Source organism: Pseudomonas sp. GW821-FHT01A09 (genome assembly GCF_058986725.1).
In genome coordinates this window covers 1-56,860 of record NZ_JBYSWB010000031.1, presented here as the reverse complement: position 1 = coordinate 56,860, position 56,860 = coordinate 1, and the positions used below count along the sequence as shown (strand labels likewise).

The window sequence follows — 56,860 nt, the reverse complement described above, 5'->3', positions numbered from 1 at the left end:
CGTTCGCAGATGGCCTGGAAGCGCTCGAAATCTTTAGCGTCGACGGCCAGGACGTAACGCTCCTGGGATTCGTTGCTCCAGATTTCCAGCGGCGCCATGCCCGGCTCGTCGTTGGGCACATTGCGCAGTTCGAAACGACCACCACGGCCGCCGTCGTTGACCAGTTCCGGGAAGGCGTTGGACAGGCCGCCCGCGCCGACGTCGTGGATGAAGCTGATCGGGTTCTTGTCGCCCAGTTGCCAGCAGCGGTCGATGACCTCCTGGCAACGGCGTTCCATTTCCGGGTTTTCGCGCTGTACCGAAGCGAAGTCCAGATCAGCCGAGCTGGCACCGGTGGCCATCGACGAGGCAGCGCCGCCGCCCAGGCCGATGAGCATGGCCGGGCCGCCGAGCACGATCAGCTTGGAGCCGACGGTGATCTCGCCCTTTTGCACGTGTTCGGCGCGGATGTTGCCCATGCCGCCGGCGAGCATGATCGGCTTGTGGTAGCCGCGGACTTCTTCACCATGGGGGGTGTTGATGGTCTGCTCGAAGGTGCGGAAGTAGCCAGTCAGGGCCGGGCGACCGAATTCGTTGTTGAACGCGGCGCCGCCCAGCGGGCCGTCGATCATGATGTCCAGCGCGGTGACGATGCGCTCGGGCTTGCCGTAGGCCTTTTCCCATGGCTGTTCGAAGCCCGGAATGTTCAGGTTGGATACGGTAAAACCGGTGAGGCCGGCCTTGGGCTTGGCGCCACGACCGGTGGCGCCTTCGTCGCGAATCTCGCCACCGGAACCGGTGGACGCGCCCGGAAACGGGGCGATCGCGGTCGGGTGGTTGTGGGTCTCGACCTTCATCAGGATGTGCACGGGCTCCTGCACCGCGCCGTACTGGCGGGTTTCAGGGTTCGGGAAGAAACGCCCGGCAACGCTGCCGACGATCACCGAGGCGTTGTCCTTGTAGGCCGAGAGGACGCCTTCGCTGTGCATCTGGTAGGTGTTCTTGATCATGCCGAACAGGCTTTTTTCCTGACTCTGACCGTCGATGTCCCAACTGGCGTTGAAGATCTTGTGGCGGCAGTGCTCGGAGTTGGCCTGGGCGAACATCATCAGTTCGATGTCGTGAGGATTGCGCCCCAATCCTTCGAAGCTGGTGACCAGGTAGTCGATTTCATCTTCGGCCAGGGCCAGGCCCAGGGAGACGTTGGCGGCTTCCAGCGCGGCACGGCCACCGCCCAGCACGTCGATGGCGGTCAGCGGCTTGGGCTCGGCGTGGCTGAACAGGCCGGCGGCCTCCTCCAGCTTGCCCAGCACGATCTGGGTCATGCGATCGTGCAGCACGTCTGCCACCAGCGCGGCCTGAGCAGCATCGAACTCGCCGGCTACATAGAAGGCAATGCCGCGTTCAAGACGCGTGACGTTGCTCAATCCGCAGTTGTGGGCGATATCGCTGGCCTTGCTCGACCAGGGCGAAATGGTGCCGAAGCGCGGCATGACCAGGAACAGGCGCCCTGCAGGCTCCTGCACCGGCACGCTCGGGCCGTATTTGAGCAGACGAGCCAGGACATGCTGTTGCTCGTCGGTCAATTCGCCAGTGACTTCAGCGAAGTGGGCAAATTCAGCATACAGGCCAGTAACAGCGGGGACTTTCTGGCTCAGTTGCTCGAGTAATTTACCGTGGCGAAAGGCAGAAAGGGCAGGAGCGCCGCGCAGGATCAACATCTTCGGGACAGCCTCGAGAAGGGGTGTGCTTTGAGGCCGTGCATTCTAGCCTAAAGCGCTGCTCAGGGCACCCGAAACGGTGTCGCAGCGCCAATCCGCATGTCGGACTGTCCTGCGCTGCCGCCTTCGAAGGGGCGGACATAGCAGACAACCCCCATTCTGTCGAGATATGGCGACAGACGCGCTTTGCGTATACTGCACCGATGTTTGCCCAGAGAGTTTCACGCTCGCGTTGCGCCAAATGGCTCGGCGCCCTCGGTATCTTCCTGGCGCTCAATGGCTGCGTGGATAAAACCACCACTCTGGAGCGCGTCAAGGAGGATGGAGTCCTGCGCGTCGTCACCCGCAACAGCCCGGCGACGTACTTCCAGGACCGCAACGGCGAAACCGGTTTCGAATATGAGTTGGTCAAGCATTTCGCCGACGATCTGGGCGTCAAGCTGCAAATCGAGACCGCCGACAATCTCGACGATCTGTTTGGGCGCCTGGGCAAACCGGGCGGTCCGGCACTGGCCGCGGCGGGCCTGGTGAGCACGCCGACGCGCGACAAACAGGTTCGCTTCACTCACCCGTATCTTGAAGTCACCCCGCAGATCATCTATCGCAATGGCCAGTCGCGGCCGACCGAAGCGGCCGATCTGGTGGGCAAGAAGATCATGGTGCTCAAGGGCAGCAGCCACGCCGAACAGCTCGCCGAGCTGAAAAAGCAGTATCCCGACATTCAATATGAAGAGTCAGACGCCGTTGAAGTGGTCGACTTGCTGCGCATGGTCGACGAAGGTCAGATCGATCTGACGCTGGTCGATTCCAACGAAGTGGCCATGAACCAGGTGTACTTCCCCAACGTGCGTGTCGCCTTCGACCTCGGCGATGCCCGTCAGCAGCGCTGGGCCGTGGCGGCTGGCGAAGACAACAGCCTGCTCGACGAGCTCAACCGCTACATCGACAACGTCGACAAGAATGGCACGCTGCAGCGCCTCAAGGATCGCTACTACGGTCACGTCGATGTGCTGGGCTATGTCGGCGCCACCACCTTCGCCCAGCACCTGCAGCAGCGCCTGCCGAAGTTCGAGAAGCAGTTCCGCACCTCGGCCAAGACCGAAGAGGTGGACTGGCGCCTGCTCGCGGCCATCGGCTATCAGGAATCCATGTGGCAGGCCGACGTCACTTCCAAGACCGGCGTGCGCGGCCTGATGATGCTGACCCAGAGCACCGCCCAGGCCATGGGCGTGTCCAATCGGCTGGACCCCAAGCAGAGCATCATCGGCGGCGCCAAGTACTTCGCCTATGTGCGCGATCAGCTCGACGACAGCATCCTCGAGCCCGACCGCACCTGGTTCGCCCTCGCCTCTTACAACATCGGCTCGGCGCACCTCGACGACGCCCGCAAGCTGGCGCAGAACGAAGGCCTGGACCCGAACAAGTGGCTGGACGTGAAGAAAATGCTGCCGCGCCTGGCGCAGAAGCAGTGGTACAGCAAGACCCGCTACGGCTACGCCCGTGGCGGCGAACCGGTGCACTTCGTGGCCAACATCCGCCGCTACTACGACATCCTCACCTGGGTGACCCAGCCGCAGCTCGAAGGCAGCCAGGTAGCGGATGGCAATCTGCATGTGCCGGGTATCGACAAGACCAAACCACCCGAGCAGACGCCGCCGCTTTAATGACTACTTATCGGCAGGCTTCGGGGTTCGGGATGTCAGGACACTGTGGCAACTCCCATAACTGCCAGAATGACCAGTCAGAAAGCCTCAAGCCCCCATGCGACGGGCCTTGAAAAACTCACGCAGAATGGCACCGCATTCCTCGGCAAGCACACCGCCCTCGACGGCCACACGGTGATTGAGGAAGCCCTGGGCGAAAAATTGCCCTTGGCTCTGCACGATCCCTGCCTTGGGCTCCAAGGCGCCGAACACCACCCGCGCGATACGCGAATGCACGATCAGCCCTGCGCACATGCTGCAGGGTTCCAACGTGACGTACAGCGTGCTGCCCGGCAGCCGGTAATTCTGCACCGATTGCGCGGCATTGCGGATCGCGACCATTTCAGCGTGAGCACTGGGATCGCTGCCGCTGATCGGGCAATTGAAGCCGCGACCGACGATCTCGCCGTTCTGCACCAGCACCGCGCCCACTGGCACTTCCCCCATGGTCGCGCCCTGGGCCGCCAGCGCCAGCGCTTCAAGCATGAAGTCGCGGTCGCGACTGCGATCGACGATCATCGGCTGACGCATCAGACCACCTCGATCGCGGCCATCAGGCCGGTTTCCATGTGGTCGATCACATGGCAATGGAACATCCAGGTACCGGGGTTATCCGCCACCAGCGCCACCTGCGCCCGCTCGTTGCGACCCAGCAGATAGGTGTCGGTGAAGTACGGAACGACCTCATGGCGATTGGAGGCGATCACCTTGAAGGTCATGCCATGCAGGTGAATCGGATGCTGGTACTGGGTCATGTTCTTCAATTCGAGGATGTAGCTGTTGCCCTTGACCAGCCGCGCGATGGGGCGATCGGCGCAGGTCTTGTCGGTGATGTCCCAGGCCTGGCCGTTGATCTGCCAGAGGCTGGGCGGGCGAGCATTATCGGTGTCTACCGAGACTGCGCCAACCCATTCGAAGTTGAAGTTGAGTTTTTCGGCATTGCTCAGGTCCGGCTCGGCCACCGGATTGGCGGGCAAGGCTGGCGGCCAGTCGCGCGTGGTCGCCGAATGCTCCGCCGGCGCGACCACGCGAAATGTCCCCAACCGCATCGGACCGTCGCGCAAAGCGATCACCTCGCCGGCCGCCGGCGCACGGATGGCCAGGTCGATACGCATTCCCGGACCAAGCCAGTATTCCTTATCCAATTCGCGAGGTTTGATCGGATTGCCGTCCAGGGCATAGATACGCGCCTCGAACTCGCCCCGGAGGTTGATACGGTAGGTCGCGGTGTTGTCCAGGTTGAGCAGGCGCACCCGCACCACCTCGCCGGCCGGCAGATCGACCACGCCCAAGTGCTTGCCGTTGACGCTGGACAAGCGCCCCAGGGTGCCATTGCGTGCGGCTTCACGCGCAATGCTGAAAGGCAGGAACCCGCCCCGCTCGTCCACGTGCCAGTTCTTCAGGCTGACCGTGCGCTCGTGGAAGAAGCCGGTGGGCTCGCGCTCTTCGACGATCAGCGGCCCAACCAGTCCGCGCCCCAGTTCCTCGCTGCTGGCGACATGGGGGTGATACCAGTAGCTGCCAGCATCCGGCACCCGGAAGCGATAATCGAAGAATTCCCCCGGCTTGACCGGCAGCTGCGAGACATAAGGTACGCCGTCCATCTCAAGCGGCAGGCGGATGCCGTGCCAGTGAATGGTGGTCTCGACCGGCAGCCGATTGATGAATCGCACCCGCAGCCAATCACCTTGGCGGGCACGCAATTCAGTACCAGGCGCCGACGCGCCGAAGGCCCAGGCCGGTGTCTGATGGCCAGGTATCAGCTGCACGTCCAGCGGCGCGGCGATCAACTCGTAGTCGTGGCCAGCGTTCGAGTCAGCCCGCCCCAGCCAATAGCGCGCCGCCCCGGCCGCGCCCACTACGACCAGGCCGGTGAGAAGTTGTCGACGGGTGAAAGACATGTCTGCAGGTACCTCTGGAAATCAGCAATCCAGGAAAGCCGCACACGATACACCGCTGGTTGAGAGAGATTTTCATCTGAAACAAATGGTAACTGTTCGGATTGGCTGTGCTGCCAGGGCGCGGATCTTTCACTGTGGATATCATCCTGGCTGATGATTACACCCTCGCCGTCTGATCGATTCCACTGGCTGCCTGCCAAAGCCCGCGCAACGTGGCCCGCAGTTCTGCAGGCCGTACGGGCTTGGTAAGGATAGCGATATCACGGTCGCGTAACTCGGCCTGGACGGCGTCCCTGTCGTGGCCAGTGAGGATCAATGCCGGCACCGCCTGGCCGCGCTTCAGGCGTAGTTGATCTATGCACTCGATGCCGGTGGCCTGGTCGCCCAGGTCGTAGTCGGCCACGATGACATCGCAATCGCTGTTCAGATGTTCACCACTCGAGGCCACCTGCACCGAACATCCCCAGCGCTCCAGTAGCGCCTGGGTAGCCAGCAGCACGTTGCGATCATCCTCGATCAGGCACACCCGCAGGCCCGTCAGCAGCCCGGCCCGCCGCGGGTCTTGGCGGTGGCCGCGTTGCGCCGGCGGGCTGGTCAACGGCATGCCGGAGAGGCAGACGGACGTGCCTCGGCCCAAACGCGAACGAATGACGACCTCCACGCCCATCAATTGCCCCAGGCGCTTGACGATCGAGAGCCCCAGGCCTACGCCCTCGATATCATTGTCGCGCCGCTGACGCACGCGATAGAACTCTTCGAATACCTTCGCCAGATCCGCCTGCGCAATCCCTCTGCCACAGTCGTGGATCATGATCGCCAGCGTGTCGCCGCGCCTGCGCACACCCATCAGCACCGGTTGCCCAGCGCCATATTTGAAGCAGTTGGACAGTACGTTCTGCACCATCGTGGAAAGCAGCGTGGCATCCACTCGAACCCAATGAGCACAGGGCCGCAAGCGTACTTCCACGCCCGCCCAGCGAGCCGCCTCGGCGTTCTGACGCACCAGATCGCTCAGTAGCTCCCCCAGATGCAGCGCCTGCAGCCTGGGCTGCACCCGATTATTGTCAAGGGTGTAGAGATCGAGAATTGATCGAAACAGCTGAGACACGTTAAGGAGCGAGCGATCGATGCTGTCCACCAGCCGCCGCTCGTTATCCTCCAGCTGCGCCTCACGCAAGCAGGCTGTAAACAGCCCTATGGAGTGGATTGGCTGGCGCAAGTCATGGCTGGCCTGGGCCAGGAAGCGCGATTTCTCTCGATTGGCAGCAGCAGCCTGCTCCAGCGCTTTGCGGGAACGCTCCAACAGCAAGTGGGCATAGCCTGGAATCACCACGCTGGTAATCATCAGCATCAACACCATGAAGGGTTGCGCTTGCCAGTAGGGCGTCAGGCGATAGATGACGCAAAGCGTCAACAATGCCAACCCCGTGGCAATGGCCAGATAGCGCGACCCGTAGCGCATGCCGTTGCCCAGGTTGACCCAGACGATCACGGCGTACAGCGCCAGCGCCGCCTCTCCCCCGACCACCAAGCCGAACGACGCCCCCGCGTAATCGTGAACCATGCCCAGCACGCGGCGCAGCGGATAATGCCCCGGCCAACGGACGATGACATAGCGAAAAGCCACCGACGCTATTAGAAATAATATGTAATAAAGAATAATCGGAAGATAGGTTTCTGCCTTGTGTTCAGGCAGAAACCCGAGCATGCCGACATATACAATCGCTACCAATGTCACGATGATTCGCAAGTTGGCCTGGTCGAGCTCTGCGCTCTTCTCGAATGCCATGAAGGCCTCCCGTTATTTTTAACGCATCTCTGCGGCCCTACTTACTGCCGCTCGGCGTCCCCACCTGACACCTCAGCTGAAAACAGCCTCAGGGAAGAAACAAATGCCATGTAAAATAATTATCGCTGACGATCATCCGCTGTTTCGCGAGGCCATGATGCGCACCGTGCAACGGCTGTTGCCTGAGGTAGAGGTGCAACAGGCCGGCGACTTTGAAAGTGTGCAAGCCATGCTTCAGGACGGGGAAGACATCGATACCTTGATTCTGGACCTGCGTTTTCCCGGCTTGACCTGCCTCGGTCACCTGACGCAACTGCGTCAACAGCTGCCCCGTACCTCGCTGATCGTGATGTCGATGGTGGACGATCCGGCGCTGATCGAAAGAATCATGGCGCTGGGCATCGACGGTTTTATCGGCAAGAACATTGCGACCGACGAGATCGGCGAGGCGTTACTGGCAATCCGCCAGGGCGAGGTGCTGGTCAAATTCGCCCCCTCCGGCCTGCTGCCATTGGAAACCAATGCGCTCACGCCCCGCCAGCAAGATGTGTTGCGACTGATTGCAGAGGGCAAGACCAACAAGGAAATTGCCAAGGCGCTGGAAATTTCGCCCTTCACCGTGCGCATTCACGTGTCATCGCTGCTGCGCAGTCTCAACGTAAAATCACGAGCGGCAGCAGCGGTGAAGTATTCGGCAATCGGAGGCTGAAGGGGCACCCCGCCGATCGCGGTCACTACTGGGGCACGCTGAAGCCCTGGACCACATCATGATCGAAAAAGATATTCAGGCTAAGCCCCTGCCTGGCAGGTGATCCGCCCGCCACGGTGCCCGCGTCATTCACTGCGACTTGCGCCTTGAACACTTGATACTGGGCACCCGAAATTTTCTGACTCATCTCCGGCGATACATAGCCTTGGGCGATGTGCACATATTTCTCGAGGCCTTCCTCGCTTTTTTCATAAGTCCAGGTGCTCTGCGCACTCAGATCAGAGCCGCCCCTTGTCGGCTTTCCAAAGAGCTCCAACACTTGGGCCTTGGTGGTTTTGCCCACAACGAGCGTTTTATTCAGATAATCCATATCATATTTTTTCGCGCCAACGCCGAAGGGATTCATATTCCCCATCAAATCGTTCGAGTTCGCACAACCGGTCAAAACAGCAACCAACAGGCACAGACCAACACCGCGACTAAACGTGTTTCCATATATTGCGGACATGAGCTTACCTTGCGTGTATTTTCAGCAGAGTTTTATATTTATACCGCCCAGAGTTTAGAGAGCGAGGGTTGGCTTCGCTATAGTGCAAGTGTTCTATAGCCCAATGCCATTGCTGTTGAAAACGCCAAAACCGAGAACCAAAAAGCCCGCAACTAAGCGGGCTTCAGGGTTGTTTGTGCTATTGGGTGCCGGACGATGCGGGACGCGGGATCACTCCCACTCAATCGTAGCCGGCGGCTTGCTCGACACATCATAAGTCACCCGCGAAATCCCTTCGATCTCGTTGATGATGCGGCCGCTCACCGTTTCCAGCAGCTCGTACGGCAGGTGCGCCCAGCGCGCGGTCATGAAGTCGATGGTTTCCACGGCACGCAGGGCCACGACCCAAGCGTAACGACGGCCATCACCGACCACCCCAACCGACTTGACCGGCTGGAACACCACGAAGGCCTGGCTGACTTTGTGGTACCAGTCGGCCTTGCGCAGTTCTTCGATGAAAATATGGTCGGCACGACGCAGCAGGTCGGCGTATTCCTTCTTCACTTCACCAAGGATGCGCACGCCAAGGCCCGGGCCTGGGAACGGGTGGCGGTAGACCATGTCGTACGGCAGGCCCAGCTCCAGGCCGAGGCGACGGACTTCGTCCTTGAACAGCTCGCGCAGCGGCTCGACCAGCTTGAGGTTCATCTCTTCAGGCAGGCCGCCGACGTTGTGGTGCGACTTGATCACATGGGCCTTGCCGCTCTTGGCGCCCGCCGATTCGATCACGTCCGGGTAGATGGTGCCCTGGGCCAGGTACTTGATGTTGTCCAGCTTGCTCGACTCGGCATCGAAGACGTCGATGAAGGTGCGGCCGATGATCTTGCGCTTCTTCTCCGGATCGGCTTCACCGGCCAAGTTGCCCAGGAACTGCTCCTCGGCGTTGGCGCGGATCACTTTGACGCCCATGTTCTCGGCGAACATGGCCATCACTTGCTCGCCTTCGTGCAGGCGCAGCAGGCCGTTGTCGACGAAGACGCAGGTCAACTGGTCGCCGATGGCACGGTGCAGCAAGGCCGCGACCACCGAAGAGTCGACGCCACCGGACAGGCCCAGCAGGACGTTGTCGGTACCGACCTGGGCGCGCACCTGGGCGATGGCGTCTTCAGCGATTTTCGACGGCGTCCACAGCGCTTCGCAGCCGCAGATATCGAGGATGAAGCGCGACAGGATGCGACCGCCCTGCTTGGTGTGGGTCACTTCCGGGTGGAACTGCACGCCGTAGTAACGACGATCGTCGTTGAACATGCCGGCGATCGGGCAGCTGGGGGTGCTGGCCAGAATGTGGAAGTCTTCTGGCAGCTTGGTGACCTTGTCACCGTGGCTCATCCACACGTCGAGGCCGAACAGGCCGTCAGCGTCGATATGGTCTTCGATACCGTCCAGCAGGCGGCTCTTGCCGACCACGTCGACGCGAGCATAGCCGAATTCACGCAGATCGGAACCTTCGACCTTGCCGCCCAGTTGCTCGGCCATGGTCTGCATGCCGTAGCAGATGCCGAACACCGGCACACCCAGGTCGAACACCGCCTGCGGGCAACGCGGGCTGTCGGCCTCGTGGACGGACTCGGGGCCGCCGGCGAGGATGACGCCCTTGGGCGCGAAATCGCGGATCGCCTCATCGTCCATGTCGAAAGGATGCAGTTCGCAGTAGACGCCGATTTCGCGCACGCGGCGGGCGATCAGCTGGGTGTACTGGGAACCGAAGTCGAGGATCAGGATGCGGTGGGCGTGAATGTCGAGGGCCATGACTCATTCTCGTCTGTAATCAGAAACGACACGGGGCTGTCAGAAACAGCCCCGGTTAAAATTCATCATCGCGCGCCGGAGTTAGCCGGCACGCGATCACTATCAACCTACGCGATAGTTTGGAGCTTCCTTGGTGATCTGCACGTCGTGGACGTGAGATTCAGCCATGCCGGCGCCGGTGATGCGCACGAACTCGGGCTTGGTGCGCATTTGCGCAATGTCGGCACTACCGGTGTAGCCCATGGACGAACGCAGGCCACCCATCAGCTGATGGATGATCGCAGCCAGCGAGCCTTTGTAGGCGACGCGGCCTTCGATGCCTTCCGGCACCAGTTTTTCGGCGCCTTCCGAGGAGTCCTGGAAGTAACGGTCCGAAGAACCCTGCGCCTGGGACATGGCGCCCAGCGAGCCCATGCCGCGGTAAGCCTTGTACGAACGGCCCTGGAACAGCTCGATCTCGCCCGGTGCTTCTTCAGTACCGGCGAACATCGAGCCCATCATCACGCAGTAGGCACCGGCGACGATGGCCTTGGACAGGTCACCGGAGAAGCGGATGCCGCCGTCGGCGATCAGTGGCACACCGCTGCCTTCGAGCGCGGCGGCGACGTTGGCGATGGCGCTGATTTGCGGCACGCCCACACCGGCAACGATACGGGTGGTGCAGATCGAGCCAGGGCCGATACCGACCTTGACGGCGTCAGCGCCGGCTTCAACCAAAGCCTTGGCCGCAGCGCCGGTAGCGATGTTGCCGCCGATGACCTGGACGTCCGGGAAGTTCTGCTTGACCCAGCGAACGCGGTCGATCACGCCCTTGGAGTGACCGTGAGCGGTATCGACGACGATCACGTCGACGCCCGCATGGACCAGCGCAGTGACGCGCTCGCCGGTGTCTTTGCCGGTACCGACAGCGGCGCCGACCCGCAGACGTGCCTGGTCATCCTTGCTGGCCAGCGGGTAGGCCTTGGCCTTTTCGATGTCCTTGACGGTCATCATGCCCTTGAGCTGGAAGCTGGCGTCGACGATCAGGACCTTTTCGAGGCGGTGCTTGTGCAGCAGCTCGCGCACCTCGGCCTTGTCGGCGCCTTCACGGACGGTGACCAGACGCTCTTTGGGGGTCATGACTTCGCGGACGGGGACGTCCAGGCGGTTCTCGAAACGCACGTCACGGGAGGTGACGATGCCGACCAGGTCGCCATCGTGCAGCACCGGTACGCCGGAAATGTTGTGCAGGCGGGTCAGTTCGAACAGGTCACGAACCGTGGCGTCGGCCTCGATGGTGATCGGGTCCTTGACCACGCCGGCCTCGAACTTCTTGACCTTGCGGACTTCCGCGGCCTGTTGTTCGATGGTCATGTTCTTGTGAATGATGCCGATGCCACCTTCCTGTGCCATGGCAATGGCCAGACGGGCTTCGGTGACGGTGTCCATCGCAGCTGAAACCAGAGGGATGTTCAGCTCGATGCCACGGGTCAATCGGGTCTTGAGACTGACTTCGTTAGGCAGTACTTCGGAATAACCGGGCACGAGAAGAATGTCGTCGAAGGTCAGTGCTTCTTGGCTGATACGCAGCATCGCGGGAGCTCCCGGGAGGGAAAAATGGAAGCGCGCCATTGTACCTATACATGCTGATGGATGAAAGGCAAACCTTCGTGGCAACGCCATTTACTGGCAGGTGTGGCCTCAGCTGTCACGCAGAATCACCGAGACGTTGGCCACGGGCTGATCGAGCCAATCGGCGAACTCGTCGACGAACGCTTGCTGCAACCCTGCCGCCTGCCAGTTATTGAAGATGAAGCCTAGATTGGAAAAGGCACAGGGTTGCAGAAACAGGAAACCATTTATGTCGTCTTCATGGCCGCATTCGGGGCAGGTGAAGTTGTCCGTGTAGCCCGGCATCCAGTCTTCCAGGCTGTCGAACAGCGCTTCGCCGATCTCGCGCCGGCATTCGGCGCAGCCCGCCTCGTGAAGAAATCCGACGTCCGGGGTGAAGATGCAGCGCTCGGTGACCACTTCCAGGCCGTTGATCGCGTCGCCATACGGCAACAGCTCAGGTTTGAGCGCGATGTTGCGGGCACCCGGACCGATCGCGTAGGCCATGCGATTGCCGCTGCGCCCGCAGGTGCTGAGCGCTTCCTCGATAATTTCCTTGCGCACCAGCCAGCGCAGAATCGCCCGTGCCTTGGGTTCGTGAACCGGGACAGTGGAGAGACGCGGGACGATGATGCTTTGGGTGTTCATGCAGCGGCAGGCCTGAAGGTGAAAGACAGCTGCTCATGATACCACCGCAGTTCGCTGTAGCGAGGGCGCTTGCTCCCGACTATGTCAGCCACATCGACGGCGCCGGAACTACGCGATTGGGGGCGAGCCCCCTCGCTACAGTCAAGGCAACCCTTTATGATGCCCGACATGATTAAAGATCCCTTTGCCAGACTCGGTCTGGACCGCGAAGTGCTTACCGTCAGCCAGCTCAACGGCCGCGCCCGGGTGCTGCTCGAGGACGTGTTCAGCAATATCTGGGTCGAAGGCGAAATCTCCAACCTCGCGCGCCCGGCCTCCGGGCACGTTTACTTCACCCTCAAGGACAGCGGCGCGCAAGTGCGTTGCGCCTTGTTTCGGCAGAACGCCGCCAAGGTGCGCCAGGCGCTGAAAGACGGCCTGGCGGTCAAGGTGCGCGGCAAGGTCTCGCTGTTCGAAGGCCGCGGCGACTATCAATTGATCCTCGACACGGTCGAGCCGGCCGGTGATGGCGCCCTGCGCCAGGCGTTCGAAGCGCTCAAGGAAAAACTCGGTGCCGAGGGGCTGTTCAGCACCGAGCGCAAGGTTGCCCTGCCCGCCCATCCGCGGCGCATCGGCATCGTCAGCTCGCCCACCGGCGCGGTGATTCGCGACATCATCAGCGTATTCCGCCGCCGTGCACCGCAGGTCGAGCTGACGCTGATCCCCACCGCCGTGCAAGGCCGCGAAGCCGTCAATCAGATCGTCCGCGCCCTCAAGCTGGCCGACAGCCGCGGCTTCGACGCGATCATCCTCGCCCGAGGCGGCGGCTCGCTGGAAGACCTCTGGTGCTTCAACGAAGAAGCCGTGGCCCGCGCCATCGACGCCTGCGTAACGCCGATCGTCAGCGCGGTGGGCCACGAGACCGATGTGTCGATCAGTGACTTCGTCGCCGACGTCCGAGCCCCGACGCCCTCCGCCGCCGCCGAGCTGCTGGCGCCGGACATGAGCGACCTGCAACGCCGCATCGACAACCTGCAGCGTCGGCTGGTATTGCGCATGCGCAATCAGTTGGCGCACCACAGCCTGCGCCTTGAGGGCCTGACCCGGCGCCTGCGTCATCCAGGCGAGCGTCTGCGCCAGCAGGCTCAGCGTCTGGACGACCTGGACATGCGCCTGCGCCGCGCGTTCGAGCAGCGCCTCGCGCAACCCCGCCAGCGCTTGGCCCATCTCGATGCGCGCCTGGCCACCCAGCACCCAGGTCGCGCCTTGGCGCTGCTCAAGCAACGCTTGGTCGGCCTTGACACGCTGATGCGCCGCGCCATGGAGCAACGCCTCAAGCGTGACCAGGAACGTCTGATGGCCGTGGATCAACGTTTGCCAAAGGCTATCACCGCCACGCTCAAAGACCGACGCCAGCAGTTGCAGGCACAGATGCAGACCTTGCACGTCGTCAGCCCGCTGGCGACCCTTGGCCGCGGCTACAGCATTCTGCTGGACGAGCACGGCCAGGCCATCCGCAGCGCCGAACAGACCCGCACTGGCCAGCGCCTCACTGCCCGCCTGGGCGAAGGCGAACTCGACGTGCGGGTCGAAGACAACCACCTGACACCCGTGACTCTGTCACTTCTGGACTGAACCATGCGCCTGCTTGCCGTGCTGTTGCTGTGCCTTTCGTCCGCGGTCCAGGCCGACAGCTATATCACTCGCCTGCTGGACAAACCGGTGCCGGGGGGAGTCGCCGTGGTCGATCTGGGCCCCGCCGCCGCGGCGCCCAAAGCCTTCATAGACGGCAAGCCGGTGCTGGTGATCAAGGAGCAGGACAACTGGCGCGCCATCGTCGGCCTGGCGCTGACGGTCAAGCCGGGCAGCCAGACGCTTAGCGTGCAGTCCGCCAGCGGCACCCGCCAAGTGCCCTTCAAGGTTGCCAGCAAGCAATATCCCGAGCAGCGCATCACCCTGAAGAACAAACGCCAGGTCAACCCCGAGCCGCAGGACCTGACCCGCATCAATCAGGAACTGGCGATCCAGACCACCGCCTACCGCAGCTTCAGTCCCGGCACACCGAGCAACCTGCTACTGGACAAACCGGTCAACGGGCCTTTATCGAGTCGCTTCGGGGTACGCCGTTTCTTCAATGGCGAAGAGCGCAACCCCCACGCCGGCCTGGACTTCGCCGTCCCGGCGGGCACACCGATCAAGACGCCGGCCGCCGGTAAGGTGATTCTGCTGGGGGATTACTTCTTCAATGGCAACACGGTGTTCGTCGACCATGGCCAGGGCTTCATCAGCATGTTCTGCCATATGTCGAAGATCGACGTGCGGCTCGGCCAGGTCCTGCCCCGCGGCGCCGTAGTCGGGCGAGTCGGTTCGACGGGACGAGCAACGGGCCCGCATATGCACTGGAATGTCAGCCTGAATGACGCCCGGGTCGATCCGGCGATTTTCATCGGCGCGTTTCAGCCCTAGATCGGCAGCCGGTTGTTTGGCCGCAGCGATTGCGCGATCAAAAACAGCCCGGCAATCGAAATCGAAAACCGACCGCTTCGGCGAGATAAAAAACCAATAAAAATCGATTGAAGGCAACTTCTACCAATTTTTCTCACGCCCTTGCCATCTTTCCCCTCAATGGTTAGGGTTGATCTCATGAATAACGCAAACACCCACATTCTGCTCCGCCAACACAGCAGCCTTTGTCTGGTCAGCGCCCGACTGCCAGGCTGAATCGCGTCGCCTCGCCCTTCTTCTTCATCTTATTTTCGGCAGGCCCTTTCCATCGGCCGCATTCAAAGGATTTTCGCCATGAGCATGCTCAAAGACCCTTCGCAGAAGTACCGCGCCTTCGCCACCGTCGACATCGCCGACCGCACCTGGCCATCGAAGACCATCACCAGCGCGCCGATCTGGTGCAGCTCCGACCTGCGCGACGGCAACCAGTCGCTGATCGAGCCAATGGACGCCGAGAAAAAACTGCGCTTCTGGAAGACTCTGGTCAGCGTCGGCGTCAAGGAAATCGAAGCGGCCTTCCCGTCCGCCTCGCAAACCGATTTCGACTTCGTGCGTACCCTGATCGAAGAAGGCCACATCCCGGACGACACCACCATTCAGGTGCTGACCCAGGCCCGTGAAGACCTGATCGCGCGCACTTTCGAATCCCTGCGCGGCGCCAAGAAAGCCATCGTTCACCTGTACAACGCCACCTCCCCGTCGTTCCGCAAGATCGTCTTCAACCAGGACAAGGCCGGCGTCAAGGAGATCGCCGTGAGCGCGGCCAAGCTGTTCGTCAAATACGCCGCCCAGCAGCGAGAAACCCAGTGGACCTTCCAGTACTCGCCGGAAACTTTCAGCGCCACCGAGCTGGATTTCGCCGTTGAAGTCTGTGACGCGGTGATCGAAGTCTGGAACCCGACGCCCGCCAACAAGGTGATCCTCAACCTGCCGGCCACCGTTGAAGTGTCGACCCCGAACATCTATGCCGACCAGATCGAGTGGTTCGGTCGTCACGTGTCGCGCCGGGACAGCGTGCTGATCAGCCTGCACACCCACAACGACCGTGGCACCGGCGTCGCCGCTACCGAACTGGGCCTGATGGCCGGCGCCGATCGCGTCGAAGGCTGCCTGTTCGGCAACGGCGAGCGCACCGGCAACGTCGACCTGGTGACCCTGGGCCTGAACCTCTACACCCAGGGCGTCAACCCGCAGCTGGACTTCTCCGATATCGACGGCGTGCGCAAAGTGGTCGAAGAGTGCAACCAGATTCCGGTGCACCCACGTCATCCTTATGTTGGCGACCTGGTGCACACTGCGTTCTCCGGCTCGCACCAGGATGCGATCCGCAAGGGCTTCACCCAGCAGAAAGACGGCACCCTGTGGGAAGTGCCGTACCTGCCGATCGATCCGGCGGACATCGGCCGCAGCTACGAGGCGGTGATCCGCGTCAACAGCCAGTCGGGCAAGGGCGGCATCACTTATCTGCTCGAACAGGAATACGGCATCAGCCTGCCACGCCGCATGCAGATCGAATTCAGCCAGGTCGTGCAGGGTGAAACCGACCGCCTGGGCCTGGAGATGACCGCTCAGCAGATCTACGGCCTGTTGCGCAAGGAATACCTGCAAGCCAACACCCCGTACGCGCTGATCAGCCACAAGCTGCAGGAAGAGAACGGCAACAGCGCGGTCGACGTCGAAGTGCACAGCGATGGCGAGACTCAGCACTGGCGCGGCAAGGGCAACGGCGCCCTGGAAGCCCTGGTCGCCGGCCTGCCGATCTCGGTCGAGATCATGGACTACAACGAGCATGCCATCGGCGCAGGCACCAACGCCAAGGCTGCGGCCTACATCGAACTGCGCGTGGCGGGTGAGCGCCCGGTGCATGGCATCGGTATCGACGAGAACATCACCACGGCGAGTTTCAAGGCACTGTTCAGCGCCCTGAACCGCTCGCTGAGCCAGCAGGAAGCAAAAGCCGCTTGATGCTTTGAGCCACAAGAAACCGGCCCACGTGGCCGGTTTTTTTGTGCCGATGCAATTGCAATGACACAGGGGGCAGCCCCTGTAGCGAGGGGGCTTGCCCCCGATGGCGATCCGTCAGGTACAACAGCGTGGCCGGTGGATTTTCGGGGGCAAGCCCCCTCGCTACAGGGGTTATTCCAGCGTGAAGTGGTCCGCATCCCGATACGCCGGAAAGCGCTCGCGATAAGCGGCCAGATCTGCAGCGCTCAAGGTCGCTCGCACGACACCGTCCAGCTCCCCGGCGCACAGCAGGGTTTCACCCTGGAAGTCCAGCACCTGACTGTCGCCGGTATAGGCGAAGCCTTTGCCATCCGTGCCCACGCGATTCACTGCGGCCACATAGCACAGGTTCTCGATCGCCCGCGCCGGCAGCAGCCGATTCCAGTGCAAGCGTCGCGCTCCCGGCCAGTTGGCGGTATAGACCAACAGGTCGGTGGTCTCGGCGTCGCGACTCCACACCGGAAAGCGCAGGTCGTAGCAAATCAGCGGGCGCACCCGCCAGCCCTTGACCTCGAACACCGCCTGCTCCGAGCCTGCGGTGTAGTGGGCGTGCTCATCGGCCATGCGGAACAGATGGCGCTTGTCGTAATGGCGCAACTGGCCATCGGGTTGTGCCCACAACAAGCGGTTACGGTAGCTGCCGTCGGCCGCCTGGATGATCACGCTGCCCGTGATCACGGCAGCGAATTTTTCTGCCTGTGCCAGCAGCCACTTGCTAGTGGGCCCCTGCTCTGGCTCGGCCTGCCCGGCCGAGTCCATGGAAAAGCCCGTGGTGAACATCTCCGGGAGGATAATCAGGTCAGCCCCCCGCGCCTGCTCCAGCAGCTCGTCGAAGTGCTGCAGATTGGCCGTGCGGTCGTGCCAGGCCAGGGTGGTCTGCACCAAGGCGATGTCGAGGTTGGGTCGGTTCGTCAGATCGCGCATAGTTTCAAGGCTGCTGCTCGCAGCGTCTCCTCGCGTTTGGCGAAGCACAGGCGCACCAAGCGCTGCTCCGGTATCGGCGTTTGATAGAACACCGACACCGGAATAGTCGCCACGCCGTGCTCCTTGGTCATCCATAACGCCATATCGACGTCGTTCAGGTCGGGGCGGATTTGCGAGTAATCGACCAACTGGAAGTAGGTACCGCCCACTCGATCAAAGGTGAAGCGCGAATTGCCCAGCAGATCGCAGAACAGATCGCGCTTGGCCTGGTAGAACGCCGGCAACTCTTCCACGTGTTGCGGCGCTGCGGCCATGTAGTCGGCCAGCGCATATTGCAGCGGCGTCACGCCGCAGAAACTGACGTACTGATGAATCTTGCGCAGCTCGGCAGTCAGTGCCGGCGGTGCCACCACGTAACCGGTTTTCCAGCCGGTGACATGATAGGTCTTGCCGAACGAGCTGACCACGAAGGCACGCTGGAACAGCGCGTCATGGGTCAGCACACTGATGTGCCTGGCATCATCGTAGACCAGGTGTTCGTAGACTTCGTCGCTGACCAGGTAGATGTCCCGGTCGGCGATCAACGCCGCCAACAGATCCAGATCGGCGCCGCTGAGCAGGGCACCGCTGGGATTGTGCGGGCTGTTGAGGATGATCATGCGCGTGCGCGGGCTGATCGCATCGGTCAGCGCCTGCCAATCGATGCCGAAGCCATTGGCACTCAGTTGCACGTGCACGCAGCGCCCGCCAGCCAGATGCACCGAGGGCTCGTAGCTGTCGTAGCAGGGATCGAAGACGATCACCTCGTCACCCGCCTGCACCACCGCCTGAATCGCGCAGAAGATCGCCTGGGTAGCGCCGGGGGTAATGGTGATTTCGCGCTCGGCATCAACGCTCACGCCATAGCAGCGGGCGATCTTGATCGCGACCTGCTCGCGCAAGGCGGCCAGCCCGGTCATGGGCGAGTACTGGTTGTGGCCATTGGCGACGTGGTACGCCACGGCATCGCGCAGGCCTTGAGGGCCGTCGAAATCGGGGAAGCCTTGAGAAAGATTGATCGCCCCGGTCTGTGCTGCGAGCTGGGACATGGTAGTGAAGATGGTGGTGCCGACACTCGGCAACTTGCTGCTGATCATGGGCCTGTTCCTGCTGCACGACGGTCCGGCAATGGCGCGGGGTAGAGCGGCAGGATAGCAGAACATATCGCCCGATGTGGCGAGGGGGCTGGCCCCCAATTGCGGTGAGTCTGCAGCAACTGATGTGGCTGGTAGACCGCGATCGGGGGCAAGCCCCCTCGCTACAGGGACGGCGGGAATCAGCGCTTGTCGCGGCGCTTCTTGTCGGCCTTTTTGTGGTGCGACATCAAGCGGCGCTTCTTGTTGACCTGGCGGTCGGTCAGCGTGTTCTTGTTGGCTTCGTAAGGGTTGTCGCCGCCTTTGAACTCGATGCGGATCGGCGTACCGACCAGCTTCAGCACACGACGGTAGGTGTTTTCCAGGTAACGCACGTACGAGTTGGGGACCTTCTCGACCTGGTTGCCGTGGATCACGATCAGCGGCGGGTTGGCGCCCCCCAGGTGGGCATAGCGCAGCTTGATGCGACGGCTGTTGACCATCGGCGGCTGGTGCTCCTGCACCGCATCTTCGAGAATCTGGGTCAGGCGGCTGGTCGGCCAGCGAGTGATCGCCGACTTGAACGACGCCTGCACCGAGGCGTAGAGGTTACCCACGCCGGTACCGTGCAGCGCCGAAATGAAGTGGATATCGGCGAAGTCGACGAAGAACAACCGGCGCTCCAGCTCGGTCTTCACGTAGTCGCGCTCGCTCGGCTGCATGCCATCCCACTTGTTCAGGGCGATGACGATGGCGCGACCGGCTTCGAGGGCGAAGCCCAGCAGGTTGAGGTCATGGTCGACCACACCTTCGCGGGCATCCATGACGAAGATCACCACGTTGGCGTCCTTGATCGCCTGCAGCGTCTTGACCACCGAGAACTTCTCGACCTCCTCGTGGATCTTGCCGCGCTTGCGCACCCCGGCAGTGTCGATGAAGGTGTACTTCTCATCGTTGCGCTCGAACGGGATGTAGATACTGTCGCGGGTAGTGCCGGGCTGGTCGTAGACGATGACCCGATCTTCACCGAGCATACGGTTGACCAGAGTCGACTTGCCGACGTTCGGGCGGCCGATGATGGCGATCTTGATGCCATCCTTCTCGCTCGGGCCAGGAATACGTACGGCCTCTTCGCCTTCCTGCACTTCACCGTTGAAGTCTTCTTCGACGTCACGGGGGAATTCGCCGAGGGCGGCTTCCAGCAAGGCGTTGATACCACGGCCCTGAGCACCGGCCACCGGGATGGCGTCGCCCATGCCCAGCGGGGCGAATTCGGCGCGGGCCAGTTCCGGATCGACACTGTCGACCTTGTTGGCCACCAGCAACGAGCGCTTGTTACGCTTGCGCAGGTGCTCGCCGATCATCTGGTCGGCAGCGGTGAAACCGGCACGGGCGTCCACCAGGAACAGCACCACATCGGCTTCTTCGATGGCCAGCAGCGACTGCTCGGCCATTTTCTCGTCCATGCCGTGCTCGTCACCAGAAATACCACCGGTGTCGACCAGGATGTAGGAACGCCCTTGCCAGCGCGCCTCACCGTATTGGCGATCACGGGTCAGGCCAGAGAGATCACCGACAATAGCGTCGCGGCTCTTGGTCAGGCGGTTGAACATGGTGGACTTGCCGACGTTCGGTCGACCCACCAGGGCGATTACGGGAACCATGCGGCTCTCCACTTCGTTAATTCAGAAAATACAAAAGCCGCTGCAGGGCAGCGGCCGGAATTCGGAGCGGCACGGTAGGTGCCGCAAGCCCCAGCAGATGGGGCTCCTTGAGGCCATACCTTGACCTCAAGCATAGACGCAACTCAGTGCTTGATGGTCAGCGCCTCGAGCTTGCCGCTGTTGCCAAACACGTAGATTGTGTCGCCGACCACCAGCGGACGCGCGCGCAGGCCGTCGCTGTCGATGCGGATACGGCCGACGAAGCGCCCGTCGACCTGGCTGAGCAGGTGCAGGTAACCTTCCATGTCGCCGACAGCCACGTAGCTGGAGAACACTTCGGGCGCCGACAGCTGGCGGCGAGCCAGTTTATCGTTGCTCCACAAGGCTGTGGTGCTGCGCTCATCGACACCTTCGACCGTACCGCTGGCCAGTGCCACGTAGACGTTGCCAAAGCCCTCGGCGACACCGGCATAGCTCGAGGCATCACGCTGCCAGAGCACACGCCCGGAGTCCAGGTCGAGCCCGGCCATGCGCCCCTGATAGCTGGTCACATACAGGGTGCTGCCCGACAGCAACAGGCCGCCGTCGATATCGACTACACGCTCGAGCTCAGAGCGACCCTGAGGTACGGCGACCGGGGTTTCCCAGACCGGCACGCCGTTCTGAGTATCCAGGCCGACGACCTTGCCGTTGGACAGGCCAGCGATCGCCAGGCGGCTGGTCACCAGCGGAGCACCGGTGCCACGCAGGGTCAGGACTGCCGGGGTGCTGTCGTACATCCAGCGCTGAGTGCCGGTGGCGGCGTCGATACCGAAGACCTTGTCGTCCTGGGTCTGCACGACCACCAGGTCACCGTTGGTGGCCGGCGGCGCGAGTACTTCGCTGGAGACGCGAGCGCGCCACTTTTCTTCACCGTTGCTGGCGTCCAGCGCGATGACTTCACCGGCGATGGTACCGATCATCACCAGGCCAGAGCCCACGCCCACAGCGCCGGAGACCGGCAGCTTGAGTTTCTTTTTCCAGTTGACGTCGCCAGTGGCGCGGTTCAGCGAGAAGACCTCGCCGTTCACGTCGGCGGCGTAGATAGTGCCACCGTCAACCGCTGGTACCAGCATGTTGTAGGTTTCGCCCTGGCCATCGCCGATTGAGGTGCTCCACTGCTTCTGCAACACGACTTCTTCTTTGAAATCGGTGAGTTCGGCCGGTGGCAGTTCTTTTTTGCTGTTGCTGCTGCAACCCGCGGCCAGAATGGCCAGAGCCAGCAATGCTGCATGTTTCCAACGAATCACGTCACGCATCCCCTTTGGCCAGGTCGTCCAGCTTGATTTGCAGGCTACCGACCGCAGCGTCGTCAGACAGTGCAGCCTTGGCCTTCTGATAGGCAGTAAACGCTTCGTCACCACGACCCAGCTGAACCAGCAGGTCGCCACGCAGTTCTTCACGGGCAGCCACGAACGCTTTGTCAGCGTCGCCGTCGAGCAGTTTCAGGCCGTCGGCGGCCTTGTTCTGCGCACCCAGCACCTGGGCCAGACGTTGACGCGCGACCTCGCCCAGCGTCGGGTTGAACGGCTTGTCTACGATGGCGCGCAGTTCGGCCGCAGCGTCGTCGAGCTTGCCGTTGTCCACGGCCACCTTGGCGACGAACAGACTGCCGTACTGGGCATAGGCCGTACCGCCGAAATCGGTCTTGAGCTTGTTGGACAGGTCGGCCACCTGAGCGGTGTCCGGCTTGCCGCTCGGGTTCAGCGTGGTTTCCAGCAGTTGCTGATACAGATTCGAAGCACCCTGGGCCTGATTGGTCTGGTACTTGTGCCAGGCCTGCCAGCCAAATACCACCACCAGTGCCAACAGGCCGCCGGTGACCAAGGGTTTGCCATTACGCTGCCACCAGTCTTTCAACTCAGTGAGCTGTTCATCTTCAGTACCTGACACCCCAATACTCCTATTTCGCAAATTCGGCGGTTTGAACCCGCTTCAACCCTGAGCGACCTGAGTCGCCAGATGCTCGGCGAGAGCATCCCAGGCAATGTTTTGTTGTTCGCCCTGGCCACGCAGCGGCTTGACGCCAACGGTCTGCGCGGCCATCTCGTCGTCACCCAGGATCAGCGCGTAGAGGGCGCCACTCTTGTCGGCTTTCTTGAACTGGCTCTTGAAACTGCCGGCACCGGCATTGACCTGCAGGCGCAACGACGGCAAGGCATCACGCAGACGCTCGCTGAGCGCCAGCCCGGCCAGCTCGGCGGCCTCACCGAAGGCGCAGAGATAGACGTCGACCTGACGGGCGATGGACTCCGGCACCTTGTCGAGGGTTTCAAGCAACAGGATCAGCCGCTCGATGCCCATGGCGAAACCTACGCCAGGGGTCGGCTTGCCGCCCATCTGCTCGACCAGACCATCGTAACGCCCCCCGGCGCAGACAGTCCCCTGAGCGCCAAGCTTGTCGGTGACCCATTCGAACACGGTCTTGCTGTAGTAATCGAGGCCACGCACCAGTTTGGGGTTGATCACGTAGGGAATGCCCACCGCATCGAGACGCGCCTTGAGGCCCTCGAAGTGCGTACGTGAATCGTCGTCCAGGTAATCGGCCAGCTGCGGTGCGCCGACCAGGGCGGCCTGGGTATTGGCGTCCTTGGTATCGAGTACGCGCAGCGGGTTGGTCTTCAGACGGCGCTGGCTGTCTTCGTCGAGTTGATCGATACGTGCGGTAAGGAACTCCACCAACGCTTCGCGATAACGACCGCGGGACTCGCTGGTGCCCAGGCTGTTGAGTTCGAGGGTGACCGCATCGCGGATACCCAGGGCAGCCCACAGGCGCCAGGTGAGGACGATCAGCTCGGCGTCGATGTCCGGACCGTCGAGGTTGAACACCTCCAGCCCGATCTGGTGAAACTGGCGGTAGCGACCTTTCTGCGGGCGCTCGTGGCGGAACATCGGGCCGATGTACCAGAGTTTCTGCACCTGGCCACCACCGGTGATGCCATGCTCCAGCGCCGCGCGTACGCACGCGGCGGTGCCTTCAGGGCGCAAGGTGAGGGAGTCACCGTTGCGGTCTTCGAAGGTGTACATCTCTTTTTCGACGATGTCGGTGACTTCGCCGATAGAGCGTTTGAACAACTCGGTGAACTCGACGATCGGCATGCGGATCTGCCGATAGCCATAGTTGTCCAGCAAACCGGCCACGGTGCCTTCGAAGTAGCGCCACAGCGGCGTCTGCTCGGGCAGGATGTCGTTCATGCCACGAATGGCTTGCAGAGACTTACTCACAAAAAATCCTTAGCGATACGTATCAACAGGCCCGATCAGCTGCGCAAGATCAGCGCGGCATCGGCTTCGACCTTTTCGGCCGCCTTCTGGCGAATGAGCCTTTCGAGCTCTTCGACCAGGTTGTCATTGGTCAACTTCTGCGACGGCTTGCCGTCAATGTAAATCAGGTTGGGCGTGCCGCCGGTCAACCCGACATGGGCTTCCTTGGCTTCGCCCGGGCCGTTGACGACACAACCGATCACCGCGACATCCAGCGGTACCAGCAGGTCCTCGAGGCGGCCCTCGAGCTCGTTCATGGTCTTGACCACGTCGAAGTTCTGCCGCGAGCAGCTCGGGCAGGCAATAAAGTTGATGCCACGCGAGCGCAGACGCAGGGACTTGAGGATGTCGAAACCGACCTTGACCTCTTCCACTGGGTCCGCTGCCAGCGAGATGCGGATAGTATCGCCAATTCCGTCGGCCAGCAGCATACCCAGGCCGACGGCAGATTTCACCGTGCCTGAGCGCAAACCACCGGCTTCAGTGATGCCCAGGTGCAACGGCTGGACGATCTGCTTGGCCAGCAGGCGATAGGCGTCGACGGCCATGAACACGTCGGACGCCTTGACGCTGACCTTGAAGTCCTGGAAATCCAGGCGATCGAGGTGCTCGACATGGCGCAGAGCGGACTCCACCAGCGCCTCGGGCGTCGGCTCGCCGTATTTCTTCTGCAGGTCCTTTTCCAGCGAGCCGGCGTTGACGCCGATACGGATCGGGATACCGCGGTCGCGGGCGGCATCGACCACGGCGCGCACGCGGTCTTCACGACCGATGTTGCCCGGGTTGATGCGCAGGCAATCGACGCCCAGTTCGGCCACGCGCAGCGCGATCTTGTAATCGAAATGGATGTCCGCCACCAGCGGCACCGTGGTCAGCAGCTTGATGCGCCCGAACGCCTCTGCGGCGTCCATGTCAGGTACCGAGATGCGCACGATGTCGGCGCCGGCGTCCTGCAGTCGCTTGACCTGCGCAACCGTGGCAGCCACGTCGTTGGTGTCGGTGTTGGTCATGCTCTGGACGGCGATAGGCGCGTCGCCACCGACCGGAACCGAGCCAACCCAGATTTTGCGAGATACGCGACGCTTGATAGGTGATTCGCCGTGCATGATTTATTGCCCCAGTTTCAGGCGTGCAGTTTGCCCGGAGGTGTATTTGGCGACGTCCACGGCTTCACCGTTGTAGGTGATCTGAGCGCCTTTGGCGAAGCCCAGGCGCACGGCGAACGGCGGCTTGCCGCTCAGCTCGAGGGTGTCGCCGGTACGCTTGAGGCCGCTGACCAGCACCTTGCCGGTGCCGTCGGTGACTTGCGTCCAGCAGTCGGCCACGAATTGGATATTGACCTGCCCCGCTCCGGCTACCGGTGCTTCGGCAGCCGGTGCGACCGGCGACGATGGCGCGAAAGGCGTGTTCGCCGGCGGCACGTGAGTGGCTGGTGCCGGGGTGGCGGCGGTAGGCGCCGTGGCAGGCGCATGAGTGGTCGGATTGAGCGGCAGCGCGGACCCTGTAGCCGGCGTCGTTGGCGCAGCGGCAGTTGCCTGGCTGGCCGGCGAGGCGGGGGTGCCGGTAGTGGCTGGATCGACCGGAGGCACGCCTTGCGGCAGTGTCAGGGTATTTGCCTGACCGGGCGTGACGGTCGGCTTGGCAGCCTGTGTTTCGGGCTCGTCGATCGGGTGCACGCGCGTAGTACCGTCGGCGCCCTCCACTTCCACATGATCGATGGCCGCTGCAGTTTGATCCTTGCCGCGCTGGCCAGCCTGATCCTGCCACCAGAGGAAACCACCGCCGATCACCAGGATCAGCAACAGCAGGCTGACGATACGCAGAATGTTGTGCGACAGGCGCACGGGCTCTTCGATACGGCCCAGACCATGGACGTTGCTGCCCTGGGCGTTGGTACCGGTGGCCTGGTCGAAGGCCTGCACCAGCGGGGTCTGGTCCATGCCGAACAGCTTGGCGTAGGCGCGGATATAACCGCGGGCAAAGGTGTGGCCCGGCAGCTTGTCGAAAGCGCCGTTCTCAAGGTTGTTGAGAGAGGTCACCGTCAGATTCAGCCTGACCGCCACATCGCTTTGCGACCAGCCCTTGTCTTCACGGGCCTGACGCAAGACTTCACCGGGGTGGGCGAAAGTGCCTGCTACAACTTCGGGATGCGCCGCTTTCATCTTTGCTCCGACAGGTATTGCTGATATTCCGGGGTACCGGGGTAGAGTCTTCTCAACTGCAGGGCAAAACTGGCCGCCTTGTCCTTGTCATCGAAAATCTTCGCCAGACGCATGCCCAACAACAGGCTGCGTGCATTTTGCTCGCTGAGCTGAGTGAACCGCTCATAGTAGCCGCGAGCAGGAACATATTGCTGGGTGTCATATGAAATTTCTGCCAATTCCAGCAACGCCCGGGGTTGATCGGGATTCAGGCGCAAGGCCTTGACCAGGCTCTCTTCGGCCTCGGTACGATTGCCCAGGGCTAGCGCGGTCAGGCCGATGTTCTCGAACACCCGCGAGCGCTCAGGATACAGAGGATCGCCCGCGGCTTTCTGGAACATTGCATAAGCGTCCTGATAACGCTTTTGTTCGTACAGAAAGCTGCCGTAGTTGTTGAGGATGCGAGCATCGCCGTCGCTTTTGGAGATGGCCTTGCGAAAGTGCGTCTCGGCCAGCTCGTTCTCGCCCTCGCTCTGGAACACCAGGGCCAGCGCGGCATTGGCGTCGGGGTCGCTGGAGTCCAGTTCCAGCGCACTGCGCAACGGCACCTTGGCGCGCTCGGCCTGGCCTTCCTGCAAGTATCCGATGCCCAGCTGCACATATGCCTTGCGTGCGTCGTCACGGCCCTTCTGGGTAGTCATCGGATTGACTTTGCCGGTGGTTACGCAACCGGCCAACAGGCTGACAACGACAAACAACAGCGCAGCGCGCAGGGACATGGAGTTCCTCTCTTCAGTTCCGAGCGACGGCAATCAGCTGCGCTTGGGCGTCGGCACTCGACTCGCGTCCAGCAATGTAGCGTTCGCTACGGCGAGTGCGGTCCATTACCTGGCCGACCAGTTGTCCGCAGGCGGCGTCGATGTCTTCGCCGCGGGTGGTGCGTACGGTGACATTGAAACCGGCCTGGTGCAAATGATCCTGGAAGCGACGGATGGCATTGTTGCTCGGCCGCTCGTAACCCGAATGCGGGAACGGGTTGAAGGGGATCAGGTTGACCTTGCACGGCACGTCCTTGAGCAGCTCGACCATTTCTACCGCATGTTCGAGCTGGTCGTTGACGTCCTTGAGCAGGGTGTACTCGATGGTCAGGTAGCGCTTGTCGCCCAAGGTCGCCATATAGCGCTGGCACGACTCGAGCAGGACCTTGAGCGGGTACTTCTTGTTGATCGGCACCAGTTGGTTGCGCAGCGCGTCATTGGGCGCATGCAGCGACAGGGCCAGGGAGACGTCGATGTGCTTGGAGAGCTCATCGATCATCGGCACCACGCCGGAGGTGGACAACGTCACCCGGCGCTTGGAGATGCCATAACCGAAGTCGTCCATCATCAGATGCATGGCGGCGACGACGTTATCGAAGTTCAGCAGCGGCTCGCCCATGCCCATCATCACCACGTTGGTGATGGCACGGTCGACGGTCGCCGGGACGCTGCCGAAGGATTTGTTGGCAATCCACACCTGACCTATGACTTCGGCGGCGGTGAGGTTGCTGTTGAAACCTTGTTTGCCCGTGGAGCAGAAACTGCAATCCAGCGCGCAGCCCGCCTGGGACGAAACACACAAGGTGCCGCGCTTGCCCTGGGGGATGTAGACGGTTTCGACGCAGCTGCCGGAGGCCACGCGCACCACCCATTTACGGGTGCCGTCGCTGGAGATGTCTTCGCTGACCACCTCCGGCCCGCGGACCTCGGCACAGGCCTTGAGCTTTTCGCGCAGGGCCTTGCTGACGTTGGTCATGGCATCGAAATCATCGACGCCATAATGGTGAATCCACTTCATGACCTGACCGGCACGAAAGCGCTTCTCCCCGATCGAGTCGAAGAACTTTTCCATTTCCGGCTGGGTCAGCCCCAACAGGTTCGTCTTGCCAGTCATATCAGTCATGGGTTCACCCTCACTCAGCAGCCTCAGGCTTTACGAGCGGTTACTTCGGTAGCAGCGAAGAAATAAGCGATTTCGCGAGCAGCGGCGGCTTCGGAGTCCGAGCCGTGAACAGCGTTGGCGTCGATGGAATCGGCGAAGTCAGCGCGGATGGTGCCGGCAGCAGCTTCTTTAGGGTTGGTAGCACCCATCAGTTCGCGGTTCTTGGCGATGGCGTTTTCGCCTTCCAGAACCTGAACGACAACCGGACCGGAGATCATGAAAGCAACCAGTTCGCCGAAGAAGCCGCGAGCGCTGTGCTCGGCGTAGAAGCCTTCGGCTTCAGCCTTGGACAGTTGCTTGAGTTTCGAAGCGACGACTTGCAGGCCGGCTTTTTCGAAACGAGTGGTGATCTCGCCGATTACGTTTTTTGCAACGGCGTCAGGCTTGATGATCGAGAAAGTACGTTGAACAGCCATGTGAAACTCCAGAAACGTGATTTTGCGAAAAATTAAACCCGCGAATTATACGCGGGTTCTCGGGTATTGCCTAACCTGCAAATCCATCAGTCTATTTCATCGGCCCAGAGGGGCTGAACCGCCTCGAGCACCTTCTCGCCAACGCGGCCAGAAGTCTTGTCGAATCCTGGCAACTCCTCGATCAGCTTCTGCAATTTCGGGAAGCTGACCGAGTACGGATCGACGCCGGGATGGTGCTCTGCAAGCTCTTCGGCGATCCGCTGTACATCATTCCAACCGTAACTCATGACATTCCCTCGATCAGTGCGGCGCTTCGGCCGCATGGTTGAGCGAGTACTTCGGAATTTCGACGGTGATGTCTTCGGTTCCGACCTTCGCCTGGCAACTCAGACGCGATGTGGCTTCGAGGCCCCATGCACGATCAAGATAGTCCTCCTCGAGCTCGTCTGCCTCTGCCAGCGAATTGAAACCCTTGCGGATCACGCAATGGCAGGTGGTGCAAGCACACACGCCACCGCAGGCGCTTTCGATTTCGATGTGATGGTCGTGGGCGACTTCCAGGATCGACTTGCCGATCTCGGCTTCCACGACCATGCCATCGGGACAATGCTCGGCATGGGGCAGAAAGGTGATCTTCGGCATCAATTATTCCTCGATTTCATTCAGGTTGCGCCCGGACAGCGCGTCTTTCACGGCGTTGTTCATGCGACGAGCGGCGAAGGCGTCGGTCACCTGAGACAGCAGCTTGGTCTGCTGCTCGATGGCCGGGCCGTCGTTGCTGCCTATCAGGGCCCGCAACTCGTCCATTTTCAAGGCGATGACCATGCGCTCTTCTTCATCGAGCAGACGCTCACCGTCCACATCCAGCGCTGCCTGCACGGCTTCGAGCAGGCGCTCGGCATCGACCTGGTGCTCGCGCACCTGGCGCGCGACCTTGTCGTCGCCGGCGTACTGGAACGAATCCTTGAGCATCCTGGCGATTTCGCCGTCGGTCAGGCCGTAGGACGGCTTGACCTGAATGCTCGCCTCGACGCCCGAAGCCAACTCCCGCGCCGAAACGCTGAGCAGGCCATCGGCATCGACCTGGAAGGTCACGCGGATCTTCGCGGCACCGGCGACCATGGCCGGAATCCCGCGCAATTCGAAGCGCGCCAGCGAGCGGCAGTCGCTGATCAATTCACGCTCGCCCTGAAGCACGTGGATCATCATGGCCGACTGGCCGTCTTTATAAGTGGTGAAGTCCTGGGCGCGGGCGACCGGAATGGTGGTGTTGCGCGGAATCACCTTCTCCATCAGCCCGCCCATGGTTTCGAGCCCCAGGGACAGCGGAATGACGTCGAGCAGCAGCAGTTCGCCACCATCGCGCTTGTTGCCAGCCAAGGTATCGGCCTGGATCGCGGCGCCGATGGCGACCACTTGATCCGGGTCGATTTCAGTCAGCGGCTGACGCCCGAAGGCCTCCGCCACCGCTTCGCGCACGCGCGGGACACGGGTCGAGCCGCCGACCATGACCACTGCGGCCACGTCTTCGAGCTCGATGCCGGAATCACGCACGGCGCGCCGGCACGCCTTGAGGCTGCGGGCGACCATGCTTTCGATCAGGCCGTTGAAATGTTCGCGGGTCAGCGCTGCCTGCCAGTCGCCGTAAACGACGTCGACGCTATCGACGTCGGTCAGGGCTTCCTTGGCCGCACAGGCGGCTTGCAGCAGCGAGCGCTGGGCGCCAGGATCGAGATCGGCCGACAAACCGGCCTGCTCGACGATCCAGCCAGCGATGGCATGGTCGAAATCATCGCCGCCCAGGGCGCTGTCGCCGCCGGTGGCCAACACTTCGAACACGCCGCCGGTCAGGCGCAGGATGGAAATATCGAAGGTCCCGCCACCCAGGTCATAGATGGCCACCAGGCCTTCGGCGTGCTGATCCAGGCCATAGGCCACGGCGGCGGCGGTCGGCTCGTTGAGCAGGCGCAGTACCGTGAGGCCAGCCAGCTTGGCGGCATCCTTGGTGGCCTGGCGCTGGGCGTCATCGAAATACGCCGGCACCGTGATCACCGCGCCGACCAGCTCGCCACCCAGGGTCGCTTCGGCACGCTGACGCAAGACCTTGAGGATCTCGGCGGAGACTTCTACCGGGCTTTTCGGGCCCTGTACGGTTTCGATGAACGGCATGTGCGATTCGCCGCCGACAAAGCGGTAAGGCAGTTGCTCGCCCAGTTGCTTGACGTCGGCCAGACCGCGACCCATCAGGCGCTTGACCGACATGACGGTGTTCAGCGGATCCTGTGCGGCGGCAGCCTTGGCGCTGGCGCCGACTTCGACGCGGTCCGCGTGGTAGCGCACGGCGGACGGCAGGATGACTTGCCCCTGCGCATCAGCCAGCGGTTCGGACAGGCCGCTGCGCAATGCGGCGACCAGCGAGTTGGTAGTGCCCAGGTCGATCCCGACCGCCAGACGACGCTGGTGCGGTTGGGGACTCTGGCCGGGTTCGGCAATCTGCAGTAGGGCCATGCTTATCTGAATATCAGGGGTGCAACCGGAGCCACACTGGGTTAATCGTCGAGGCGCTCTTCGAGCTGGCGCACTTCGTAGGAGAGCTTGTCGAGGAACTGCATGCGCCGCATCAGGCGTTCGGCCTGTTCACGTTGCGCTGCGTCATCCCAACAAGCGGCGAAGCTGTCGTTCAGTTCTTCCTGGGCCACTTTCAAACGCCGCTTGAAGGCCGTGACACCCGCCACATCGGCGTTGTCCTGCAGGTCTTCGAGCTCTTCACGCAGCTCGAGCTGCTGCATCAGGAATTCAGGGTCGTGCACCGTGACTTCCTGGGGCACTTCCTGTCCGCTGATAGACAGTAGATAGCGAGCGCGCTTGGGGGCGTTCTTGAGGGTCTGGTAGGCCTCGTTCAGGCCCGCCGACTTTTCCAGGGCCTGGCGCTGCTCGCGCTCAGGCGCGTCGGCAAAGCGGTCAGGATGAACTTCACGCGCCAGTTCGCGATAACGAACGGCCAACTGTTCGAGATCCAGCTTGAACGCCGGCTGCAAGTCGAACAGAGCGTAATGGCAAGGAGTACCCACAGCTATCAGCCTCAGATGTTGAAGCTTTCGCCGCAGCCACATTCACCGCGCACGTTGGGGTTGTTGAACTTGAAGCCTTCGTTCAACCCTTCCTTGACGAAGTCCAGCTCAGTGCCGTCCAGGTAGACCAGGCTCTTGGGATCGATGATCACCTTGACGCCGTGGTTTTCGAAGACTTCGTCTTCGCTACCTGCTTCGTCGACGAACTCCAGGACGTAGGCAAGCCCCGAGCAACCGGTGGTGCGTACACCCAGGCGAATACCGTCGCCCTTGCCGCGGCCCTCGAGGGAGCGGCGGACGTGGTTGGCGGCGGCTTCTGTCATGCTGATAGCCATCGTGGTTCCTTAACTGTTAGATGCCAGTTACGTTACGTGCCAGAACAAGCGCTTAGATCAAGCCTTTCTTCTGCTTGTAATCTTTGACAGCCGCTTTGATAGCGTCTTCAGCGAGTACAGAGCAGTGGATCTTGACCGGCGGCAGGGCCAGTTCTTCAGCCAGCTGGGTGTTGCTGATGGTCACCGCTTCGTCCAGGGACTTGCCCTTCATCCACTCGGTGGCGAGCGAGCTGGAAGCGATGGCCGAACCGCAGCCGTAGGTCTTGAACTTGGCGTCTTCGATGATGCCGGCGTCGTTGACGCGGATCTGCAAGCGCATGACGTCGCCGCATGCCGGAGCACCGACCATGCCGGTGCCGACGTCCGCGTCTTCAGCGTCCATCTTGCCGACGTTGCGCGGGTTTTCGTAGTGGTCGATGACCTTTTCGCTGTAAGCCATGGTACTTAATCCTCACTCATCAGAGAGCCGTTCTTGGCGACGGCTACTTAGTGCGCCGCCCACTCGATTTTCGAAATGTCGACGCCATCTTTGTACATGTCCCACAGCGGCGAAAGAGCGCGCAGCTTGGTGACGGCTTCAATGACCTTGGCGGCGGCATAGTCGATGTCTTCTTCGGTGCTGAAACGGCCGAAGGTGAAACGGATCGAGCTGTGCGCCAGTTCGTCGTTGCGGCCCAGGGCGCGCAGGACGTACGAAGGCTCAAGGGAAGCGGAAGTGCACGCCGAGCCGGAAGACACTGCCAGGTCCTTGAGGGCCATGATCAGCGATTCGCCTTCGACGTAGTTGAAGCTCAGGTTCAGGTTGTGCGGTACGCGAGCAGTCAGGCTGCCATTGACGTACAGCTCTTCAAGACCTTCGACCTGCTTGAAGAAGCGGTCGCTCAGGGCCTTGAGGCGAATGTTTTCGCTGGCCATTTCGGCCTTGGCGATGGCGAAGGCTTCACCCATGCCGACGATCTGGTGCGTCGCCAAGGTACCGGAACGCATGCCGCGTTCGTGACCGCCACCGTGCATGGTGGCCTCGAGACGTACGCGCGGCTTGCGGCTGACGTACAGTGCGCCGATGCCTTTGGGGCCGTAGGTCTTGTGCGCGGAGAACGACATCAGGTCGACCTTCAGCGCCTGCAGATCGATCTCGACCTTGCCGGTGGACTGAGCGGCGTCGACATGGAACAGCACGCCACGCGAGCGGGTCAGCTCACCAATCGCGGCGATGTCGTTGATGGTGCCGATTTCGTTGTTGACGTGCATCACCGAGACCAGAATGGTGTCTTCACGCAACACCGCTTCGACCATCTCGGCGGTCACCAGGCCGTCTTCGCGAGGCTCGAGGTAGGTGACGTCGAAACCTTCACGCTCCAGTTGACGCGTGGTGTCCAGGACCGCCTTGTGCTCGATCTTGGTGGTGATGATGTGCTTGCCCTTGGAGCCGTAGAAGTGCGCGACACCTTTGATGGCCAGGTTGTCGGACTCGGTGGCACCGCTAGTCCAGACGATTTCACGGGGATCGGCGTTGACCAGGTCAGCGACCTGGCGACGGGCGTTCTCGACCGCTTCTTCGGCTTTCCAGCCAAACACGTGGGAGCGCGAAGCCGGGTTACCGAAGTTACCTTCGACAGTCAGGCATTCGATCATTTTTTGCGCGACACGCGGATCAACCGGGGTGGTCGCGGAGTAATCGAGATAAATCGGCAACTTCATTGAATTTCTCCTATCAGGCTCGAGCACCGCTCGTGAGTGGCGGCTATTCGACGGCGGACGTTTCAATCTTGTCCATTAAGGGCGACCGACCATTGCAACGGCGCTGGTCCTGACGCTGGGCGACTTCTTGCACCTCACGGCGAGTCACAAGATCCGCCAGACTGATACCGCTCAAGAATTCGTGAATCTGCTGACTGAGATCACACCACAAGTGGTGGGTCAGGCAGGTATCGCCGGCATGGCAATCACCCAGTCCCTGACAGCGGGTGGCATCGACCGACTCGTTGACGGCGTCGATGACCTGGGCGACCTGAATACCTTCCATTTCCCGGGAGAGCTGGTAACCACCACCGGGCCCGCGAACGCTGGACACCAGATTGCGGCGACGCAACTTGGCAAACAACTGCTCGAGGTACGACAGGGAAATCCCCTGGCGCTCGGAAATGTCGGCCAACGAGACCGGGCCCTTCTGCGCGTGCAACGCCAGATCGAGCATGGCGGTCACGGCGTATCGGCCTTTAGTTGTCAGTCGCATGGTGGGTACCACGAGGGAAATGAAGTGTCGGCATGTGTCAAGTATGCAATTCCCGAGGGTTTTAGTCAACTATAAGACCAAGCGTTTTACTCAGGATTGCGGGCTAAACGGCGGCCGGATGATAGCAAACTAATGGTCGCCTTGGGGAGATGGTTGGCGTTAGATCCTATCGGGGGCAAGCCCCCTCGCTACAGGAAGCGTTGGGGTTGCTCCCGAAAAAACTCATCGAGCCTGAGCCTTGCGCTCCTGCTCCTGCACACATTCGAAATCCTCGTCACGCAGCTCGGGCAGATCCTTGGCGTGGTAGTCGCTGCCCAGCTTGCTCAGCGCGCCGCACATCCCCTCCAGGCGCCCATCCACCGCATGCAGGTGGTCCAGCAACTGGCCGATGGCCTTGGCGATCGGATCGGGCATGTCCTCGCTCACGCCATACGCCTCGAAGCCGATCTTCTCGGCCATGGCCTTGCGATTGGCGTCCTGCTCGGCGTCACCCCGGGTGATGATTCGCCCAGGAATACCCACCGCCGTGGCGCCGGCCGGTACTGCCTTGGTCACCACAGCGTTTGAGCCGATCTTGGCGCCAGCGCCGACCGTGAACGGCCCCAGCACCTTGGCACCCGCCCCCACCACGACGCCGTTTTCAAGCGTTGGATGGCGCTTGCCGGCATTCCAGCTGGTGCCGCCCAGCGTAACGCCCTGATACAGCGTCACGTCGTCACCGATCTCCACCGTCTCACCAATGACGATACCCATGCCATGATCGATAAAGAAACGGCGCCCGACCTTCGCCCCCGGGTGTATCTCGATCCCGGTCAGCCAGCGACTGAAATTCGACACCATCCGCGCGATCCACTTCCAATCACGCACCCACAACCCGTGGGCCGCGTGGTGCAGCCAGATGGCGTGCAGGCCCGGATAGCAGGTCAGCACCTCAAAGGCATTGCGCGCCGCCGGATCACGATGGAAAACACTCCGGATATCTTCACGTACTCGCTCGAACATCATTTGTCCTTACGCTTGTGGGGCTCGCCGCGAACCACCTTCTGGGTCTCGGTGAGGATGCCACGCAAAATATTCATTTCCGAACGGCTCACCGCACTGCGCCCATACAACCGGCGCAGGCGCGCCATCAAGTGCCGCGGATTGGCAGGGTCGAGGAAACCAATGCCCACCAGCGTCTGCTCCAACTGACCGTAGAAGCGCTCCATCTCATCACTGGTCGACAACGTCTCGTTACCCGGCGCATTGAGCTCCTCCTTCTCGACCTTGGACGGCTGCCCCTCGGCCGCCAGCCACGCCATGCGCACCTCGTAGCCGAGCACCTGAACGGCCGCCGCGAGATTCAGCGAGCTGAAATCCGGATTCGACGGAATATGCACATGATAGTGACATCGCTGTAGCTCCTCGTTGGTCAGGCCGGCGTATTCACGGCCAAATACCAACGCCACCTCAAGCCCCTGCCCTGCCTCTTCGATGGACTTGGTGCCGCACTCGCGCGGGTCCAGCAGCGGCCAGGGGATGCGCCGATCGCGCGCACTGGTCCCGAGCACCAGGCTGCAGCCCACCAGGGCATCCTCGAGCGTGGCCACCACCTGCGCCGATTCGAGGATATCGTTGGCGCCCGAAGCCCGCGCGTCGGCCTCGTGATGGGGGAACTGCTGCGGGTCGACCAGCACCAGGCGCGACAGCCCCATGTTTTTCATGGCCCGCGCGGCGCCGCCGATATTGCCCGGATGACTGGTATTGACTAGCACGACACGAATATTTTCCAGCACCGCAAGCGCTCTCGAACAGGGAGAAAGGAGGCAAATCTTACAGAAGCCACCCCTGTTGCGCTACGCAATGCGCACGCGGCACTTCATCAGGGAAACTTTTCTGTTAGAATGTCCGGCTTTCTTTAACGACCTTAGGTGAAACCTCCATGCAGCCCATGCTGACTATCGCGCTGCGCGCCGCCCGCAGCGCCAGCGAATTGATTTTCCGCTCCATCGAGCGCCTGGATACCATCAAGGTCGATGAGAAAGACGCCAAGGACTACGTGTCCGAAGTCGATCGCGCCGCCGAGCAGAAAATCATCGACATTCTGCGCAAGGCTTACCCGAACCACTCGATCCGCGGTGAAGAAACCGGCCTGCACGCCGGCACCGGCATCGAAGGCGAAGAGTACCTGTGGATCATCGATCCACTGGACGGCACCACCAACTTCCTGCGCGGCGTACCGCACTTTGCCGTGAGCATCGCGTGCAAATACCGTGGCCGCCTGGAACATGCCGTGGTCCTCGATCCAGTCCGTCAGGAAGAATTCACCGCCAGCCGTGGCCGTGGCGCCCAGCTCAATGGCCGCCGGCTGCGCGTCAGCCCGCGTACCAGCCTCGACGGCGCACTGCTGGGCACTGGCTTCCCGTTCCGCGACGACCAGATGGACAACCTCGACAACTACCTGGGCATGTTCCGCGCCCTGGTCGGCCAGACCGCCGGCATCCGCCGCGCCGGCGCCGCCAGCCTGGACCTCGCCTATGTCGCCGCCGGCCGCTTCGATGCGTTCTGGGAGTCGGGCCTGTCGGAATGGGACATGGCTGCAGGTGTGTTGCTGATTCAAGAAGCCGGCGGCCTGGTGAGCGACTTCACCGGCGGTCACGACTTCCTGGAGAAGGGCCACATCGTTGCCGGCAACACCAAGTGCTTCAAGGCCGTGCTGACCGCGATCCAGCCGCACCTGCCGGCCTCGCTCAAGCGCTGATCGGTTACTGCAGCGATAAAAAAGCACCCTGCGCGGGTGCTTTTTTTGTGCTCGATTTTTCGGGGGCAAGCCCCCTCGCTACATTGAACCCTGTAGCGAGGGGGGCTTGCCCCCGAAAGCGTTACGCAGCTATCACTGGTTTTGCCCCAGCACCAACTGACCCTGTTTATCCACAGGGATCGAATTGCCTGGATCGCGATCCATGCGCACCTGGCCAACCTTGCCATTCAACTGGTACTTGACGTTGTAGCCCACAGTCTTGTCGCTGATGTCGTTGACCGTGTTGCAGCGCGTTTCGTTGGTGGTGTAGGTGTCGTTGTTCTGCATGTTCTCCTGCACCTTGTTGCCAGCGTAACCGCCGCCTGCCGCACCGGCCACCGTGGCCAGCGTCTTGCCATGGCCGCCACCGACGGTGCTGCCCAGCAAGCCACCTGCCACAGCGCCCAAGACGCTGCCGACGATCTGGTGCTGATCCTTGACCGCTCGGCGATGGGTCACGGCAACTTCCTTGCATTCCTGGCGAGGGGTCTTGATCTGCTGATTGATCGGCTCGACAGCGAGCACCTGAGCCGAGTCCGGACTCTTGACCAGACTGTAGGTGGCAAAGGCGCCACCGGCGGTAACCACCACGGCACCCAATACGGCGCCTGTCAGCAACGACTTGTTCACGATAACCTCCAAACTGCTGAAAACGGGGCATTTTTTCTGCATTCGAGGCCCCGCGATTCTCCCTGCCTTGGAGCACAAAAAAAGGCGCGAGTTCAACACTCGCGCCTTTTTGGCTTACCAACGGGAGGTCAGCGGTCGATCAAGGACGATCGTCCACCTTGTCAGCCGTAGCGGCAGGAATCAAATCCTCGCTGTTCAGATTCAGCCAGATCAGCACCACGTTGGCGATGTAGATCGACGAATAGGTCCCGGCCAGAACACCGATGAACAGCGCCAGAGAGAAGCCCCACAGGTTGTCGCCCGCGAAGATCATCAGCGCCCCGATCGCCAGCAATGTGGAGATCGAAGTAGCCATGGTCCGCAGCAGCGTTTGCGTGGTCGACACGTTGATGTTTTCGATCAGGTCAGCCTTGCGCAGCACGCGGAAGTTTTCCCGCACCCGGTCGAACACCACGATGGTGTCGTTGAGCGAGTAGCCGATGATCGCCAGCACCGCCGCCAGCACCGTCAGGTCGAAGGTGATCTGGAAGTACGAGAGCAGACCAACGGTCACCACCACGTCGTGGATCAGCGACAGGATCGCGCCCAAGGCGAACTTCCACTGAAAGCGGAAGGCCAGGTAGATCAGTACGCCACCCAGCGCCATGAGCATGCCCAAGCCACCCTGGTCACGCAGCTCTTCACCGACCTGCGGGCCGACGAACTCGACGCGCTTGACGGTTGCTGGGTTGTCGCCGCCGCCCTTGCGCAGGGCGTCGGCTACTTCCTGCCCGAGTTTCGGGTCTTCGCCCGGCATACGCACCAGCAGATCGGTGGTCGACCCGAAGGTCTGCACTACGGCTTCGTGATAACCGGCGCTGGTCAGCTCGCTGCGCACCTGGTTGAGGTCCGCGGCTTTTTCGTAGGTCAGTTCGATCTGCGTACCGCCGGTGAAATCCAGACCGTAGTTCAGTCCCTTATGGAACATGCTGAACAGCGCGAGGATGGTCAGCAGGACCGTGATGGCGAACGCAACGTTGCGCACGCCCATGAAGTTGATGGTTCTTTTCATGTCAGCCCCTTAAATCCACAACTTCTTGAAGTCACGCCCGCCATAGATCAGGTTGACCATAGCGCGGGTCACCATGATGGCCGTGAACATCGAGGTAAAGATCCCGAGGGACATGGTGACGGCGAAGCCTTTGATCGGCCCGGTACCCATCGCGAACAGAATCCCGCCCACCAGCAAGGTGGTCAGGTTGGCGTCGAGGATCGCCGTGTAGGCACGGTCGAAACCTTCATTGATCGCCCGCTGCACGGTCATGCCGTTGGCGATCTCTTCACGTATCCGCGAGAAGATCAGCACGTTGGCGTCCACCGCCATGCCCATGGTCAGGACGATACCGGCGATACCCGGCAGCGTCAGGGTCGCGCCCAGCAGCGACATCAGCGCCAGCAGCATGACCATGTTGAAGGCCAGGGCCACGGTCGCGATCAGGCCGAAGAAGCGGTAGATGACCATGATGAAGATCGACACGAACAGCATGCCCCAGAGCGCCGCATGGGTACCCTTGGTGATGTTGTCGGCACCCAGGCTCGGGCCGATGGTGCGCTCTTCGGCGAAGTACATCGGTGCGGCCAGACCACCGGCACGCAGCAGCAGCGCCAGCTCGGAAGACTCGCCCTGACCGTTCAGGCCGGTGATGCGGAACTGCGCGCCCAGCGGCGACTGGATGGTCGCCAGGCTGATGATCTTTTTCTCTTCGGTGAAGGTCTGCTCGGCGACGTCTTTCTCGACGCCGTCGACCGTCTGCTTGACGTAGCGGGTGGTCGGCTTCTGCTCGATGAAGATCACCGCCATGCTGCGCCCGACGTTGCTGCGCGTGGCGCGACTCATCAGGTCGCCACCGTGACCATCGAGCTTGATGTTCACTTGCGGCGCCCCGTGCTCGTCGTAGCTGGCCTGAGCGTCGGTAACCTGGTCACCGGTGATGATCAGGCCACGCTCGACCGCAGCGGGTGGACGGCTGCCGTCACGGAATTCGAAGGTTTCGGTAGTGGCGCGAGCATCATCCGGGCCAGCACCGAGACGGAATTCCAGGTTGGCGGTCTTGCCGAGAATACGCTTGGCTTCGGCAGTGTCCTGCACGCCTGGCAACTCGACGACGATACGATTGGCGCCCTGGCGCTGGACCAACGGCTCGGCCACGCCCAGCTCGTTGACGCGGTTACGTACGGTGGTGAGGTTTTGCTTGAGCGAGTACTCGCGAATCTCGGAGATCTTCGCTGGCGTCATCGCCAGGCTCAGCACCGGCGTGTCACCGCGCTCGGACGGGGTGATAACGAAATCTGTGTAGGCTTTCTTGATGATCGCCTGCGCTTGATCGCGAGCAGCGTCGTCGGCGAAGCCCAATACGATCGCGCCATCCTGCGACGGCAGGCTGCGATAGCGTACTTGCTCCTTGCGCAGCGCAGACTTGACGTCGCCGTCATAGATCTTCATGCGTGCGTCGAGGGCTTTGTCCATGTCGACTGCCAGCAGGAAGTGCACACCGCCCGACAAGTCCAGACCCAGCTTCATCGGGCTCGCGCCCAGGTGACGCAGCCAGCTCGGCGTGGTCGGTGCCAGGTTCAGGGCTACGACGTAATCGTCACCCATGGCCTTGCGCACCACATCTTTGGCCGGCAGCTGGTCTTCAGCTTTTTGCAGACGGATCAACCCGCCCTTGCCATTGGCGGCCAGTGCGGCAGCCTTGACCGCAATACCGGCATCGGTGAGCGCTTTGCTCGCCAGATCCAGTTCTGCCTGAGACACCTGCAAAGCAGTGCTCGCGCCAGTGACCTGAATGGCCGCGTCGTCAGGATAGAGATTGGGTGCGGAATAAATAAAACCGATCGCCAGTACCGCCACGATCAGAATGTATTTCCACAGAGGGTATTTGTTCAGCATCACGCCGCCCGTTCAAGACGCGGGGCGCCTTGCGCGCCCCGTCGATTGGTAAAATTCCGAAGCTTAGATCGCTTTGAGCGTGCCTTTTGGCAGGGTTGCGGCGATCGAACCCTTCTGAATCTTCAGCTCTACAGTGTCCGAAACTTCAATGACCACGAAGTCGTCGGTAACTTTGTTGATCTTGCCGGCGATACCGCCGGTGGTGACCACTTCGTCACCCTTGGACAGGCCGCCCAGCAGGTTCTTCTGCTCTTTGGCGCGCTTGGCCTGCGGACGCCAGATCATCAGATAGAAGATGACCAGGAAGCCCACCAGGAAGATCCACTCGAAACCGCCGCCCATCGGGCCGGCAGCTGCCGGTGCCGCAGCATCGGCCAAAGCATCAGAGATAAAAAAGCTCATTTAGCGCTCCAGTAGCAAAAGTTGACTCTATAAGGTCACGAAATCAGGCCAAAGGCGGCGTAACAAGCCCGCGTTTGGCGTAGAAGGCATCGACAAAGGCGGCCAATGTACCCTGTTGAATAGCCTCGCGCAAACCAGCCATCAGCACCTGGTAATGACGCAAATTGTGGATCGTATTCAACATACTCCCCAGCATTTCACCGCACTTGTCCAGGTGATGCAGATAAGCGCGAGAGAAGTTCTGGCAGGTGTAGCAATCGCAGGTCGGATCGAGCGGCGAATCATCATGGCGATGAAACGCGTTACGGATCTTCAGCACGCCGGTATCGATGAACAGATGCCCATTGCGGGCATTGCGGGTTGGCATCACGCAATCGAACATGTCCACACCGCGGCGCACACCCTCCACCAGATCTTCCGGTTTGCCAACGCCCATAAGGTAACGAGGTTTGTCAGCGGGCATCTGACCGGGCAGGTAATCCAGCACCTTGATCATCTCGTGCTTGGGCTCGCCCACCGACAGACCGCCGATGGCCAGGCCGTCGAAGCCGATCTTGTCGAGGCCTTCGAGGGAGCGCATGCGCAGGTTCTCGTGCATACCGCCCTGAACGATGCCGAACAAGGCCGCGGTGTTGTCGGCATGGGCATTCTTCGAACGCTGGGCCCAACGCAACGACAGTTCCATCGACACCCGAGCCACGTCTTCATCGGCCGGGTACGGCGTGCATTCGTCAAAGATCATCACGATGTCCGAGCCCAGGTCACGCTGCACCTGCATCGACTCTTCCGGGCCCATGAACACCTTGGCGCCGTCTACCGGCGAGGCGAAGGTCACGCCTTCTTCCTTGATCTTGCGCATGGCGCCCAGGCTGAATACCTGGAAACCACCGGAGTCGGTCAGAATCGGGCCGTTCCACTGCATGAAATCGTGCAGGTCACCGTGGGCCTTGATCACCTCGGTGCCCGGGCGCAGCCACAGGTGGAAGGTGTTGCCGAGGATGATCTGCGCGCCAGTCGCCTCGATATCCCGCGGCAGCATGCCCTTGACCGTGCCGTAGGTGCCCACCGGCATGAACGCCGGCGTCTCGACCACGCCACGGGGGAACGTCAGGCGGCCACGACGGGCCTTGCCGTCGGTGGCCAGCAATTCGAAAGACATACGACTCATGCTTGATCCTCTGGGCCGCACGCTTGCGGATTGCGGGTGATGAACATCGCATCACCATAACTGAAGAAGCGGTAGGCGTTATCCACAGCAGCCTTGTAGGCCGCGATGGTTTCGCGATAACCCGCAAACGCCGACACCAGCATCAACAGCGTGGATTCCGGCAAATGGAAATTGGTCACCAGGGCGTCGACCACATGGAAGGGACGGCCCGGGAAAATGAAGATATCGGTATCGCCGCTGAAGGGCTTGAGCTCGCCGCTTCGCGCGGCGCTTTCGAGCGAGCGCACGCTGGTGGTGCCCACGGCAATCACCCGACCGCCACGCGCCTTGCAAGCGTTGACGGCATCGACCACGTCCTGACTCACTTCGAGCCACTCTTTATGCATGTGGTGGTCTTCGAGCTTCTCGACCCGCACCGGCTGGAAGGTGCCCGCACCCACGTGCAAGGTCACGAAGGCGGTCTCGACGCCCTTGGCCTTGATCTGTTCGAGGATCCGCTCATCGAAATGCAGCCCGGCGGTCGGCGCCGCGACCGCGCCGGAACGCTCGGCGTACACCGTCTGATAGCGCTCGCGGTCGGCGCCCTCGTCCGGGCGATCGATGTACGGCGGCAGCGGCATGTGCCCGACGCGGTCGAGCAGCGGCAGCACTTCTTCATTGAAGCGCAGCTCGAACAGCGCATCGTGGCGCGCGACCATCTCGGCCTCGCCACCGCCGTCGATCAAAATGCTCGACCCCGGCTTGGGCGACTTGCTCGAGCGCACGTGGGCCAGCACGCTGTGGCTGTCGAGCACTCGCTCCACAAGGATTTCCAGCTTGCCGCCCGACGCCTTCTGCCCGAACACCCGCGCCGGAATCACCCGGGTGTTGTTGAATACCATCAAGTCGCCTGGGCGCAGATAGCCCGGCAGGTCGATGAATTGACGGTGATCCAGCGCCCCGCTCGGCCCATCGAGGACCAGCAGGCGGCTGCCATGGCGCTCGGCCAGCGGGTGGCGAGCGATCAGGGAATCGGGGAGTTCGAAGGAGAAATCGGCGACGCGCATGATGGTGTTCGGCTACATAGGGCTGAAAAGCTTAGCAAATTTCTGTAAATCTGGCCATGAAACCTTGTTGACCAACGGTCGGACCCTCTCTATACTTCGCGCCCAGCAAGCCCTGATGGCGGAATTGGTAGACGCGGCGGATTCAAAATCCGTTTTCGAAAGGAGTGGGAGTTCGAGTCTCCCTCGGGGCACCATGATTAGATGTGACGTTGACCCTTCTACCGGGTTGGCGAAAAAAACCGGCCGATGAGCCGGTTTTTTTGTGGGCGGGGTTTGGCCTCTATCCCACCCGCTACCTGGTCAATGACTGTGCCCAGATCTGCGCAGACCATCGCGAAACATCAGGACAATATCCCTCCGTTGCCACGCCAGTAAACATAAGCAAAAATTCGCGACCAACTTATAAAAAACGTATATTTTATTCGTGAATACGATCAGCTGGCACCGAAAAGCCGTTAAGCAGCTTCGCAGGCTGCATACCCATCACCAAGGCCAGATCCGCGATGCCGTGGGGGAGCTCAGCGCCATGCCAGACGTATCCAACGTCAAAGCCCTGGCCCATCATCACTATGGCTACCGGCTGCGAGTGGGTAACTATCGCGTCCTGTTCGATTGGGACGGCGCAATCAAGATCGTCAGCATCAATGAGGTAAAGAAACGTGACGAACGCACGTACTGAAGTGCAAATCATCAATGACGCCGAAGGCAAACCAGCCTTTGTCGTGATCCCCTACGCCCAGTACATATCACGACACAATGCTGACAACGACTTGATTCCGCATGAGGTGGTCAGCCGGGTCGTGGATGGAGCGTCGCCGGTTAAAGCCTGGCGCGAATACCTGCACCTGACGCAAGAAGAAGTCGCCAGGCGATTGGGGATCACTCAACCAGCTTATGCGCAGCAGGAAGCAGGGTCCAAACCGCGCAAGGCGACGCGGGAGAAGATTGCCGTGGCGTTCGGTATACAGGCTGATCAGCTGGAGTTGTGAAAAAGCTGAGGGCCGCAAGTTATGGTTTCGGCCTCCATGGACGCCGATTTACATGCTAGGCCTCTGCCAGGTGGCCAGCGTTACTTCTGCCTCGATCTTCACGAATACGCGATTTTTTCTCGATCAGCCATCCGAGCGGGACAACGAACAGGCTAAAACTACGCGTGATCAGCGCCTACGAGGTGGACGTTTAGGGCCGTACGTCGCTACCGCGAAGTAGGCCCTACAACGTGCGCTACATTCTGCAAATGCGCAACGTAAGCAAATCCGTATGACCAGAATGCAAAAAACCCCAGAGCTTACGCTTCTGGGGCTTTTGCTGAATCCATTATCGGCCTGATCTTTCGGCTTTCGCCTATCTCGCTCACGGGCTGAGAGAGCTCTCGCTCCGATATCGACACCCCTCATGGAGGTTCCGGTCTGTGTCGACAGGTGGACTATCAACCTAGGACAGGCTCGTGTCAACGGCATCCAACGCAGAGTTCAGGCTCGATCAAGGGCGCAGAGAACAAATATGTGCAGCCCATGTCAATTTTTCTTCTTGAACCACTTGTTAATGTAATAACGGACGCTCAACCGATCTTTCGGCCTCGGCTTGTAATGGGTTTTATTCCTCTCGCCAGGGTCTACCGCACTGCCCCGAGCAGTGTAGTAATAAAGCGCGACAGACCGGCGAGTGATGTGTTCCGGCGTGGTTAACGGTTCGGGGTGGCCATGATTGCTGTCTTTATCGGTATTGAAAATCACGCAGCGGTTGTAAATGGGCAGGATCTTTTTCAGGCAGGTCTTCATGCCGACATCCCATAACTCCAGATGGCCGCCGTACGCTTCCTGCCAGTCTTGGTTCAGATAGATGATGATATTCAGCCGACGCTCGACGTTGAGCTTTTTATTAAGCCTGAAATCCGAGTGCACGCCCAGAAAGCCGCCGCTTTTGGTTTCGTGCAGCCCGCCACCGGCGAAATAGGGATCCGGTATCAAGCCCTCGATGCCCGTGAGTTTTTCCAGAAACTGCAGCATGGGCGCGGAGTTGAAGGCATTGAAAACAGTTTTCAGAAAGGGCGAGCATTCGTTGGGGCTGATCTGGCGCTTGAGCTGGCCTTTATAGCCACGCTCATAGAGCATCTCGTTGTGGGTGGGCTCGACCGGGAAGTGCTGGCAGATACTCGCGATCAAATCCTCATTGAGGAAATCATCGATAACGATGTGCGCAAATGGCGTCGCTTGTACATAGCTGCCATTGAGCGAAGCACCAAGAGCGCTGGCCGCGTTGTGATCGAAATCCAATGCTGGAGCAAGCGTCAGGGGTAGCGTTTGGGGGGTGGATGCCATTACCGCTCCAATCATTCAATCCAAAGATCTGTCGATGCTGTCGACGCTTGGCGCACACACTACTTCAGGGTCTGTTCAGCCGTCCAGCCGCTGTCATATGCCGAAACACACAGTGAAATGCGGCGGTTGCGTGCCCTACCCGACCTAGGTATCGTTCGGCACGTCGCTGCAAATTCAGCGACCTGGGCTTGGCCGCCCTTGAACGTTAGGCGCAACAGCGCCCCATCACGATTGCAGGCGCTTTTTTTGCGCCCGCAACTCCGTGCTATGGCGGGTTGCGCGGGGACACCTTCGGGTGTGCCGGGTGCTAACGTCCTGGTCGGCCAACCCCGCGCAATCTGCCACCCAAATTCGCTTGGCCGCGAACGGTGGCAGTTCCTCAACGTTGGAGCTATCCCGATGACAAACCTCGATCCCCCTGAAATTCACGTACCCGCTTACCCCTATACCGATGTAATAGTGGGAGGTGCGCTATGAAAGCAGTTGCTGAATGCGCTACGCCCGGCATAGTTACCTTCGCTTCTTGCAATGCTCAAAACCAGCGCCTGTTCCGCCTCAACCCAGGCATCTGCGCAATCGAAGCCCTGGAACATGCCTCGCTGCTGATGGCCTCGGTCAACGAACTCACCCTCCCAGACAGCAATGGCGAACCGCGAAGCAATCTGGTCTGGGCCGCCCACTATCTCGGCGACATGGCCAAAGCCATCATCGACGACGTCACCGTCGGGCTGCAGAGCGCCCAGTACAGCGGTGAATCGGCATCACAGCAATCCGACTCGTCCCCATCCACCGGCCAGTAAACCTGTTGGAATCATCGGCGCTATCGCCCCCTGAACATCTTGTCGATAGCGCCGGTGCGGGGCTGCTGAACCCGGTTCGCGATCTGGGGTATCGAGTCACGATGTGAACGCCACTAGAGGACGCGTATGCCTGCACGATGCAGCACTTACCTACCGCAACATCCAGACAAAATGCCGCCATTGCTCTGGTCGAAATAAATAAGTAGATATGCGCATCGGAACGAGCGCGTGATGCCTGCGGCGGCCCGCATCAGGCGGTCAGCCAGGTCGCGGGCCGGCCTTGCGCAAGAAGGACAGATGAGAATATCCGGCCCAGAAACAAGATGGCCCCGCAAAGCGGGGCCATGGATACTTACCTAGCGTCATCACCAGCATGAACCAAAAGGATTTCTGGGAGAGGGCGGCCTAGGGCTGCAGCGCCAACATAATACGCGACACCAGGATGTGCAAATTTGAGCAGCCACAGACTGGCCACTGAAACCAACACCACAAACGTCCGCAAATCTTCCCGCACCCATCTACGCGTATGCCCGAGCCGCAGCATGCCTCCCCCTTATCCGTTTACGGACATCGCCGTCCCTTCACCAACCTGTCACATCCCCACGCTTACATAGCCCTTTTCCCACACAGGGCTTCGCCATGACTTCATTCGACCTCAGCCGCCGCCGCATCCTCCAAGTAGCGAGCGCCAGCCTGCTGCTCCCCGGCGTGGCGCCCGCCGTCATCGCCGCCGCCCAGGACCGCCCACAGCTCACCGACGGTGTGCAATCCGGCGACCTGCTGGGCGACAAGGCCATGGTCTGGAGCCGCTGCGACCGGCCGGCGCGGATGGTGGTGGAATGGGACACCCGCAGCGTGTTCAACAACCCACGCCGCCTGGTCTCGGCACTGGCCGATGCCAACACCGACTTTACCGCGCGGGTCGAACTGACCGGCCTGCCAGTGGACCAGGCGATTTTCTATCGCGTGCAGTTCGAGGATGCGCAAAGCGGCGTGGCCAGCGAGCCCTGGTTCGGCCACTTGCGCAGCGCCCCAAGCCAACGCCGCGATATCCGCTTCGTCTGGAGCGGCGACACGGTCGGCCAGGGCTTCGGCATCAACCCGGACATCGGCGGCATGCGTATCTACGAAGCCATGCGCCTGCGCCTGCCGGACTTCTTCATCCACAGCGGTGACACCATCTACGCCGACGGCCCGGTGCCAGAAACCCTCACCACCGAGAACGGCCGCGTCTGGCGCAATATCACCACGGAGGCCAAGAGCAAAGTCGCCGAGACCCTCGCCGACTATCGCGGCGCCTATCGCTACAACCTGATGGACGAAAACGTGCGCCGCTTCAACGCCGAGGTGCCGCAGATCTGGCAGTGGGATGATCACGAAGTAACCAATAACTGGTCATCGAGCAAGCAACTGGACCCGCGTTATCACACCAAGGACATCAACGCCCTGGTCGGCAACGCTCGCCAGGCCTGGCTCGAGTATTCACCCATGCGTCGGCAGCGGGCCGACAACGGCGGGCGTATCTACCGCAAGCTCAGCTATGGGCCGATGCTGGACATCTTCGTGCTGGACATGCGCAGCTATCGCGGGCCCAACGACGCCAATCTGGCGGAAAAACCTAGTGCGGACACCGCGTTCATGGGGCCCGCCCAGATGGAGTGGCTCAAGACCGGCCTGAAGAATTCCCAGGCGCAGTGGAAGGTGATCGCGGCGGACATGCCGATCGGGCTGGGGGTGCCGGACGGCGAGGTCAGCCCTGGTGTCGGGCGCTGGGAAGCGATTGCCAATGCCGACAATGGTGCGCCCAAGGGCCGCGAATTGGAGATGGCCGACTTGCTCGGATTCCTGCGACAGCACAAGGTGGCCAACACCGTATGGCTGACGGCCGATGTGCACTATTGCGCGGCGCATCACTATCATCCGGACCGCGCGGCATTTCAGGATTTCGAGCCGTTCTGGGAGTTCGTTGCCGGGCCTTTGAATGCCGGGAGTTTCGGGCCTAATCCGCTGGATGGGACGTTTGGGCCCGAGGTGGTGTTCCAGAAGGCACCGCCTGCGCAGAACACGTCGCCCTTTGCCGGGTATCAGTTTTTCGGGGAAGTACAGATTGAAGGGCAAAGTGGCGAAATGACTGTGCAACTGCGCGATCTGGATGGGGTGGTGGTGTTCGAGCAGCGGTTGCAGCCGGTTTGATCGAGCGGTATGCCTTGGCCGTCGAGACGCAAACGCCGCCAAGGCACGCAATCCATCGGGCGGCGCTACTACCGCCCCCCAGACACCGGCACGATCGCCCCCGTCACATACCCTGCCCCCGCCGATGCGATCCAGGCCACGCAATCGGCCACTTCTTCCGGCAATCCTGCCCGACCCAGCGGAATATTCGGCGCCATATCCGCCACGCGTTCGGGCTTGCCGTTAGTGGCATGCAGATCGGTATCGATCAAGCCCGGCGCTACGCCGTTGACGCGAATACCATCGCGAGCAACTTCCTTGGCCAATCCCCGCGTCAAACTGTCCAGCGCACCCTTGGTGGCAGCGTAATGAATCCATTCTCCGCTACCGCCCAACTCTGCCGCCCGTGAAGACACATTGACGATCACCCCGCCGCTGCCACCATGTGAATGCCCCATACGCCGCACCGCCTCGCGAGCACACATGAAGGCGCCAAATACGTTGACCTGAAACACCCGTTGCAACTGCTCGAACGTCAGGGCTTCAAGTTTGCTGAATCCCTCAGTTACGCCCGCGTTATTCACCAGCAACGTCAGCGGTTGCGGCATGGCATCCAGGACTTCGAACAGCGCCAGCACTTGCGCCTCCGAGGCGATGTCCAGGCCGTAGGCTCGGGCTTTGCCGCCTGCGCTTTCAATAGCGCCGACCACCTGTTCGGCGGCGGCTTTATCCTGTGCATAAGTGAGCACGACGGTATAACCGAGTGCGCCAAGTTTGACGGCAGTAGCGGCGCCGATACCGCGGCTGCCGCCGGTGACCAATGCGATCCCTGTCATGTTGACTCCGTGATTAAGTAGCCAGCGCTCGACAATAAACTAAAGCCCGCTGGAGCGCAGCCGATAGGCCCATGGAGTCAGATGACACTAACGCGCCCTCAACACTGCAAACAGGCAATGCCACGAAATGGAATTCAACCCGCTGTTCAGCCAACTGCTCGCGCCGCTATGGGGCACTTATCGCTGGCTCATACCCGTACTGATCGTACTGAGCCTGCTGAAATCCCGCTGGGCCAAAGGCCAGATCGGCGAACTTCTCGTGCGCCTGTTCGCCCATTGGAAACTCGACAAGCACCTCTACCGCCGCCTGCACAACGTCACGCTGGATACCCCGGACGGCACCACCCAGATCGATCATGTGTTTCTCTCGCCTTTCGGCATCTTCGTGCTGGAAACGAAGAACATGCAGGGCTGGATCTTCGGCAGCGCGAACCAGCCACAGTGGACACAAAAGATCTATCGCAACACTTACAGGTTCCAGAATCCACTGCGACAGAACTACAAGCACCTCAAAGCGCTGGAAGCCACACTCGGCCTTGCCCCCGAACATCTGCACTCGATCATCACCTTTGTCGGTGGCAGTGTGTTCAAGACTGCAATGCCGGCCAACGTGACCAAAGGGATCGGCTTTATCCGCTACATCACATCATTTCAGACGCCCGTGTTTACCCGCGCGCAAGTCGATGACCTGGTGAATGCACTACAAGGCGCTCGTCGGGCGCCCTCGCTGGCGACCCATCGCGCGCATGTGGATCATTTGAAACGGCGCGCAGATCCGACTGCCGAGCGTAAATGCCCCAGGTGCGGAAATGCGCAGGTTATCCGCACGGTGAAAACCGGGGAACACGCCGGGCAGCGATTCTGGGGATGCTCTTTGTTTCCCAAGTGCCGCACCAGGCAAAAGCTTTAATCCGAAACATCCGGGGCTTCACCCGGCAGCGCCGCCAATACCACCTTGAGCATCTGCGCCAACGCCTCGCGCTGCTTGCCCGACAGCGGCGCCAGCACTGAATTCTGGATCTCGGTATGCGCACCGACGGCCTCTTCAATCAGCGCCTTGCCCTTTGCCGTCAGCGCCACTTGTGAACTGCGGCGATCCTGGACATCGCTGACTCGCTCGATCAACGCGGCGCCTTCCAGCCGGGCCAGGCGATTGGTCATCGCCCCTGACGTTACCAACAACGAACGATACAGATCGGTCGGTGTGAGCCGAAACGGAGCACCGGATCGACGCAAGGTAGCCAGCACATCGAACTCCCCTTCCTTGAACCCAAATCGCGCCAAAGCCTCCGTGCGCAGGCGCTCGAGATGCTTTTGCACGCGCACCATCCTCCCGAATACCTGCATCGACGACGCGTCTACCTCCGGCATCGCTTCTGCCCACTGGGCCACCACAAAATCGACGTGGTCGTTCATCTGCGTTTCATCTTCAGACGCCATCAATCAAACACCTCGCCTTTTAACATATCTTAACGTTAAGATATATTTCCTGCACACACCATTCTACGAGGGAAGCGTCATGGGAGGTAACAACCAAACAGCCAGAAAGGGGGCGCCATCGAAAACCTTGATCGCACTGCTTGCGGTGCTCGTGGGTATCAACCTGCGCCCCATCATGGCCGCCATCGGCCCACTGCTGGGGACGCTTCAAACGGACCTGGCATTGACCAATACCGAAGCCAGCCTGCTGACCACGCTTCCCGTGATGATGATGGGCCTATTCGCGTTGGCCGGGCCATGGCTGCAGCGGCGCATCGGCGAGAAAGCCGGCATCGCCGCTGGGCTGCTGATGATTTTCGTGGCCAGCGCTTTCAGAGCCGGCGTCGATGCGTCTTCTGGAGTGATTGCGACCGCCGCTCTGGGCGGAATAGGCATCGCCATGACCCAGGCACTGATGCCGGCCTTCCTGAAACGGGCCTATCCGCACAGCGCTGGCACCTTGATGGGGTTGTTCACCACAGGAATCATGGCCGGCGCCGCGATTGCCTCGGCGTTGGCGGCACCAGGCGTAGAGGCGATCGGCTGGCGATGGACCCTGGGAGTTGCGGCGATCCCGGCGCTGATCGCCTTGGGCGCCTGGGTACTGGTTGCCAGCGGTCGACAGCACACCCCCCATCCCGTGGGCTTGCCCATCGGCAACCCGCGGGCATGGCTGCTTATGGTGTTTTTCGGCATCGGCACCGGTGCATATACGCTGGTACTGGCGTGGTTGCCGCCCTACTACATCGAGCTTGGCTGGCCGGCAGCCAACGCGGGTTATCTGTTGGGCGCACTGACCCTTACCGAGGTGGTTGCCGGGCTGCTGGTTTCGGCGCTCATTCACCGCTTCGCGGATCGCAGAATCGCACTGGCACTGGTCATCCTGTCGATCATTGCGGGGTTGGGCTGCCTGATCGGTGCACCGATGCAGCTGGCCCTGGCCGCCACCTTGCTGTTGGGGCTAGGCATTGGCGCGCTGTTTCCGTTGTCGTTGATCGTCGCCCTGGATCATGCGAACTCGCCGGCCCAGGCGGGTTCGCTGCTGGCGTTCGTTCAGGGTGGGGGATATCTGATCGCCGCGTGCATGCCCTTCCTCGCCGGGGTGCTGCGCGATGAGTTGTCGTCGCTGCGCCTGGCTTGGGTGGTAATGGCGATCGGCGTCGCGATACTGCTGATGATCTGCCAGCGCTTCTCGCCATCACGGCCAGGTCCGAGCAAGACGGTCTGCCGGTGAATCAAGCCCCCCGGCAGGCGAACGCGATAGACAGGTTCAATTCGTGCGCGGTTTTACCTACGTGTAAGCTGCGCCAGCCCTCGCTAGAATGCGAGTTCCTCAGCAGCAAGGTCTTGGCCCATGACGTCCGCAACCTTCATCCAGCAGATCCCGCTAAGCCGTGCTGAGCGGGCTGCCATTGCAGAAATAGAAAGCACCACCAATCTGCTTACGCTGGTGACCCGCCTGACGCGCATGCGTTGCGCCGCCATTGCCAAATTCAGCGAAGCGGACTGGATTGCCTGTGCCGTCCATGACGAAATCCACTTCGGCATCCAGCCTGGCGATACCGTGGCCCTGGACACCACCCTGTGCAATGACGTGCGTCTTGAGCGTCGGCCGCTGGTCATCCCCAGCTTGAGCCAGGATCAACGCTACGCTGACCGCGCCACGCCGAAGAAATACGGTTTCGAGAGTTATATCGGCGTGCCGATCTTTCTTCCGGACGGTGCTATCTACGGCACGCTTTGCGTGATGGATTCTCGCGCCACGCTGCTGGAAGACCCTGACCTCATCGACACGCTGACGATCTTTTCCAAGCTGATCGGCTGTCTTTTTTCCTCGCATCGTGAGCTGGCAGAAAGCTGACCTGCGTCTGAGGGAGACGTCCCGCCTCCCTCTCCCCGCCTGCACCGTCAACGCCGCCAAGCCCGCACCACCCTTGCAGCCGGCCACTCTGCCGTAGCGGTACGGGTACACGAGCGCTAATCGGCGGGGTGGAAAGTCTTTGTGATAATACTTATCATTACCAAAGATCACCCATTTGGTAACAGGCCATGGCCAGCTCCGCCCACCCCTCCCCACCCACCGTGCAGCAGCTGTACTGCGACCATCATGGCTGGCTGCACGGTTGGCTGCGCCAGCGCCTGGGCTGTACCGAAAACGCTGCGGATCTGGCCCAGGACACTTTCTTGCGCCTGCTCGACAAGCCTCGCGACCTGCTCGCCGTGCGCGAACCGCGGGCTTATCTGCACACCATCGCCAACGGCCTGCTGATCAATTTCTGGCGGCGCCGCGATATCGAGCGCGCCTATCTGGACGCCCTGGCCCTGCAGCCCGAGGCCTGCGCGCCCTCGCCGGAAACCCGCGCGTTGATCCTCGAAACCCTGCTGCAGGTCGACGCCTTGCTCCGCAGCCTGGCGCCACGGGTACGCCAGGCGTTCCTGCTGTCGCAGCTGCATGGCCTCACCTATGCCGCCATCGCCTCCGAGCTGGAGGTGTCGGAGCGCATGGTCAAGAAGTACATGGCCCAAGCGATGCTGCAGTGCCTGATGCTGCTGGAGGATTGAGCGATGAGCCAGGAATACCGCGTACTGCAGGACGCCGCGCAGTGGTTCGCCTTGCATGCCGATGGCCCGCTCAGCGACGCCGATCAGCAGGCCTGGCAGCAGTGGCTGCGCCAGCCGGAGCATGCCCAGGCGTGGCGCAAGGTCGAGCGCATCAGCGGCCAGTTGCAGCGGCTCAGCGTAGACAAGGCCGGGCGCGCCGTCGGTGGCGTGCTGGGCCAGCGCAGCAGCCGGCGCACCGCGCTCAAGGCTATGGGGTTGCTACTGGGCAGCAGCGCACTGGCCTGGCACAGCGGCCGCGAGCGCATCGCGGGCTGGACCGCGCAGCAACGCACGGCGGTGGGCGAGCGGCGGCAAATGCAGTTGGCCGACGGCTCGCCGCTGTGGCTGAACACCGATACCGCGCTGGACATCGATTTCACCGCTCACCAGCGTCGTCTGCACCTGTATCGCGGCGAAATCCTCATAGATGCCCACGCCGACGCCCGACCGCTGCTGTTGCGTTGCGCCGCCGGCACCCTGCGGACTCGGCAGGCGCGCCTGAGCCTGCGCCTGGAAGGCAATGACAACCGCGTGGACGTCTACAGCGGCGAAGTCGCCTTGCTGCTGGGCGCTGGCAGCGAGATAACCCGTCTGCAGGCCGGAGAGTTCGCCCGCTTCGACGCCCATAGTGTGTTGCAGTCGGGGCCTGGTGACGCCGGCCGGCAAGCGTGGAGCACCGGCATGCTGATGGCCAACGAGCGGCGGCTGGACGATTTTCTCGCCGAACTGGGGCGTTATCGCCATGGTTACCTGGGCTGCGATCCACGGATCGCCGGGCTCAAAGTGGTGGGCGCCTTCCCGCTGGCCGATACCGATCGGGTGCTGGACGCCCTGGCGACGACCCTGCCGGTGCGGGTGCAGAGGACGCTGCCATGGTGGGTCACCGTTGAGCGCGTGTGATGCTGCGCCATGCAATGCATTTACCTGTGGTGAGGGGGCTTGCTCCCGAGGGGCCGATACTGAATGAGCGCGGTAGGTCAGTTACGACCCCTCGGGAGCAAGCCCCCTCACCACAGAGGTATCACTGGCCTGTCTAAAATATTTTCACGCAGGCGGTTCCCCTTTTGCGCTCTCGATGGGCAATCCAGGTAGCTCATCGATATTCATCACAAGGGACCCCCAATGCCTCGCTCGCCGCTCAATCTTGCTTCTGCGCCCGCCCGCTCGTTGCGCCTGGCCATTCATGCCGCCTTGTTCGCCCTGCCCCTGCTGGCTAGCGTTGCGCCCCACGCCTCTGCCGCAGACGCCAGCAACCAGAGCGCGCACCGCTACAGCATCCCCGCCGGCCCCTTGTCCGCAGCGCTGAGCCGCTTTGCCAGCGACAGCGGCATTCTGTTGTCGACCCCGGCCAGCTTCACTCAAGGCAAGCAATCGCCTGGATTGCAGGGCGATTACGACGTCAGCGGTGGCCTGCAGAAGATCCTCCAAGGCAGCGGCCTGAACGCGGTGCAGGACGCCCAGGGCACTTGGTCGCTGGTACCGACCAGCAACGGCCAAAGCGCGAGCACCGAGCTAGGCCCGCTGTACATCGAAAGCTCCCTGGGCAACGCGCTGGGCTCGGTGGATGGCTACAACGCCAGCCACAGCAGCGTCGCCACCAAGACCAGCAAAGCGCTGGCCAAGACCACCCAGAGCGTGTCGGTGGTAACCCGCCAGCAGATGGACGAGCAAGGCTCGCGCACCGTCGCCGAGGCCGTGCGCTACACCCCGGGCGTGGTCAGCAATCTGTACGGCAGCACCCACCGCTACGATTACCTGGCCCTGCGCGGCATCAACGATGGCTCGGTGGACAACGTCATCATCGACGGGCTCAAGTCCATGGGCGATCCGGGCTCGTACACGACGCTGTCCATCGATCCGTACTTCCTCGAGCGCATCGACATCCTCAAGGGCCCGTCGTCGGTGCTCTATGGCCGCAGCAACCCCGGCGGGCTGGCGTCGCTGACCACCAAACGCCCGGAATACGAGCGCTCGGGGCAGATCGACGTGTCCTACGGCAGCCACGACATGAAGACCACCGGCTTCGATTTCACCGGGCCGCTGAGCGACAAGATGGCCTACCGCGTGGTGGGCCTGGCAAAGGACGGCAACACCCAGATCGACGGCGTCGAAGAGACCCGCTACACGCTGATGCCCAGCCTGACCATGGACCTGGACGACGACACCACGCTCAATCTGCAAGCCTACCTGCAGCACGATCCCAACGGCGGTTGGCACGGCAGCCTGCCGGCCTCAGGCACCCTGCACCAGCGCAATGGCTATCGTCTGCCGGCGAGTTTCTTCGAGGGTGACAAGCACATCGAGAACTTCAATCGCACCCAGGAGATGGTCGGCTACGAGCTGGAGCATCGCTTCAACGACGTCTGGAGCGCGCGGCAGAACTTTCGCTATCTGGACGCCAAGGTCGACAACAATCAGGTCTGGCAGAGTGGCTACACCTCGGCCACCAGCAACGATCTCTACCGCGGCTACAGCGGTGGTCAGGAGCATCTGCATTCGTGGATCCTCGATAACATGCTGCAGGCCAAATTCGACACCGGGCCGTTTTCCCACACGGTGGTGGCCGGTCTCGACTACCAGTACATGAAGAACCGCGTCGACTACACCTACGACTACAGTTCGGTGACGCCGCTGGACGTGACCGCGCCGGTGTACAACGGCAACGACCTTTCTGGCCTGGCCACCAGCAGCGACGCCTTGCGCCGGCAGAAGCAGGCTGGGCTTTACTTGCAGGATCTGATCGAGGTGGGCCACTGGAACTTCTCCGCCGGGCTGCGTCAGGACTGGTATGACGTGTCCATCGACGACTACTACGCCCAGAGCAAGGACGCCAACGTCGGCAACAAGCTCAGCGGGCATCTGGGGGCGCTCTACACCTTCGATAACGGCATCGCGCCCTACGTGAGCTACTCGACCTCGTTCAACCCGACCTCCAACTACTCGAGTTCGGCGCAGATCCTCAAGCCCACCACCGGCGAACAATGGGAACTGGGGGTGAAATACCAGCCGCCCGGCAGCGACGATCTGTACACCGTGGCGGTCTACGACATGACCATGGACAACCTGTTCGCCAAGGAAAACAACCTGAGCACCAGCTCGTTCTACAAAGGCGTGGGGCAGATCAAGTCCAAGGGCCTGGAGCTGGAAGCGCGGACCAACGTCACCGCCAATCTGCGGGTGATCGGCAGCTACACCTGGAATGACGTGGAATACAGCAAGTCGTACTTCGTCTACAACAGCGCCGGCAGCCTGGTGGATGCCAATGGCAACACGCCCTATCAGACCCCGGGCCACCTGGCCAGCGGCTGGGCCGACTACCATTTCGACGACAACACGCTGCTGGGTGGTTTCAGCCTGGGCGCCGGGGTGCGTTATGTGGGCAGCAGTTGGGGTAACGATGCCCATGACTTCAAGGTGCCTTCGTACACCTTGTACGACGCTTCGGTCAGCTATGACCTGAGCCGCGTTGGGCTCAAAGGGACATCGGTGAAGGTCAATGCCAACAACCTGACCAACGAGTATTACGTGGCGTCCTGCTACTCGGCGAGCTCGTGCTATGTGGGCGAAAAGCGCAATGTGACGGCGACTGTCAGCTACAAGTTCTGATCGAACTGCAACCCTGTGGGGGGGGGGGGGGGGGGGGGGGGGGGGGGGGGGGGGGGGGGGGGGGGGGGGGGGGGGGGGGGGGGGG

The 56,860-nt window shown here is 61.5% G+C and carries 54 protein-coding genes and 1 tRNA gene (1 of these 55 cut by a window edge); 17 read left to right on the top strand and 38 right to left on the bottom strand.

The features are described 5' to 3' along the window. On the bottom strand, positions 1–1,700 hold the start of the coding sequence (purL, locus tag AC3WJP_RS25420; protein ID WP_493723617.1) for a phosphoribosylformylglycinamidine synthase. The gene continues 2,200 nt to the left of window position 1, outside the view; the window shows 1,700 of its 3,900 coding nt (coding positions 1–1,700); the start codon lies at positions 1,698–1,700; the stop codon falls past the left edge of the window. A 203-nt stretch (positions 1,701–1,903) separates the two neighbouring features. Between purL and mltF the strand changes: the two genes are divergently transcribed. Beyond that, positions 1,904–3,364 carry a membrane-bound lytic murein transglycosylase MltF gene (mltF, locus tag AC3WJP_RS25415; protein ID WP_493723616.1) on the top strand — a complete coding sequence of 487 codons (1,461 nt, stop codon included), beginning with the start codon at positions 1,904–1,906 and terminating at the stop codon, positions 3,362–3,364. A gap of 87 nt (positions 3,365–3,451) precedes the next feature. Here the strand turns inward: mltF and tadA are convergent, their stop codons facing one another. From tadA to AC3WJP_RS25400, 3 genes are all read right to left on the bottom strand, one after another. Beyond that, entirely contained in the window at positions 3,452–3,934 is a 483-nt protein-coding gene (tadA, locus tag AC3WJP_RS25410) for a tRNA adenosine(34) deaminase TadA (protein ID WP_493723615.1), read from the bottom strand. After that, entirely contained in the window at positions 3,934–5,304 is a 1,371-nt protein-coding gene (locus tag AC3WJP_RS25405) for a multicopper oxidase family protein (RefSeq protein ID WP_493723614.1), read from the bottom strand. The genes tadA and AC3WJP_RS25405 overlap by 1 nt, the downstream gene beginning before the upstream one ends. 157 nt (positions 5,305–5,461) lie before the next feature. After that, on the bottom strand, positions 5,462–7,093 hold the full coding sequence (locus tag AC3WJP_RS25400; RefSeq protein WP_493723613.1) for a hybrid sensor histidine kinase/response regulator: 1,632 nt from the start codon (positions 7,091–7,093) through the stop codon (positions 5,462–5,464). A gap of 103 nt (positions 7,094–7,196) precedes the next feature. Here AC3WJP_RS25400 and AC3WJP_RS25395 point away from each other — a divergent pair, with 103 nt between their 5' ends. After that, positions 7,197–7,802, top strand: coding sequence for a LuxR C-terminal-related transcriptional regulator (locus AC3WJP_RS25395; protein ID WP_493723612.1), 606 nt, complete (start codon positions 7,197–7,199; stop codon positions 7,800–7,802). 25 nt (positions 7,803–7,827) lie between these two features. On the opposite strand, the gene AC3WJP_RS25390 is transcribed toward AC3WJP_RS25395, so the two are convergent. The 4 genes from AC3WJP_RS25390 to AC3WJP_RS25375 form a co-directional block, all read right to left on the bottom strand. Then, entirely contained in the window at positions 7,828–8,310 is a 483-nt protein-coding gene (locus AC3WJP_RS25390) for a hypothetical protein (RefSeq protein ID WP_493723611.1), read from the bottom strand. 210 nt (positions 8,311–8,520) lie between these two features. Next, entirely contained in the window at positions 8,521–10,098 is a 1,578-nt protein-coding gene (gene guaA, locus AC3WJP_RS25385) for a glutamine-hydrolyzing GMP synthase (protein ID WP_493723610.1), read from the bottom strand. Positions 10,099–10,200: 102 nt separating this feature from the next. Beyond that, on the bottom strand, positions 10,201–11,670 hold the full coding sequence (gene guaB, locus AC3WJP_RS25380; RefSeq protein ID WP_493723609.1) for an IMP dehydrogenase: 1,470 nt from the start codon (positions 11,668–11,670) through the stop codon (positions 10,201–10,203). A 108-nt stretch (positions 11,671–11,778) separates the two neighbouring features. Then, complete coding sequence (locus tag AC3WJP_RS25375; protein WP_493723608.1) at positions 11,779–12,336, bottom strand: sugar ABC transporter ATPase; 558 nt, start codon at positions 12,334–12,336, stop codon at positions 11,779–11,781. Between the two features lie 168 nt (positions 12,337–12,504). On the opposite strand from AC3WJP_RS25375, the gene xseA reads away from it, so the two are divergent. From xseA to leuA, 3 genes are all read left to right on the top strand, one after another. Then, positions 12,505–13,950, top strand: coding sequence for an exodeoxyribonuclease VII large subunit (gene xseA / locus AC3WJP_RS25370; protein ID WP_493723607.1), 1,446 nt, complete (start codon positions 12,505–12,507; stop codon positions 13,948–13,950). Positions 13,951–13,953: 3 nt separating this feature from the next. Then, a complete protein-coding gene (locus AC3WJP_RS25365) occupies positions 13,954–14,781 on the top strand; it encodes a peptidoglycan DD-metalloendopeptidase family protein (RefSeq protein WP_493723606.1) in 828 nt (275 codons plus the stop codon). Between the two features lie 333 nt (positions 14,782–15,114). Next, positions 15,115–16,785 carry a 2-isopropylmalate synthase gene (leuA, locus tag AC3WJP_RS25360; RefSeq protein ID WP_493723605.1) on the top strand — a complete coding sequence of 557 codons (1,671 nt, stop codon included), beginning with the start codon at positions 15,115–15,117 and terminating at the stop codon, positions 16,783–16,785. A gap of 171 nt (positions 16,786–16,956) precedes the next feature. On the opposite strand, the gene AC3WJP_RS25355 is transcribed toward leuA, so the two are convergent. The 21 genes from AC3WJP_RS25355 to trmJ form a co-directional block, all read right to left on the bottom strand. Further along, complete coding sequence (locus AC3WJP_RS25355; RefSeq protein WP_493723604.1) at positions 16,957–17,748, bottom strand: amidohydrolase; 792 nt, start codon at positions 17,746–17,748, stop codon at positions 16,957–16,959. Beyond that, complete coding sequence (locus AC3WJP_RS25350) at positions 17,736–18,884, bottom strand: pyridoxal phosphate-dependent aminotransferase (RefSeq protein ID WP_493723603.1); 1,149 nt, start codon at positions 18,882–18,884, stop codon at positions 17,736–17,738. Before AC3WJP_RS25350 ends, AC3WJP_RS25355 begins: the two co-directional genes overlap by 13 nt. 179 nt (positions 18,885–19,063) lie before the next feature. Next, positions 19,064–20,524 carry a ribosome biogenesis GTPase Der gene (gene der, locus AC3WJP_RS25345; protein ID WP_493723602.1) on the bottom strand — a complete coding sequence of 487 codons (1,461 nt, stop codon included), beginning with the start codon at positions 20,522–20,524 and terminating at the stop codon, positions 19,064–19,066. Positions 20,525–20,667: 143 nt separating this feature from the next. After that, positions 20,668–21,822, bottom strand: coding sequence for an outer membrane protein assembly factor BamB (bamB, locus tag AC3WJP_RS25340; protein WP_493723601.1), 1,155 nt, complete (start codon positions 21,820–21,822; stop codon positions 20,668–20,670). Further along, the gene (locus AC3WJP_RS25335) at positions 21,815–22,456 is read right to left on the bottom strand and encodes a YfgM family protein (RefSeq protein WP_493723600.1); all 642 of its coding nucleotides are present in this window, start codon (positions 22,454–22,456) and stop codon (positions 21,815–21,817) included. Before AC3WJP_RS25335 ends, bamB begins: the two co-directional genes overlap by 8 nt. Before the next feature lie 42 nt (positions 22,457–22,498). Continuing rightward, positions 22,499–23,788 (bottom strand): histidine--tRNA ligase, encoded by a 1,290-nt coding sequence (gene hisS, locus AC3WJP_RS25330; RefSeq protein WP_493723599.1) that lies wholly within the window; start codon positions 23,786–23,788, stop codon positions 22,499–22,501. Between the two features lie 35 nt (positions 23,789–23,823). Beyond that, entirely contained in the window at positions 23,824–24,933 is a 1,110-nt protein-coding gene (ispG, locus tag AC3WJP_RS25325; RefSeq protein ID WP_493723598.1) for a flavodoxin-dependent (E)-4-hydroxy-3-methylbut-2-enyl-diphosphate synthase, read from the bottom strand. Between the two features lie 3 nt (positions 24,934–24,936). Then, positions 24,937–25,989 carry a RodZ domain-containing protein gene (locus tag AC3WJP_RS25320; RefSeq protein ID WP_493723597.1) on the bottom strand — a complete coding sequence of 351 codons (1,053 nt, stop codon included), beginning with the start codon at positions 25,987–25,989 and terminating at the stop codon, positions 24,937–24,939. Continuing rightward, entirely contained in the window at positions 25,986–26,747 is a 762-nt protein-coding gene (pilW, locus tag AC3WJP_RS25315; protein WP_493723596.1) for a type IV pilus biogenesis/stability protein PilW, read from the bottom strand. Before pilW ends, AC3WJP_RS25320 begins: the two co-directional genes overlap by 4 nt. A gap of 13 nt (positions 26,748–26,760) precedes the next feature. After that, a complete protein-coding gene (gene rlmN / locus AC3WJP_RS25310; protein ID WP_493723595.1) occupies positions 26,761–27,909 on the bottom strand; it encodes a dual-specificity RNA methyltransferase RlmN in 1,149 nt (382 codons plus the stop codon). Between the two features lie 23 nt (positions 27,910–27,932). Next, on the bottom strand, positions 27,933–28,364 hold the full coding sequence (gene ndk, locus AC3WJP_RS25305; protein ID WP_226503142.1) for a nucleoside-diphosphate kinase: 432 nt from the start codon (positions 28,362–28,364) through the stop codon (positions 27,933–27,935). Positions 28,365–28,450: 86 nt separating this feature from the next. After that, positions 28,451–28,651: a Fe-S cluster assembly protein IscX gene (gene iscX / locus AC3WJP_RS25300; protein WP_493723594.1), complete on the bottom strand. Its 201-nt coding sequence runs from the start codon at positions 28,649–28,651 to the stop codon at positions 28,451–28,453. Between the two features lie 13 nt (positions 28,652–28,664). Next, positions 28,665–29,006 (bottom strand): ISC system 2Fe-2S type ferredoxin, encoded by a 342-nt coding sequence (gene fdx, locus AC3WJP_RS25295; RefSeq protein ID WP_493723593.1) that lies wholly within the window; start codon positions 29,004–29,006, stop codon positions 28,665–28,667. Positions 29,007–29,009: 3 nt separating this feature from the next. Beyond that, on the bottom strand, positions 29,010–30,872 hold the full coding sequence (gene hscA, locus AC3WJP_RS25290; protein WP_493723592.1) for a Fe-S protein assembly chaperone HscA: 1,863 nt from the start codon (positions 30,870–30,872) through the stop codon (positions 29,010–29,012). 41 nt (positions 30,873–30,913) lie between these two features. Beyond that, positions 30,914–31,435 carry a co-chaperone HscB gene (gene hscB / locus AC3WJP_RS25285; protein ID WP_493723591.1) on the bottom strand — a complete coding sequence of 174 codons (522 nt, stop codon included), beginning with the start codon at positions 31,433–31,435 and terminating at the stop codon, positions 30,914–30,916. 11 nt (positions 31,436–31,446) lie between these two features. Then, the gene (gene iscA, locus AC3WJP_RS25280) at positions 31,447–31,770 is read right to left on the bottom strand and encodes an iron-sulfur cluster assembly protein IscA (protein ID WP_493723590.1); all 324 of its coding nucleotides are present in this window, start codon (positions 31,768–31,770) and stop codon (positions 31,447–31,449) included. A 52-nt stretch (positions 31,771–31,822) separates the two neighbouring features. Then, complete coding sequence (iscU, locus tag AC3WJP_RS25275) at positions 31,823–32,209, bottom strand: Fe-S cluster assembly scaffold IscU (protein WP_226503136.1); 387 nt, start codon at positions 32,207–32,209, stop codon at positions 31,823–31,825. A gap of 47 nt (positions 32,210–32,256) precedes the next feature. Then, positions 32,257–33,471 (bottom strand): IscS subfamily cysteine desulfurase, encoded by a 1,215-nt coding sequence (locus AC3WJP_RS25270; RefSeq protein WP_493723589.1) that lies wholly within the window; start codon positions 33,469–33,471, stop codon positions 32,257–32,259. 43 nt (positions 33,472–33,514) lie between these two features. After that, positions 33,515–34,006, bottom strand: coding sequence for a Fe-S cluster assembly transcriptional regulator IscR (iscR, locus tag AC3WJP_RS25265; RefSeq protein WP_226503134.1), 492 nt, complete (start codon positions 34,004–34,006; stop codon positions 33,515–33,517). Positions 34,007–34,228: 222 nt separating this feature from the next. Continuing rightward, positions 34,229–35,008, bottom strand: coding sequence for a serine O-acetyltransferase (cysE, locus tag AC3WJP_RS25260; RefSeq protein ID WP_493723588.1), 780 nt, complete (start codon positions 35,006–35,008; stop codon positions 34,229–34,231). Next, positions 35,008–35,781, bottom strand: a complete 774-nt coding sequence (gene trmJ, locus AC3WJP_RS25255) for a tRNA (cytosine(32)/uridine(32)-2'-O)-methyltransferase TrmJ (protein ID WP_493723587.1) — start codon at positions 35,779–35,781, stop codon at positions 35,008–35,010. Before trmJ ends, cysE begins: the two co-directional genes overlap by 1 nt. Positions 35,782–35,927: 146 nt before the next feature. On the opposite strand from trmJ, the gene suhB reads away from it, so the two are divergent. Further along, positions 35,928–36,746, top strand: coding sequence for an inositol monophosphatase family protein (gene suhB, locus AC3WJP_RS25250; protein WP_226503131.1), 819 nt, complete (start codon positions 35,928–35,930; stop codon positions 36,744–36,746). 132 nt (positions 36,747–36,878) lie between these two features. Here the strand turns inward: suhB and AC3WJP_RS25245 are convergent, their stop codons facing one another. The 6 genes from AC3WJP_RS25245 to queA all read right to left on the bottom strand — a co-directional run bounded on the left by AC3WJP_RS25245 (position 36,879) and on the right by queA (position 42,960). Next, entirely contained in the window at positions 36,879–37,415 is a 537-nt protein-coding gene (locus AC3WJP_RS25245; protein ID WP_493723586.1) for a glycine zipper 2TM domain-containing protein, read from the bottom strand. A gap of 139 nt (positions 37,416–37,554) precedes the next feature. After that, a complete protein-coding gene (secF, locus tag AC3WJP_RS25240; RefSeq protein WP_493723585.1) occupies positions 37,555–38,466 on the bottom strand; it encodes a protein translocase subunit SecF in 912 nt (303 codons plus the stop codon). 9 nt (positions 38,467–38,475) lie between these two features. Beyond that, a complete protein-coding gene (gene secD / locus AC3WJP_RS25235; RefSeq protein ID WP_493723584.1) occupies positions 38,476–40,344 on the bottom strand; it encodes a protein translocase subunit SecD in 1,869 nt (622 codons plus the stop codon). Between the two features lie 63 nt (positions 40,345–40,407). Continuing rightward, positions 40,408–40,746, bottom strand: coding sequence for a preprotein translocase subunit YajC (yajC, locus tag AC3WJP_RS25230; protein WP_493723583.1), 339 nt, complete (start codon positions 40,744–40,746; stop codon positions 40,408–40,410). Between the two features lie 43 nt (positions 40,747–40,789). Then, complete coding sequence (tgt, locus tag AC3WJP_RS25225) at positions 40,790–41,905, bottom strand: tRNA guanosine(34) transglycosylase Tgt (protein WP_493723633.1); 1,116 nt, start codon at positions 41,903–41,905, stop codon at positions 40,790–40,792. Positions 41,906–41,910: 5 nt separating this feature from the next. Further along, entirely contained in the window at positions 41,911–42,960 is a 1,050-nt protein-coding gene (gene queA / locus AC3WJP_RS25220; RefSeq protein ID WP_493723582.1) for a tRNA preQ1(34) S-adenosylmethionine ribosyltransferase-isomerase QueA, read from the bottom strand. 109 nt (positions 42,961–43,069) lie between these two features. On the opposite strand from queA, the gene AC3WJP_RS25215 reads away from it, so the two are divergent. From AC3WJP_RS25215 to AC3WJP_RS25205, 3 genes are all read left to right on the top strand, one after another. Next, positions 43,070–43,154: transfer RNA gene (locus tag AC3WJP_RS25215), tRNA-Leu, on the top strand. Between the two features lie 230 nt (positions 43,155–43,384). After that, positions 43,385–43,639 (top strand): type II toxin-antitoxin system RelE family toxin, encoded by a 255-nt coding sequence (locus AC3WJP_RS25210; protein ID WP_493723581.1) that lies wholly within the window; start codon positions 43,385–43,387, stop codon positions 43,637–43,639. Beyond that, a complete protein-coding gene (locus AC3WJP_RS25205) occupies positions 43,620–43,949 on the top strand; it encodes a helix-turn-helix domain-containing protein (protein WP_493723580.1) in 330 nt (109 codons plus the stop codon). The genes AC3WJP_RS25210 and AC3WJP_RS25205 overlap by 20 nt, the downstream gene beginning before the upstream one ends. Before the next feature lie 528 nt (positions 43,950–44,477). Here AC3WJP_RS25205 and AC3WJP_RS25200 read toward each other — a convergent pair. Continuing rightward, complete coding sequence (locus AC3WJP_RS25200) at positions 44,478–45,281, bottom strand: 2OG-Fe(II) oxygenase (protein WP_493723579.1); 804 nt, start codon at positions 45,279–45,281, stop codon at positions 44,478–44,480. A gap of 473 nt (positions 45,282–45,754) precedes the next feature. On the opposite strand from AC3WJP_RS25200, the gene AC3WJP_RS25195 reads away from it, so the two are divergent. Both AC3WJP_RS25195 and AC3WJP_RS25190 read left to right on the top strand, forming a co-directional pair. Further along, positions 45,755–46,081, top strand: a complete 327-nt coding sequence (locus AC3WJP_RS25195; protein WP_493723578.1) for a DUF3077 domain-containing protein — start codon at positions 45,755–45,757, stop codon at positions 46,079–46,081. Positions 46,082–46,720: 639 nt separating this feature from the next. Then, positions 46,721–48,274: an alkaline phosphatase D family protein gene (locus tag AC3WJP_RS25190; RefSeq protein WP_493723577.1), complete on the top strand. Its 1,554-nt coding sequence runs from the start codon at positions 46,721–46,723 to the stop codon at positions 48,272–48,274. A gap of 68 nt (positions 48,275–48,342) precedes the next feature. Here the strand turns inward: AC3WJP_RS25190 and AC3WJP_RS25185 are convergent, their stop codons facing one another. Then, positions 48,343–49,089 carry an SDR family oxidoreductase gene (locus tag AC3WJP_RS25185; RefSeq protein ID WP_493723576.1) on the bottom strand — a complete coding sequence of 249 codons (747 nt, stop codon included), beginning with the start codon at positions 49,087–49,089 and terminating at the stop codon, positions 48,343–48,345. 127 nt (positions 49,090–49,216) lie between these two features. Here AC3WJP_RS25185 and AC3WJP_RS25180 point away from each other — a divergent pair, with 127 nt between their 5' ends. Then, positions 49,217–49,999, top strand: a complete 783-nt coding sequence (locus AC3WJP_RS25180; protein ID WP_493723575.1) for a nuclease-related domain-containing protein — start codon at positions 49,217–49,219, stop codon at positions 49,997–49,999. On the opposite strand, the gene AC3WJP_RS25175 is transcribed toward AC3WJP_RS25180, so the two are convergent. Further along, entirely contained in the window at positions 49,996–50,505 is a 510-nt protein-coding gene (locus tag AC3WJP_RS25175; protein ID WP_493723574.1) for a MarR family winged helix-turn-helix transcriptional regulator, read from the bottom strand. The two genes, AC3WJP_RS25180 and AC3WJP_RS25175, sit on opposite strands and share 4 nt — an antisense overlap. Positions 50,506–50,656: 151 nt before the next feature. Here AC3WJP_RS25175 and AC3WJP_RS25170 point away from each other — a divergent pair, with 151 nt between their 5' ends. The 5 genes from AC3WJP_RS25170 (at position 50,657) to AC3WJP_RS25150 (ending at position 56,775) form a co-directional block, all read left to right on the top strand. Beyond that, positions 50,657–51,802, top strand: a complete 1,146-nt coding sequence (locus tag AC3WJP_RS25170; protein ID WP_493723573.1) for an MFS transporter — start codon at positions 50,657–50,659, stop codon at positions 51,800–51,802. Positions 51,803–51,922: 120 nt separating this feature from the next. Next, positions 51,923–52,429 carry a GAF domain-containing protein gene (locus AC3WJP_RS25165; protein ID WP_493723572.1) on the top strand — a complete coding sequence of 169 codons (507 nt, stop codon included), beginning with the start codon at positions 51,923–51,925 and terminating at the stop codon, positions 52,427–52,429. A 188-nt stretch (positions 52,430–52,617) separates the two neighbouring features. Beyond that, a complete protein-coding gene (locus AC3WJP_RS25160) occupies positions 52,618–53,130 on the top strand; it encodes a sigma-70 family RNA polymerase sigma factor (protein WP_493723571.1) in 513 nt (170 codons plus the stop codon). 3 nt (positions 53,131–53,133) lie between these two features. Beyond that, the gene (locus AC3WJP_RS25155) at positions 53,134–54,069 is read left to right on the top strand and encodes a FecR domain-containing protein (protein WP_493723570.1); all 936 of its coding nucleotides are present in this window, start codon (positions 53,134–53,136) and stop codon (positions 54,067–54,069) included. 222 nt (positions 54,070–54,291) lie between these two features. Further along, a complete protein-coding gene (locus AC3WJP_RS25150) occupies positions 54,292–56,775 on the top strand; it encodes a TonB-dependent siderophore receptor (RefSeq protein ID WP_493723569.1) in 2,484 nt (827 codons plus the stop codon). The last annotated feature ends 85 nt before the right edge of the window (positions 56,776–56,860 follow it).

What these genes read in the sequence shown, in the direction of transcription:
- mltF (WP_493723616.1), top strand. Translation starts at nt 1,904, where the DNA reads ATGTTTGCCCAGAGAGTTTCACGCTCGCGTTGCGCCAAATGGCTCGGC.
- tadA (WP_493723615.1), bottom strand. Translation starts at nt 3,934, where the DNA reads ATGCGTCAGCCGATGATCGTCGATCGCAGTCGCGACCGCGACTTCATG.
- AC3WJP_RS25405 (WP_493723614.1), bottom strand. Translation starts at nt 5,304, where the DNA reads ATGTCTTTCACCCGTCGACAACTTCTCACCGGCCTGGTCGTAGTGGGC.
- AC3WJP_RS25400 (WP_493723613.1), bottom strand. Translation starts at nt 7,093, where the DNA reads ATGGCATTCGAGAAGAGCGCAGAGCTCGACCAGGCCAACTTGCGAATC.
- AC3WJP_RS25395 (WP_493723612.1), top strand. Translation starts at nt 7,197, where the DNA reads ATGCCATGTAAAATAATTATCGCTGACGATCATCCGCTGTTTCGCGAG.
- AC3WJP_RS25390 (WP_493723611.1), bottom strand. Translation starts at nt 8,310, where the DNA reads ATGTCCGCAATATATGGAAACACGTTTAGTCGCGGTGTTGGTCTGTGC.
- guaA (WP_493723610.1), bottom strand. Translation starts at nt 10,098, where the DNA reads ATGGCCCTCGACATTCACGCCCACCGCATCCTGATCCTCGACTTCGGT.
- guaB (WP_493723609.1), bottom strand. Translation starts at nt 11,670, where the DNA reads ATGCTGCGTATCAGCCAAGAAGCACTGACCTTCGACGACATTCTTCTC.
- AC3WJP_RS25375 (WP_493723608.1), bottom strand. Translation starts at nt 12,336, where the DNA reads ATGAACACCCAAAGCATCATCGTCCCGCGTCTCTCCACTGTCCCGGTT.
- xseA (WP_493723607.1), top strand. Translation starts at nt 12,505, where the DNA reads ATGATTAAAGATCCCTTTGCCAGACTCGGTCTGGACCGCGAAGTGCTT.
- AC3WJP_RS25365 (WP_493723606.1), top strand. Translation starts at nt 13,954, where the DNA reads ATGCGCCTGCTTGCCGTGCTGTTGCTGTGCCTTTCGTCCGCGGTCCAG.
- leuA (WP_493723605.1), top strand. Translation starts at nt 15,115, where the DNA reads ATGAGCATGCTCAAAGACCCTTCGCAGAAGTACCGCGCCTTCGCCACC.
- AC3WJP_RS25355 (WP_493723604.1), bottom strand. Translation starts at nt 17,748, where the DNA reads ATGCGCGATCTGACGAACCGACCCAACCTCGACATCGCCTTGGTGCAG.
- AC3WJP_RS25350 (WP_493723603.1), bottom strand. Translation starts at nt 18,884, where the DNA reads ATGATCAGCAGCAAGTTGCCGAGTGTCGGCACCACCATCTTCACTACC.
- der (WP_493723602.1), bottom strand. Translation starts at nt 20,524, where the DNA reads ATGGTTCCCGTAATCGCCCTGGTGGGTCGACCGAACGTCGGCAAGTCC.
- bamB (WP_493723601.1), bottom strand. Translation starts at nt 21,822, where the DNA reads ATGCGTGACGTGATTCGTTGGAAACATGCAGCATTGCTGGCTCTGGCC.
- ispG (WP_493723598.1), bottom strand. Translation starts at nt 24,933, where the DNA reads ATGCACGGCGAATCACCTATCAAGCGTCGCGTATCTCGCAAAATCTGG.
- AC3WJP_RS25320 (WP_493723597.1), bottom strand. Translation starts at nt 25,989, where the DNA reads ATGAAAGCGGCGCATCCCGAAGTTGTAGCAGGCACTTTCGCCCACCCC.
- pilW (WP_493723596.1), bottom strand. Translation starts at nt 26,747, where the DNA reads ATGTCCCTGCGCGCTGCGCTGTTGTTTGTCGTTGTCAGCCTGTTGGCC.
- rlmN (WP_493723595.1), bottom strand. Translation starts at nt 27,909, where the DNA reads ATGACTGATATGACTGGCAAGACGAACCTGTTGGGGCTGACCCAGCCG.
- ndk (WP_226503142.1), bottom strand. Translation starts at nt 28,364, where the DNA reads ATGGCTGTTCAACGTACTTTCTCGATCATCAAGCCTGACGCCGTTGCA.
- iscX (WP_493723594.1), bottom strand. Translation starts at nt 28,651, where the DNA reads ATGAGTTACGGTTGGAATGATGTACAGCGGATCGCCGAAGAGCTTGCA.
- fdx (WP_493723593.1), bottom strand. Translation starts at nt 29,006, where the DNA reads ATGCCGAAGATCACCTTTCTGCCCCATGCCGAGCATTGTCCCGATGGC.
- hscA (WP_493723592.1), bottom strand. Translation starts at nt 30,872, where the DNA reads ATGGCCCTACTGCAGATTGCCGAACCCGGCCAGAGTCCCCAACCGCAC.
- iscA (WP_493723590.1), bottom strand. Translation starts at nt 31,770, where the DNA reads ATGGCTATCAGCATGACAGAAGCCGCCGCCAACCACGTCCGCCGCTCC.
- iscU (WP_226503136.1), bottom strand. Translation starts at nt 32,209, where the DNA reads ATGGCTTACAGCGAAAAGGTCATCGACCACTACGAAAACCCGCGCAAC.
- AC3WJP_RS25270 (WP_493723589.1), bottom strand. Translation starts at nt 33,471, where the DNA reads ATGAAGTTGCCGATTTATCTCGATTACTCCGCGACCACCCCGGTTGAT.
- iscR (WP_226503134.1), bottom strand. Translation starts at nt 34,006, where the DNA reads ATGCGACTGACAACTAAAGGCCGATACGCCGTGACCGCCATGCTCGAT.
- cysE (WP_493723588.1), bottom strand. Translation starts at nt 35,008, where the DNA reads ATGTTCGAGCGAGTACGTGAAGATATCCGGAGTGTTTTCCATCGTGAT.
- suhB (WP_226503131.1), top strand. Translation starts at nt 35,928, where the DNA reads ATGCAGCCCATGCTGACTATCGCGCTGCGCGCCGCCCGCAGCGCCAGC.
- secF (WP_493723585.1), bottom strand. Translation starts at nt 38,466, where the DNA reads ATGAAAAGAACCATCAACTTCATGGGCGTGCGCAACGTTGCGTTCGCC.
- secD (WP_493723584.1), bottom strand. Translation starts at nt 40,344, where the DNA reads ATGCTGAACAAATACCCTCTGTGGAAATACATTCTGATCGTGGCGGTA.
- yajC (WP_493723583.1), bottom strand. Translation starts at nt 40,746, where the DNA reads ATGAGCTTTTTTATCTCTGATGCTTTGGCCGATGCTGCGGCACCGGCA.
- tgt (WP_493723633.1), bottom strand. Translation starts at nt 41,905, where the DNA reads ATGTCTTTCGAATTGCTGGCCACCGACGGCAAGGCCCGTCGTGGCCGC.
- queA (WP_493723582.1), bottom strand. Translation starts at nt 42,960, where the DNA reads ATGCGCGTCGCCGATTTCTCCTTCGAACTCCCCGATTCCCTGATCGCT.
- AC3WJP_RS25200 (WP_493723579.1), bottom strand. Translation starts at nt 45,281, where the DNA reads ATGGCATCCACCCCCCAAACGCTACCCCTGACGCTTGCTCCAGCATTG.
- AC3WJP_RS25195 (WP_493723578.1), top strand. Translation starts at nt 45,755, where the DNA reads ATGAAAGCAGTTGCTGAATGCGCTACGCCCGGCATAGTTACCTTCGCT.
- AC3WJP_RS25190 (WP_493723577.1), top strand. Translation starts at nt 46,721, where the DNA reads ATGACTTCATTCGACCTCAGCCGCCGCCGCATCCTCCAAGTAGCGAGC.
- AC3WJP_RS25185 (WP_493723576.1), bottom strand. Translation starts at nt 49,089, where the DNA reads ATGACAGGGATCGCATTGGTCACCGGCGGCAGCCGCGGTATCGGCGCC.
- AC3WJP_RS25180 (WP_493723575.1), top strand. Translation starts at nt 49,217, where the DNA reads ATGGAATTCAACCCGCTGTTCAGCCAACTGCTCGCGCCGCTATGGGGC.
- AC3WJP_RS25175 (WP_493723574.1), bottom strand. Translation starts at nt 50,505, where the DNA reads ATGAACGACCACGTCGATTTTGTGGTGGCCCAGTGGGCAGAAGCGATG.
- AC3WJP_RS25165 (WP_493723572.1), top strand. Translation starts at nt 51,923, where the DNA reads ATGACGTCCGCAACCTTCATCCAGCAGATCCCGCTAAGCCGTGCTGAG.
- AC3WJP_RS25160 (WP_493723571.1), top strand. Translation starts at nt 52,618, where the DNA reads ATGGCCAGCTCCGCCCACCCCTCCCCACCCACCGTGCAGCAGCTGTAC.
- AC3WJP_RS25155 (WP_493723570.1), top strand. Translation starts at nt 53,134, where the DNA reads ATGAGCCAGGAATACCGCGTACTGCAGGACGCCGCGCAGTGGTTCGCC.
- AC3WJP_RS25150 (WP_493723569.1), top strand. Translation starts at nt 54,292, where the DNA reads ATGCCTCGCTCGCCGCTCAATCTTGCTTCTGCGCCCGCCCGCTCGTTG.